The 56,976-nt window shown below is 68.9% G+C and carries 48 protein-coding genes and 3 tRNA genes (2 of these 51 running past the window's edge); 32 read left to right on the forward strand and 19 right to left on the reverse strand.

The window, feature by feature from the left end:
- Positions 1-62: the end of a hypothetical protein gene (locus tag FBZ83_RS02865; protein WP_145680985.1), read on the forward strand. It extends 121 nt beyond the left edge of the window; 62 of the gene's 183 nt are visible here — the last part of the coding sequence; its start codon lies off the left edge, out of view; its stop codon occupies positions 60-62.
- Between the two features lie 451 nt (positions 63-513).
- Here FBZ83_RS02865 and FBZ83_RS02870 read toward each other — a convergent pair whose 3' ends face one another.
- The gene (locus FBZ83_RS02870) at positions 514-717 is read right to left on the reverse strand and encodes a hypothetical protein (RefSeq protein ID WP_247882965.1); all 204 of its coding nucleotides are present in this window, start codon (positions 715-717) and stop codon (positions 514-516) included.
- Between the two features lie 213 nt (positions 718-930).
- On the opposite strand from FBZ83_RS02870, the gene FBZ83_RS02875 reads away from it, so the two are divergent.
- From FBZ83_RS02875 to FBZ83_RS02890, 3 genes are all read left to right on the forward strand, one after another.
- Positions 931-1,137: a hypothetical protein gene (locus FBZ83_RS02875; RefSeq protein WP_247888107.1), complete on the forward strand. Its 207-nt coding sequence runs from the start codon at positions 931-933 to the stop codon at positions 1,135-1,137.
- Positions 1,134-1,445, forward strand: coding sequence for a hypothetical protein (locus FBZ83_RS02880; protein ID WP_145680987.1), 312 nt, complete (start codon positions 1,134-1,136; stop codon positions 1,443-1,445). Before FBZ83_RS02875 ends, FBZ83_RS02880 begins: the two co-directional genes overlap by 4 nt.
- Before the next feature lie 315 nt (positions 1,446-1,760).
- The gene (locus tag FBZ83_RS02890; protein ID WP_247888108.1) at positions 1,761-3,734 is read left to right on the forward strand and encodes a hypothetical protein; all 1,974 of its coding nucleotides are present in this window, start codon (positions 1,761-1,763) and stop codon (positions 3,732-3,734) included.
- 103 nt (positions 3,735-3,837) lie between these two features.
- Here FBZ83_RS02890 and FBZ83_RS02895 read toward each other — a convergent pair.
- Positions 3,838-3,924 (reverse strand) — tRNA-Leu (locus tag FBZ83_RS02895).
- Positions 3,925-4,345: 421 nt separating this feature from the next.
- Between FBZ83_RS02895 and FBZ83_RS02900 the strand changes: the two genes are divergently transcribed.
- The 7 genes from FBZ83_RS02900 (at position 4,346) to FBZ83_RS02930 (ending at position 12,226) form a co-directional block, all read left to right on the forward strand.
- Positions 4,346-5,095 (forward strand): FadR/GntR family transcriptional regulator, encoded by a 750-nt coding sequence (locus FBZ83_RS02900; RefSeq protein ID WP_247888109.1) that lies wholly within the window; start codon positions 4,346-4,348, stop codon positions 5,093-5,095.
- Between the two features lie 32 nt (positions 5,096-5,127).
- Positions 5,128-6,144: a zinc-binding alcohol dehydrogenase family protein gene (locus tag FBZ83_RS02905; RefSeq protein WP_247888110.1), complete on the forward strand. Its 1,017-nt coding sequence runs from the start codon at positions 5,128-5,130 to the stop codon at positions 6,142-6,144.
- Between the two features lie 154 nt (positions 6,145-6,298).
- Positions 6,299-7,273 carry a C4-dicarboxylate TRAP transporter substrate-binding protein gene (locus tag FBZ83_RS02910; RefSeq protein ID WP_145680988.1) on the forward strand — a complete coding sequence of 325 codons (975 nt, stop codon included), beginning with the start codon at positions 6,299-6,301 and terminating at the stop codon, positions 7,271-7,273.
- Between the two features lie 58 nt (positions 7,274-7,331).
- The gene (locus FBZ83_RS02915) at positions 7,332-7,802 is read left to right on the forward strand and encodes a TRAP transporter small permease (protein WP_145680989.1); all 471 of its coding nucleotides are present in this window, start codon (positions 7,332-7,334) and stop codon (positions 7,800-7,802) included.
- A gap of 23 nt (positions 7,803-7,825) precedes the next feature.
- Entirely contained in the window at positions 7,826-9,073 is a 1,248-nt protein-coding gene (locus FBZ83_RS02920; RefSeq protein WP_282186884.1) for a TRAP transporter large permease, read from the forward strand.
- Positions 9,074-9,236: 163 nt separating this feature from the next.
- Entirely contained in the window at positions 9,237-10,724 is a 1,488-nt protein-coding gene (locus FBZ83_RS02925) for a UxaA family hydrolase (protein ID WP_145680991.1), read from the forward strand.
- 32 nt (positions 10,725-10,756) lie between these two features.
- A complete protein-coding gene (locus FBZ83_RS02930; protein ID WP_145680992.1) occupies positions 10,757-12,226 on the forward strand; it encodes a tagaturonate reductase in 1,470 nt (489 codons plus the stop codon).
- 75 nt (positions 12,227-12,301) lie between these two features.
- Here FBZ83_RS02930 and FBZ83_RS02935 read toward each other — a convergent pair whose 3' ends face one another.
- The 6 genes from FBZ83_RS02935 to FBZ83_RS02965 form a co-directional block, all read right to left on the reverse strand.
- Positions 12,302-12,727 (reverse strand): NUDIX hydrolase, encoded by a 426-nt coding sequence (locus tag FBZ83_RS02935; RefSeq protein WP_145680993.1) that lies wholly within the window; start codon positions 12,725-12,727, stop codon positions 12,302-12,304.
- A 129-nt stretch (positions 12,728-12,856) separates the two neighbouring features.
- Positions 12,857-13,870, reverse strand: a complete 1,014-nt coding sequence (dgcN, locus tag FBZ83_RS02940; protein WP_145680994.1) for an N-acetyltransferase DgcN — start codon at positions 13,868-13,870, stop codon at positions 12,857-12,859.
- Between the two features lie 50 nt (positions 13,871-13,920).
- Entirely contained in the window at positions 13,921-15,996 is a 2,076-nt protein-coding gene (locus FBZ83_RS02945; protein ID WP_145680995.1) for a TRAP transporter permease, read from the reverse strand.
- Between the two features lie 236 nt (positions 15,997-16,232).
- Complete coding sequence (locus FBZ83_RS02955; protein ID WP_247888128.1) at positions 16,233-17,210, reverse strand: TAXI family TRAP transporter solute-binding subunit; 978 nt, start codon at positions 17,208-17,210, stop codon at positions 16,233-16,235.
- Between the two features lie 134 nt (positions 17,211-17,344).
- Positions 17,345-18,208: an S-formylglutathione hydrolase gene (gene fghA, locus FBZ83_RS02960; protein WP_145680997.1), complete on the reverse strand. Its 864-nt coding sequence runs from the start codon at positions 18,206-18,208 to the stop codon at positions 17,345-17,347.
- 7 nt (positions 18,209-18,215) lie between these two features.
- Entirely contained in the window at positions 18,216-19,331 is a 1,116-nt protein-coding gene (locus FBZ83_RS02965) for an S-(hydroxymethyl)glutathione dehydrogenase/class III alcohol dehydrogenase (RefSeq protein ID WP_173400351.1), read from the reverse strand.
- 134 nt (positions 19,332-19,465) lie between these two features.
- Here FBZ83_RS02965 and FBZ83_RS02970 point away from each other — a divergent pair, with 134 nt between their 5' ends.
- Together FBZ83_RS02970 and FBZ83_RS02975 are read left to right on the forward strand one after the other, a co-directional pair.
- Entirely contained in the window at positions 19,466-20,383 is a 918-nt protein-coding gene (locus FBZ83_RS02970; RefSeq protein ID WP_145680998.1) for a LysR substrate-binding domain-containing protein, read from the forward strand.
- 187 nt (positions 20,384-20,570) lie between these two features.
- Complete coding sequence (locus tag FBZ83_RS02975; protein ID WP_211101613.1) at positions 20,571-21,923, forward strand: calcium-binding protein; 1,353 nt, start codon at positions 20,571-20,573, stop codon at positions 21,921-21,923.
- An 81-nt stretch (positions 21,924-22,004) separates the two neighbouring features.
- On the opposite strand, the gene FBZ83_RS02980 is transcribed toward FBZ83_RS02975, so the two are convergent.
- The 3 genes from FBZ83_RS02980 to FBZ83_RS02990 all read right to left on the reverse strand — a co-directional run bounded on the left by FBZ83_RS02980 (position 22,005) and on the right by FBZ83_RS02990 (position 25,775).
- Positions 22,005-23,240: a YeeE/YedE family protein gene (locus tag FBZ83_RS02980; protein ID WP_145681000.1), complete on the reverse strand. Its 1,236-nt coding sequence runs from the start codon at positions 23,238-23,240 to the stop codon at positions 22,005-22,007.
- Between the two features lie 129 nt (positions 23,241-23,369).
- On the reverse strand, positions 23,370-24,617 hold the full coding sequence (locus FBZ83_RS02985) for a cation:proton antiporter (RefSeq protein WP_145681001.1): 1,248 nt from the start codon (positions 24,615-24,617) through the stop codon (positions 23,370-23,372).
- Between the two features lie 63 nt (positions 24,618-24,680).
- Positions 24,681-25,775 carry an MBL fold metallo-hydrolase gene (locus FBZ83_RS02990; protein WP_247888112.1) on the reverse strand — a complete coding sequence of 365 codons (1,095 nt, stop codon included), beginning with the start codon at positions 25,773-25,775 and terminating at the stop codon, positions 24,681-24,683.
- Between the two features lie 83 nt (positions 25,776-25,858).
- On the opposite strand from FBZ83_RS02990, the gene FBZ83_RS02995 reads away from it, so the two are divergent.
- The gene (locus FBZ83_RS02995) at positions 25,859-26,941 is read left to right on the forward strand and encodes an ABC transporter ATP-binding protein (RefSeq protein ID WP_145681003.1); all 1,083 of its coding nucleotides are present in this window, start codon (positions 25,859-25,861) and stop codon (positions 26,939-26,941) included.
- A 28-nt stretch (positions 26,942-26,969) separates the two neighbouring features.
- On the opposite strand, the gene FBZ83_RS03000 is transcribed toward FBZ83_RS02995, so the two are convergent.
- From FBZ83_RS03000 to FBZ83_RS03010, 3 genes are all read right to left on the reverse strand, one after another.
- Positions 26,970-28,697, reverse strand: a complete 1,728-nt coding sequence (locus FBZ83_RS03000; protein WP_145681004.1) for an ABC transporter permease — start codon at positions 28,695-28,697, stop codon at positions 26,970-26,972.
- Positions 28,698-28,699: 2 nt separating this feature from the next.
- Positions 28,700-29,740: an ABC transporter substrate-binding protein gene (locus tag FBZ83_RS03005; protein ID WP_145681005.1), complete on the reverse strand. Its 1,041-nt coding sequence runs from the start codon at positions 29,738-29,740 to the stop codon at positions 28,700-28,702.
- Positions 29,741-29,878: 138 nt separating this feature from the next.
- Positions 29,879-30,325, reverse strand: a complete 447-nt coding sequence (locus FBZ83_RS03010; RefSeq protein WP_145681006.1) for a hypothetical protein — start codon at positions 30,323-30,325, stop codon at positions 29,879-29,881.
- A 187-nt stretch (positions 30,326-30,512) separates the two neighbouring features.
- Here FBZ83_RS03010 and FBZ83_RS03015 point away from each other — a divergent pair, with 187 nt between their 5' ends.
- Complete coding sequence (locus FBZ83_RS03015; RefSeq protein ID WP_145672669.1) at positions 30,513-30,821, forward strand: SelT/SelW/SelH family protein; 309 nt, start codon at positions 30,513-30,515, stop codon at positions 30,819-30,821.
- 10 nt (positions 30,822-30,831) lie between these two features.
- Here FBZ83_RS03015 and FBZ83_RS03020 read toward each other — a convergent pair whose 3' ends face one another.
- Positions 30,832-31,965 (reverse strand): D-alanyl-D-alanine carboxypeptidase family protein, encoded by a 1,134-nt coding sequence (locus tag FBZ83_RS03020; RefSeq protein WP_145681007.1) that lies wholly within the window; start codon positions 31,963-31,965, stop codon positions 30,832-30,834.
- Between the two features lie 365 nt (positions 31,966-32,330).
- Between FBZ83_RS03020 and FBZ83_RS03025 the strand changes: the two genes are divergently transcribed.
- The gene (locus FBZ83_RS03025) at positions 32,331-33,941 is read left to right on the forward strand and encodes a L,D-transpeptidase family protein (protein WP_145681008.1); all 1,611 of its coding nucleotides are present in this window, start codon (positions 32,331-32,333) and stop codon (positions 33,939-33,941) included.
- 121 nt (positions 33,942-34,062) lie between these two features.
- On the forward strand, positions 34,063-34,443 hold the full coding sequence (locus FBZ83_RS03030) for a hypothetical protein (RefSeq protein ID WP_145681009.1): 381 nt from the start codon (positions 34,063-34,065) through the stop codon (positions 34,441-34,443).
- Positions 34,444-34,772: 329 nt separating this feature from the next.
- Here FBZ83_RS03030 and FBZ83_RS03035 read toward each other — a convergent pair whose 3' ends face one another.
- Positions 34,773-35,255: a MarR family winged helix-turn-helix transcriptional regulator gene (locus FBZ83_RS03035; protein ID WP_145681010.1), complete on the reverse strand. Its 483-nt coding sequence runs from the start codon at positions 35,253-35,255 to the stop codon at positions 34,773-34,775.
- Between the two features lie 748 nt (positions 35,256-36,003).
- Here FBZ83_RS03035 and FBZ83_RS03045 point away from each other — a divergent pair.
- From FBZ83_RS03045 to FBZ83_RS03055, 3 genes are all read left to right on the forward strand, one after another.
- The gene (locus FBZ83_RS03045; protein WP_247888113.1) at positions 36,004-38,952 is read left to right on the forward strand and encodes a hybrid sensor histidine kinase/response regulator; all 2,949 of its coding nucleotides are present in this window, start codon (positions 36,004-36,006) and stop codon (positions 38,950-38,952) included.
- A 309-nt stretch (positions 38,953-39,261) separates the two neighbouring features.
- A tRNA-Leu gene (locus FBZ83_RS03050) sits at positions 39,262-39,348 on the forward strand.
- Between the two features lie 29 nt (positions 39,349-39,377).
- Positions 39,378-39,453: transfer RNA gene (locus FBZ83_RS03055), tRNA-Ala, on the forward strand.
- Positions 39,454-39,713: 260 nt separating this feature from the next.
- Here FBZ83_RS03055 and FBZ83_RS03060 read toward each other — a convergent pair.
- Positions 39,714-40,238: a helix-turn-helix domain-containing protein gene (locus tag FBZ83_RS03060; protein WP_186465953.1), complete on the reverse strand. Its 525-nt coding sequence runs from the start codon at positions 40,236-40,238 to the stop codon at positions 39,714-39,716.
- A gap of 539 nt (positions 40,239-40,777) precedes the next feature.
- Between FBZ83_RS03060 and fliF the strand changes: the two genes are divergently transcribed.
- The 11 genes from fliF (at position 40,778) to FBZ83_RS03115 (ending at position 54,318) form a co-directional block, all read left to right on the forward strand.
- Entirely contained in the window at positions 40,778-42,442 is a 1,665-nt protein-coding gene (gene fliF / locus FBZ83_RS03065) for a flagellar basal-body MS-ring/collar protein FliF (RefSeq protein WP_014198332.1), read from the forward strand.
- Positions 42,443-42,446: 4 nt separating this feature from the next.
- Positions 42,447-43,217 carry a FliH/SctL family protein gene (locus FBZ83_RS03070; protein ID WP_145681012.1) on the forward strand — a complete coding sequence of 257 codons (771 nt, stop codon included), beginning with the start codon at positions 42,447-42,449 and terminating at the stop codon, positions 43,215-43,217.
- A gap of 63 nt (positions 43,218-43,280) precedes the next feature.
- Positions 43,281-43,610 carry a flagellar motor switch protein FliN gene (fliN, locus tag FBZ83_RS03075; protein ID WP_014198330.1) on the forward strand — a complete coding sequence of 110 codons (330 nt, stop codon included), beginning with the start codon at positions 43,281-43,283 and terminating at the stop codon, positions 43,608-43,610.
- Positions 43,607-44,473 (forward strand): motility protein A, encoded by an 867-nt coding sequence (locus FBZ83_RS03080; RefSeq protein WP_145681013.1) that lies wholly within the window; start codon positions 43,607-43,609, stop codon positions 44,471-44,473. Before fliN ends, FBZ83_RS03080 begins: the two co-directional genes overlap by 4 nt.
- Position 44,474: 1 nt before the next feature.
- Positions 44,475-46,013 carry a sigma-54-dependent transcriptional regulator gene (locus tag FBZ83_RS03085; RefSeq protein ID WP_145681014.1) on the forward strand — a complete coding sequence of 513 codons (1,539 nt, stop codon included), beginning with the start codon at positions 44,475-44,477 and terminating at the stop codon, positions 46,011-46,013.
- A gap of 35 nt (positions 46,014-46,048) precedes the next feature.
- A complete protein-coding gene (flhA, locus tag FBZ83_RS03090; RefSeq protein ID WP_145681015.1) occupies positions 46,049-48,211 on the forward strand; it encodes a flagellar biosynthesis protein FlhA in 2,163 nt (720 codons plus the stop codon).
- A gap of 43 nt (positions 48,212-48,254) precedes the next feature.
- Positions 48,255-49,316, forward strand: coding sequence for a GTPase (locus FBZ83_RS03095; protein WP_014198326.1), 1,062 nt, complete (start codon positions 48,255-48,257; stop codon positions 49,314-49,316).
- On the forward strand, positions 49,313-50,107 hold the full coding sequence (locus tag FBZ83_RS03100; RefSeq protein WP_014198325.1) for a MinD/ParA family protein: 795 nt from the start codon (positions 49,313-49,315) through the stop codon (positions 50,105-50,107). Before FBZ83_RS03095 ends, FBZ83_RS03100 begins: the two co-directional genes overlap by 4 nt.
- A gap of 7 nt (positions 50,108-50,114) precedes the next feature.
- A complete protein-coding gene (locus FBZ83_RS03105) occupies positions 50,115-52,190 on the forward strand; it encodes a hypothetical protein (protein WP_247888114.1) in 2,076 nt (691 codons plus the stop codon).
- Positions 52,191-52,204: 14 nt separating this feature from the next.
- Positions 52,205-52,567 (forward strand): hypothetical protein, encoded by a 363-nt coding sequence (locus FBZ83_RS03110; RefSeq protein ID WP_145681016.1) that lies wholly within the window; start codon positions 52,205-52,207, stop codon positions 52,565-52,567.
- Positions 52,568-52,794: 227 nt separating this feature from the next.
- Entirely contained in the window at positions 52,795-54,318 is a 1,524-nt protein-coding gene (locus FBZ83_RS03115) for a sensor domain-containing diguanylate cyclase (RefSeq protein WP_211101614.1), read from the forward strand.
- Between the two features lie 27 nt (positions 54,319-54,345).
- Here the strand turns inward: FBZ83_RS03115 and FBZ83_RS03120 are convergent, their stop codons facing one another.
- Both FBZ83_RS03120 and fliI read right to left on the reverse strand, forming a co-directional pair.
- The gene (locus FBZ83_RS03120; RefSeq protein WP_137141835.1) at positions 54,346-54,783 is read right to left on the reverse strand and encodes a flagellar FliJ family protein; all 438 of its coding nucleotides are present in this window, start codon (positions 54,781-54,783) and stop codon (positions 54,346-54,348) included.
- A complete protein-coding gene (gene fliI / locus FBZ83_RS03125; RefSeq protein ID WP_145681018.1) occupies positions 54,780-56,126 on the reverse strand; it encodes a flagellar protein export ATPase FliI in 1,347 nt (448 codons plus the stop codon). Before fliI ends, FBZ83_RS03120 begins: the two co-directional genes overlap by 4 nt.
- A 277-nt stretch (positions 56,127-56,403) precedes the next feature.
- Between fliI and ctrA the strand changes: the two genes are divergently transcribed.
- A protein-coding gene (ctrA, locus tag FBZ83_RS03130) for a response regulator transcription factor CtrA (protein ID WP_109070287.1) crosses the window boundary here: on the forward strand, positions 56,404-56,976 show its 5' portion. Its footprint extends 159 nt past the window's final position; only the first 573 of its 732 coding nucleotides appear in the window; the start codon lies at positions 56,404-56,406; the stop codon falls past the right edge of the window.

The raw sequence follows: 56,976 nt of genomic DNA on the forward strand, positions 1-56,976 counted from the left end.
TGGCGCTCCTGGAGGGCGCGCAGGCCGGAGCGCGGGCTGAGGTCACGCAGGAATCCAACTGAACCCGCCTGCAACCAAAGCTTGGTCGGCGGCGGCCGGGCATCCAGGCCCGACGTCACATACTATTGTATGCCAACCAGCCGGTAACCGACTGATGGGTCCATTGAACGACACGTTGTGACATCGTATTCGACTCGCGACCGACGCTCGACGGCTTCTGTCAAAAGGAGTAATACTTTGGGACCCACTCCTTCAGGCGGACAATCGTTTTGTGCCAGTTTGCCACGCCGGAATGCGGTCACGCCTGTCGCGCGATCAGGCTCGTCCGCGAACACAGCCGCGGCCCCGTGGGGTTGGACGCGCGCGCCTACCTGATCCGGGTCGAGCGCCGGCTCATGCAGTTCCATTGCGGCGCTCCGCTGGGCATCCCGGCGGAGGCGCAGCCGCCCCGCGAAGCCGCCGAGTAACCGCAAGAGCGGAGCCGGGCCCTTCCCCCGGCGCTCGGCCCGGCGGTCAGTCGCGGCCGCTGGGGGTGTCCGACCGGCCGCGGTCCGGCTCGCCGCCGCGATCCCCGTCCCGGCCACGCTCCCGGCCATCACCCCCGTCCGATGCCTCGTCGCGTTCGCGCTGGCGCTGCCATTGATCGAACTTCTCGGGATCGGTCACCAGATCGATGACGGACGGCTTCCGGTTGCCGTTGTCCTGCTGTGCGGGCATGAACACCTCCATCGTTGCACCACACCTGTCCTTTTGCATCATCAACAGCGCAAAGGGCCCGGAGCACCAAGCCCCGCAAGGGGAGAACCCCGCAAGCACAGCCCTGCTCCTTTGGCGTCCGGTTTTTGACACAGCACACCCCCGGCCGAATCCTTAGCCTGCGACGACGATCAAGACACAGTCGGGGGCGGGATGCTGCGGTTGGGAACACGGGTGAGGTTTGCGGGCCAGGAGGCCCTCGTCGTCGCACGAACCCTTGCCGGTGAGCCGACCTACGACATCCGTCTGGCCGACGGCCGTCTCATCAAATACGCCGCCGAGAGCGACCTGGAACCGATCGAGGGGGAGGGGTCCGACTCCCCGCCCGCCGCGACGCGGCCATCGGGCTCTGGCGGCTCCACCACGGGGGGCATGCAGTGACCCGCGACGACTTCCCCTATTCGCTCCAGCCCTACGCCATGCCTGACGACGGCGGCGACGGGACGCAGGACAGCGACGGCTGGACGCTGGTGCTGTTCCGCGCCGCCGACGAGGCGGAGCGGCTGTGGTTCCGCGATCACGGATTCGCCATGGAGGGCCGCCGCTGGGTCCGCCACGCGCCGGCTCCGGACGACGCCGCGGACACGCCGGCCCCCGCGGACGCCTCCGACGATCCCGACATCGGAGACCGTGAATCCGACGACCGGGCGCCGACCGGTGGCGGGCCCGCGCCGGACGTCGCCGCCTGATTTTCTGCTCCGGCGTCCGCGGCCTGATCCAGTGCCGGCGCCCCTGTTCGCGGACACGCACGCCCCATGCCCGACAGCCTCGACTTCGACCGGAACGAGCTTGCCCCCCTCCGACTGGGCTCCAGTGATTTGCCGCAAGGCGATCGGGCTCAGGGCGATCGGACCCAAGGCGATCGGACCCAGGGCGATTCGCCCGCCGGCGACCCGCCTCCGGGCGATCGTCACCGGCCCGCCCCCGCCGCGACGGTTCCGCAGACCGCTTTGATCCGGCGGTTGCGCCGTGCGGCCTCGGGCAACGTCCCGGCGCCGGAAGGCGTGACGCTTCGCCAGGCACAGCAGCGCGAGGTGATGGTCGGCGCCCATCTGACCCTGAGCATCGACTGGGCGACGGAGGTGGAGGTCCGGCTGGGCGCGGAGATGGTGCGATTCGCCATCTATTGCCGCAACGCCGCCGAGTTGAACGCGACGCTGGCCCGCGATCTCGACGCCGAGGCCGCCTCGCTGGAGACCGCCCACCGCTTCGCCACGCTGCTCGGCCCACTGGACGAGCGGGTCGAGGCGATGGCCGCGGCTGAGGAGCCGCTGCCGCCCCTGCCCTCGCTGCGTGGCCCCTACTACCTGCACGAGGTCTGCACCGGCTGCAACGGCGGCGGGGTGCGCGCCTGCGGCGGCGACGGCTGCCGCGGCGGCAAGATCCGCTGCACCCACAGCGCGACGGCCGAAGCGCCGGACTGCCCGGAGTGCGGCGGACGCGGCCAGCACCGCTGCCCGGTCTGCGCGGGAGACGGCGTGGTCGCCTGCGAGTCCTGCGGCGGGGTCGGGCAGTTCACCCACATCCACCACCCTCGCCTGACCGCCCACCCCTCCTACAGCCTGACCGCCCCGCCGGACGCCCCGGCGGCTGTGCGGATGGCGCTGGAGGAGGCCGGCTTCGCCGGTTTCGCGGCGCTCGCCAACCCCGCCCCCGCCACGGTGCGCCATTCCGGCACGCAGCTCCTCTACCAGCGCAGCGGCACGCTGACGGTGGTGGCGCTGTCCTGGGAGTGCGACGGCGTGCCGTTCGAGGTGGAAACCGTCGGGCCGGACGGCGACTCCGCTCCCCTCCCCCCCTTCCTGGACACCGTTCTGGCCCCGGTTCTGGAGCGCATCGCGGCGCTGCCGCCCGCCGACGCCTTCGCCCTGGCCGGCGCCTACCGGCTGACCCGCTCGGTCGCCGAGGCGGTGCTCGACGGCCGGGAGCCGGACGCCGCGGCGATCGTCGCCGACCATGAGGGCTGCGTCAGCCCCGCCTTCGTGATGGAGTGCGCCGCCGTCCTGGCGGAGCGCTTCGCCGAGACCAGCCGCACCGCCGTGGCGCGGAGCTGGATCGCCGCGGCGGGGCTGCTCGCCCTGGTCCTGCTGCTGGTGGCGGGGGTGGACGGGCCGGCCCTGCTGACCGGCGCGACGCCCGAGCAGCCCGCCCCGGCGGCGCTGCGGCTCGGCTGGGACATCGGGCTTCCCATCATTGCCGGGCTGGGCCTGTGGATGCTGGTGCGCGGGGTGGTGCGCGGCGCGCTGGGCGCGGTCTTCGGCGGGCCGGTCCGCGCGCCGGACCAGGGCTCCTGGCCGCTCGTCCTGCTGTCCGCCGCGGCGGTGCTGCATCTCGGCCTGCTGACCTGGTGGAACGGCGGGCCGGGCTTCAGCCGCCTCAACCACCGGCTGGACGTGGAGGCGATCACCGAGGGCCGCGCGCCGATGCCCGCCCCACGCGTCCTGACGCCGGAGGAGCGAATCATGGCGGCGCAGCGGGCGCTGGCCCGGCTGGGGCGCTACGACGGGGCCATCGATGGCAAGATGGGCGAAGGCACGCGGACCGGGCTGGCCAGCCTGACCGGGCTGATCGACACGCCGCCCGGCGTGGCGCCCGAGGACCCGCTGGATCTGGCGGTGGCCATCGCCGCCGACCGGGTGGCCATCAATGTCCGGACGCCGGAGCTGCTGGTCGGGCCGGGCTGGAGCAACGCCACCCGCCTGCGGATGAGCCAGGATGACCAGGCGCAGGTCGCCGGGGCCTTTCTCGGCGCGCTCGCCGCGTCGGGCACGGAGCGGGCGTCCATGGGCCAGGAGTGGATGTCGGGCGACCGCTTGCGCTCCGGCGTGGTCACCGTGACGGGCCGCATCGCCGACCCGAAGGACCGCGGGCGCCTGTGCTTCGGACTGACCCACGTCGTGACCACCCCCGCCGGCCGGGACCCCGGGGCGCCGCTGCGCACCTGCCGGACCGCCGGAAACTGGACCCTGGAGGAATGACGGGGGATGAGGGGGAACGAGGCCCGCGTCTTGCGGGCATGAAAAAGGGGCCTGAGAAGGCCCCGATTTTCATTGTCGTCCGGCGATGCGCCGACGATAGGGATGGTGCGGTCGAGAAGACTCGAACTTCCACAGCATTTCTGCCACAGCGACCTCAACGCTGCGCGTCTACCAATTCCGCCACGACCGCAACTTCATCGTTTCAACGGAGCGGGCACAAACACCCAACCCATTGAATTAGCTTGCTTTCCTAAGCGGGACGTTACGCGGCGCCGCGTCGGATTGCAACAACTTTCTCAGGGTGCGGCCAAGCCGCCGACCAGCCGTTTCCGGCCCGCCCGCGCACCCATCGTGCGCGCCGCGCCCTGTTATCGCATTCCCGGGGGATAAGCAAGCGGGATGCACCAGCCGGACACACTCGCCGGTCGAGCGAGCGCGTCGCCACACCCTTTAGTTTTGCCACAGCAACAAGATGCCGACATTCGGGGGAAAACCCGAAAGTGAGGCCCCGCACCACACGATGATGCGGCGCAAAAATTTGGCTTCATGCGTTAACAGCGCTGTTTTCGACATTTTGTGACTCCTTTTGGCGTTTTCCGCCCGAAGCCGCGGTGCTATCGTTCGCCATCAGTTGTCCAATTGTTGGACCAAACTTCGGCGGCGCGATCATGAACGGCGTCTCAACCGTCAAGGCCATCTTCGAAGAGCTTCGCAAGGAGATCCCCGAGCGCTACCAGCCCGGCGATCTGCTTCCGAACGAACGCCTGCTGGCCGAGCGGTTCGGCGTCAGCCGCAACACGATCCGCGAAGTCATCATTTTCCTCGAAGCCTATGGCTTGGTGGAGAAGACGCAGCGCGGCCCGCGCGCCAGCAAGCCGGACATCGAAGCGATGTTCCGCATTCTCGATCAATGCTTCGACCGCAGCGTCAAGACCTGTCGGGAAGTCTTGCAGTTCCGCCGGATCATCGAGATCGGCGTGCTGCCCGAAGTGGTCCGGCACATCACCGATGCGGAGATCGACGGGCTCAACCGTCTGGCGGAAGACATGGAGCACCAGTTGACGGTGCGCGAGGCGGCGGAGGTGGACTTCCGCTTCCACGCCGCCATCGTCGCCGCATCGCGCAACTCCATGTTGCAGAAGATGTATCAGGCGATGTCTCAGCCGATGATCTATTACATGGAGATCGGCAAGAGCAACGCGGTGATCGGGCCGACCACGGTCGATTATCATCGCCAGATCATCGCAGCGCTGCGTGAGCGCTCCGTCGAGAAGGCCGTCGAGGCCAGCAACGCCCATTTCCATTTCAGCGAGAGCGTGTTCAACCAGGAAGCGCAGCCGAAGGCCGCGCCCACGCCCTGAACACGTCCGCTTCCTAAAAAAGGACATCACCTGTGAAAGCACTGATGATCGAAGGCGTGGACGTCTGCGCGATCCACGAGGTGGCCGAGCCGACCCCCGGCCCCGGCGAGGTGCTGCTGGCCATCCGCCACGTCGCCCTGTGCGGCAGCGACCTCAGCACCTTCAAGGGGCTGAACCCGCTGGTTTCCCTGCCGCGCATTCCCGGCCACGAGATCGGCGGCGAGATCGCCGCGGTCGGCGAGGGCGTTCCGGCCGAGTACACCGTGGGCCGGCGCGCCATCGTCATTCCCTACACCGCCTGCGGCACCTGCCCGTCCTGCCGCAAGGGCCGGGTCAACGCCTGCCGCAGCAACCGCACGCTCGGCGTGCAGCAGAACGGCGGTCTGGCCGAGCGCATCGTCCTGCCCTATGGCAAGCTGATCCTGAACGACACGCTGGCGCCGCGCCATCTGGCGCTGGTCGAGCCGCTGTCGGTCGGCTTCCACGCCGCGGCGCGCGGCCGCGTCGAGGCGGCCGACACCGTGCTGGTGCTGGGCTGCGGGATGATCGGCATGGGCGCCATCGCCGGCTCCGTCCATCGCGGCGCCACGGTGATCGCCGTGGACATCGGCGAGGCGAAGACCGGTCTGGCCCGCCGCTACGGCGCCGCCCACACCATCGACGCCGCCAAGGAGGACGTGTCCGCCCGCGTCCTGGAACTGACCAACGGCGACGGCGCCGACGTGGTGATCGAGGCGGTCGGCCTGCCTGCCACCTTCACCCAGGCCATCGACCTCGTGTCCTTCGCCGGCCGCGTCGTCTACATCGGCTACGCCAAGGAGCCGGTGTCCTACAAGACGCAGTTCTTCAACCTGAAGGAGCTGGACATCATGGGGTCGCGCAACGCGACCTCCGAGGATTTCCAGGCCGTCATCCGCTACCTCGAAACGCTCGACCACGCCCCCGACGACCTGATCTCCAAGGTCTTCCCCTTCGAGGAGGCCGACAAGGCCCTGCCCTACTGGGCCAAGGAGCGTGACACCACCGTCAAGGTGATGATCGAGCGCTGACCCTTCCGGCGGCGCCCGCAAGGCGCCGCCGTCATCTGAACTGCCGCGGCGGGGCGTGCCGGTCCCGCCGCCGGGTCCCGCCTTGTCGGCGGGCCTCGTCCCTGGGCCACGTCCGCAGACGGGCTCTCCGGCATCCACTATGGAGGAAATAACAATGAAGCGCTTTTTGGCGTCTGCCCTTGCCGCGTGCGTGCTGTCGATCGGTGCCGCGCCCGGCGCCATGGCCAAGACCGAGATCATGGTCGCCTACGAGAACAACCCAGGCGAGCCGCTTGACCGGGTGATGCATCACTGGGCCGACCTTCTGAAGGAGAAGAGCAAGGGCGAAGTCACCCTGAAGCTGTTCCCGAGTTCCCAGCTGGGCGCCAAGAAGGACGTGATGGAGCAGGCGATGATGGGCATGAACGTCATCACCCTGTCCGACGTCGGCTTCCTGCAGGATTACGACCCGGACCTCGGCGTTCTGTTCGGCCCGTACCTGACCGACGACCCCCAGAAGCTCTTCAAGATCTACGAGAGCGACTGGTTCAAGAAGAAGGACGAGGCGCTGCGCAAGAAGGGCGTGCACATCGTCATGTCCAACTACCTGTACGGCGTCCGCCACATCCTCGCCAAGAAGCCGATCAACACGCCCGAGGACCTCAAGGGCATGAAGATCCGCGTCCCGAACAACGTGATGCAGATCAAGACGATCGAGGCGATGGGCGCCACCGCGACGCCGATGCCGCTGGGCGAGGTCTATCCGGCCCTGACCACCGGCCTGATCGACGGCGTGGAGAACCCGATCTCCGTGCTGTACGGCGCCAAGCTGCATGAGCAGGCCAAGTATCTCAGCCTCGTCGGCTATCTGACCAACACCTCGGTGTGGGTCGGCGGCGAAGCCTTCTTCAGCAAGCTGCCGGCGGATGTCGTGAAGATGGTCCACGAGACCGGCTACGAGGCCGGCCTCTACAGCCAGAAGCTGGCCGCCGAGCAGGACGCCGAGTTCATCGAGAAGATGAAGGCGACCGGCGTCACAGTGATCCAGCCGGACCCGGCGCCGTTCCGCGAGGCCACCAAGGTCGTCTACACCCAGTTCCCCAAGTGGTCGGCCGGCCTGTACGAACAGATCCAGAAGGACCTCAAGTAAAAATAAGCAAACCCGGGCGGGGCTGCCGTCCCGCCCGGATCGTTTGGAGGATTGTGCCATGGAGTTGATCCGGCGTTTGCCATCGGTCATCGCGGGAACCGCGCTGGCCGGTCTGGTGGTGATGACCATCGTGGCGGTGTTCGCGCGCTATCTCTTCGACGCTCCGCTGCATTGGGGCGAGGAGATGTCCGGGCTTCTGATGATCTGGATCATCATGATCGGCGCCATCGTCGCCGAGCGTGACGGCCAGCATCTCGAAATCCCGCTGTTCGTGGACCTGCTGCCCACCCGCATCCGGGCGGCCGTCGATCTGGCCATTTCGGCCCTGTCGATCCTGGTTCTCGGCTATGCCGGCTGGCTCGGTTACCTGCTGGCCCAGAGCGCCCAATACAAGCTGACGGAAATTCTTCAGATCTCCTGGTTCTGGATCGACATTGCCGTTCCGGTCGGTGCGATTGGCCTCGTCGCCTATCTTCTGCATCGCTGCTTTATTGACATCATGGTGATCGTGAAGGGGGAAGCGCCATGAGCTGGCCCGTCATCATTCTTATTATGCTTTGTCTTTTCGCTTTGAATATGCGAATTTACATTGCAATTTTCTCATCGGTTCTTGTCTATTTCGTGTTCTTCAGCCCGGTTCCGGACCAGATCGCGGTGCAGCGGCTGATCGGCGCCTCGCAGAACCTGTCTCTCCTGGCGATCCCCTTCTTCATCCTGCTCGGCACGCTGATGGACCACACCGGCGTGGCGAAGCGCCTGCTGCGCGTGGCCGACCTGATGGTGGGCAAGCTCACCGGCGGCATGGCGCTGACCAACATCATGCTCAGCACGCTGCTGGGCGGCGTCAGCGCCTCCAACCTCGCCGACAGCGCCATGCTCACCCGCATGCTGGTGCCGGAAATGGAGCGCAAGGGCTACAACCGCGCCTTTGCCGCCGCCGTCACGGCGTCGGGCGCGCTGGTGACGCCGATCATCCCGCCGGGCATCGCGCTGATCATCTACGGCCTCGTCGCCGACGTCTCCATCGGCGCCATGTTCATGGCCGGCATCCTGCCCGGCATCGTCATGGCCATCATGCTGATGGGCGCCGCCTACATCGTGTCCAAGCGCAACGGCTATCCGCCGTCCCGCGACAGCTGGCCCACCGCCTCGGAGACCACCAGCGCGCTGGTCGGCGCCTGGCCGGTGCTGGTCCTGCTGGTCGCCATCATCGGCGGCATCCGCGCCAACATCTTCACCCCGACCGAAGCCGGCGCGGTGGCGGTGCTGATCGTCCTGGTGATCGGTTTCGTGATCTACCGCGAGATGCGCGTCGCCCATGTGCTGGACGCCCTGGTCGGTACCTTCAAGGCGACCTCCTCGGTCATGCTGGTCATCATGGCCTGCTCGGCCCTGGCCTGGGTGCTGTCGCTGGAGCAGGCGGCGCAGCAGCTGGCCACCTTCATCACGGCCCTGACCGACAACAAGTACGTCTTCCTGATCATCCTCAATCTGCTGCTGCTGTTCCTGGGCATGCTGATCGAGGGCAACGCGATCCTCATCGTCATGGTCCCGCTGCTGATGCCGACGGTGCACCAGCTCGGCATCGACCCGATCCATTTCGGCATCGTGGTGATCGTGAACCTCGCGGTCGGCTGTCTGACGCCGCCGGTGGGCACGGTGATGCTTCTGGTCTGCAACCTCGCCAAGGTGAAGATCTCGGACTTCATGAAGCAGTCCACCCTGCTCTTCGTGGCGCTGTTCATCTCGCTCATGCTCGTCACCTTCGTGCCGGAGCTTTCGCTGCTCCTGGCCCGCTAAAGCGAACTTTCGTTCGCTTTAGACTCATATCGCCTCATTCGCCGGCGGGCTCCGGTCGCATGTGCGACCGAGACCGCCGTCGCGGTCCAAAGCGGATCGCAATCCGCTCTAACCCCTCCTGCCGCCCTCCCGCTTCCCTCGCTTCTCCCCCAAGGGGCCTGACATGCCGAAGTACCTGAAGATCCATTCCAGCGACACCGTCGCCGTCGCCCTGGAGCCGCTGGCCCAGGGAACCGCGATCGACGGTCTGGGCGTCGTCCTGCTCGACGAGGTGCCGCAGGGCCACAAGTTCGCCGTGACCCCGCACCAGCCGGGCGACCGGGTCATCAAGTACGGCAGCGTGATCGGCCTCGCCAAGGAGGCGATCCCGGTGGGGCGGCACATCCACACCCACAACATCGGGACGGCGCTGGGCGGCCTGCAGGACTACGCCTACGCCGGACCGGCGAACGATGCGGCGCCGGCCAGGCGGGAGGCGCCGACCATCCAGGCCTTCGTCCGCGCCAACGGCGAGATCGGCGTGCGCAACGACCTGTGGATCATCCCGCTGGTCGGCTGCGTCAACGGCCTCGCCAAGAACGCGGCCAAGCGCTTTGAGAAGATGGGCCTGCTGCCCGAGGGCTCCCGCGTCATGGTGCTGGAGCATCCCTACGGCTGTTCGCAGCTCGGCGGCGACCTGGACAACACCCGCAACATCCTGCGCGACTTTGCCATCCACCCCAACGCCGGCGGCGTGCTGGTCATGGGGCTGGGCTGCGAGAACAACACCCGCGCCCTGTTCACCCAGGGCTTCGAGCATCCCGACCCGCGCCGCCTGCGCTATCTGACCACCCAGGAGGTGTCGGACGAGCTCGAGGCGTCGCTGGAAGCGATGACCGAGCTGGCCGCGGTGATGCGCGAGGACAAGCGCGAGCAGGTCGGCGCCGACCGCCTGCGCATCGGGCTGAAGTGCGGCGGCTCGGACGGCTTCTCCGGCATCACGGCGAACCCGCTGCTGGGCGCCCTGTCCGACTGGCTGTGCGGGATCGGCGGCGCCACGGTGCTGACCGAGGTGCCGGAGATGTTCGGCGCCGAACATCTGCTGATGGAGCGCGCCGAGAGCCGCGAGGTGTTCGAGGGCGTCGTCACCCTGATCAACGACTTCAAGCAGTATTTCCTCGACCACAACCAGCCGATCTACGAGAACCCGTCGCCCGGCAACAAGGCGGGCGGCATCAGCACGCTGGAGGAGAAGTCGCTGGGCTGCACCCAGAAGGCCGGCCTCTCCCCGGTGCGCGACGTCATCCGCTACGCCGAGCGCATCCGCAAGCCGGGCCTGACCCTGCTGGAGGCGCCGGGCAACGACGGCGTGGCGGTCACCGCCCTGGCCGCCGCCGGCTGCCACATCGTGCTGTTCACCACCGGCCGCGGCACGCCGCTGGGCGGCGTGGTGCCGACCATGAAGATCGCCACCAACACCGCCATGGCCGAGAAGAAGCGGCACTGGATCGACTTCAACGCCGGCCCCATCGCCGAGGCCACCGCCACGGTGGACAGCCTGCTGCCATCCTTCATCGACAGCATCCTCGCCGTCGCCAACGGCAAAGAGGCGCGCAACGAGGAGAACGACGTCCATGACCTCGTGATCTTCAAGTCCGGCGTCACGCTCTGAACCCCGCCACCTCTCAGACAAGGACGCCGACCATGGAGCGCCTGAACGCATCCTTTCTCAACGGCCGGCCGCGCCCGACGACGACGCGGATCGTGCAATTCGGCGAAGGCAATTTCCTGCGCGCCTTCTTCGACTGGAAGGTCGACCGCCTGAACGAGGCCACCGGTGGCGACTGGGGCGTGACCGTCGTCCGCCCCATCCCCGGCGGCTTCCCGCAGACGCTGAACGAGCAGGAGGGCGTCTACACCGTCCTGTCGCGCGGCGTCGACGAGGCCGGCCAGAAGGTTTCGCAGGCCCGGCTGATCGGCTGCGTGCGCAACGAGATCGCGGCGCACGGCGACTGGGCGTCGGTGCTGGAGCTGGCGCGCGACCCGAACGTCACGGTCGTCGTGTCCAACACCACCGACGCCGGCATCGCCTATGTCCCGTCGGTGGCCTACGCCGACGAGCCGCCGGTCTCCTTCCCCAGCAAGATGACCCGCTTCCTGCACGAGCGCTGGAAGGCCTTCGACGGCGCGCCCGAGGCCGGCCTGCAGATGCTCGCCTGCGAGCTGATCGACCACAACGGCGAGGAGCTGAAGCGCATCGTCCTGCTGCACGCCCGCGACTGGGCGCTGGAGCCGGCCTTCATCAAGTGGATCGAGACGGCGAACGCCTTCTACAACACGCTGGTCGACCGCATCGTCCCCGGCTTCCCGCGCGCCGAGGCCGACGAGCTGCGCCACGAGCTGGGCTACGACGACAGCTTCATGGCGGCGGCGGAGCTGTTCCACCTCTTCGTGATCGAGCGCAAGGAGGGGATGCCGGCGCTGCGCCTGCCGCTGGGCGAGCATGACGAGGGCACCGTCGTCACCGCCGACGTCACCCCCTACAAGGCGCGCAAGGTCGCCATCCTCAACGGCGCCCACACCGGGCTGTGCGCCCTGGCCCTGCTGGCGGGCGTCGAGACGGTGGGCGAGGCGGTGAGCGATCCCGCCGGGGCGCGCTTCCTCGACCGGCTGCTCAACGAGGAGGTCATCCCCTTCCTCACCCTGCCGAAGCCGGAGCTGGAGGACTTCGCGGCGGCCGTGCTGCGCCGCTTCCGCAATCCCTACATCCGGCACCTGTGGCATGACATCAGCCTGAACGGCCTCGTCAAGTACCAGACCCGCAACCTGGACCGGCTGCTCGCCTACCGGGAGCGGTTCGGCCGGCCGGCGCCGCTGATGAGCCTGTCGCTGGCCGCCTGGCTGGCCTTCTACCTCGGCCGCTTCCCCGGCGCCGCCACGCTGCCGCCGCGCGACTCCGCCGAAATCGTCGAGCGCGTCCGCGCCATCGGCGCCCTGGACGACGGCACCCCGGCGGGGCTGGAGGCAATGGTCGCCGCCTATCTGGGCGAGACCGCCTTCTGGGGCCGCAGCATCGACGACCGCTCGCTGCGCGCCCAGGTGATCGAGGACATCCGCTTCCTGACGGACGGGCCCTTCACCTTCGCCCGCCTCGCCGCAAGGCTGGAGGGCTGACGACAAAAGGCCCCTTCCGCCGGCGCGGAAGGGGCCTTTTTCTTTGAGAGCCGCGTTGTTCTGCGCCGGTCCGGCTCAGTCCGGCGGGATGCCCAGCCGCAGCAGCATCTCCACGAGGCCGCTTTCCCCGACGGCCAGGGCAGCCTGCGACGGGGTCAGCCAGCGGCGCTCGCGCTGGCCCTTCTCGGGCCATTCGTCCAGAACCTCGTCGACTTCCAGCAGGAAGACGGTCACCGCGCACAGGACCGACTTGTTGACGCTCAGCCGCTTCATGTAGCGGAAATTGCCGAAGGGCCGGTGATCGACGGTGCCCCGCACGCCGGCTTCCTCGTAGGCTTCGCGCGCCGCCATGTCGCAGGGCTTCACGCCCTCCTCCGCCCACCCCTTGGGAATGATCCACCGCTTGGTTTCCCGCGACGTGACCAGCAGGATTTCCGGCCGGCCGTTGCGAAGGCGGAAAGGAAGGGCGGCGTATTGGGTGGCGGGAGTGCGGTTGCTCATCATGTCCAAGTGGTGAGGCCGGACCCGCGATCCAATTCGGCTGAACGGGATGGCGGGCGATCATTCTTATGACGATGGGCGGCTGTGCTTCGTGCCGCCCATCGGCACCATGATCATCCCCTATTAACGTTACTCAGTGGCAAATTCTTCCGTCAGACGGTCAATAATTTCGCCTACGCCAAACCGGATAGGGTCACTGGCCGGAAGGTCATGGGCCTTGGCCGCCGCCTCCAGGCAGGCGCGCGCCTCGTCCTCGCCATAGGCCTTGGTGTTGATGGCGATTCCAACCGGGCGGATGGCCGGGTTGGTCAGCCGTCCGCAGCGGATCGTCAGGTCGATGACTTCCTGGATCGACGGCAGCGGGTGCTGCACGCCGCGCATGGTGCTGCGGGTCGGCTCGTGGCAGACGACGAAGGCGTCGGGCTGGGCGCCGTGCAGCAGCCCCAGCGACACGCCCGCGAAGGACGGGTGGTAGAGCGAGCCCTGCCCCTCGATCAGGTCCCAATGGGTCGGGTCGGCCGCCGGGGCGATCCACTCCACCGCACCGGAGATGAAGTCGGCCACCACCGCGTCGATGGCGACCCCGCGCCCGGAGATGAACACGCCGGTCTGGCCGGTGGCGCGGAAATCCGCGTCCATGCCGCGGGCGCGCATTTCCTTTTCCAGGGCCAGCGCCGTGTACTTCTTGCCCACGGAGCAGTCGGTGCCCACCGTCAGCAGCCGCCGGCCCGGACGCTTGGTCCCTTTGCCGGTGGCGAAGCGCTGGTCGGAATGGCGCACGTTGAAAAGCTGGCGGCCATGGCGCGCCGCCGCCTCGGCAATCGCCGGGATGCTTTCCAGCCGGGTGTGCAGGCCGCTCGCCACGTCCATGCCGGACTCGATGGCCTGGACGATGACGCTCGTCCAATGCTCCGGCAGGACACCGCCGGCGTTCACCACGCCGACCACCAGCGTGCGGGCGCCCTGCCCCGCCGCCTCGGCGATGGTCATGTCGGGGATGCCGAGGTCGGCCTTGCAGCCCTCCAGCCGGATCTGGCCGAGGCACCAGTCGGGCCGCCAGTCCACGATGCCCTGCGCGGTCTTGGCGCCGAGCTGGTCCTGAACGTCGCCGAGGAACATCAGGTAGGGATGGGGAATGTTCATTTGTCGGGTCCTCTCGAAGAGACCGGTTGTTCTTCAGGCGGGCTCGGGCGTCAGGCCGGCTCGGGCGTCAATCGGCGGGCGGACATCTGGCGGAGCAGGACGGGCACGATCAGCGCCAGCCCCAGCAGCGACGAATACAGTTCCGGCGTCACCAGCAGGATGGCGGCGATACCGAGCATCACCCGCTCCCAGGTCCGCATGTTGGTCAGCAGCCAGCCGGTCAGGGTGGCGCCCAGGCAGACGATGCCGACGATGCAGCCGAGGAAGGCGATGAAGAAGTCCGGCCAGGTGAAGCCCGGCGCCACCAGCAGCAGCGACGGCGAGAAGACGAAGACGAAGGGCACCAGCGCCTTCGCCAGACCCAGCCGGAAGGCGGTGTTGCCGGTCTTGAAGGGGTCGGCCCCCGCCATGCCCGCCGCGGCGTAGGCGGCCAGCGCCACCGGCGGCGTGATGTCGGCCAGCACGCCGTAATAGAAGACGAAGAAATGCGCCACGATCGGCGCCACGCCCAGCAGGCCGAGCGCCGGAGCGGCGATGGTCGCCATGATGATGTAGTTGGCCGTCGTCGGGATGCCGCAGCCCATCAGGATGCAGACCACGCCGGTCATGATCAGGGTGAACAGCAGCGTCAGAGCCTTGGCGTCGGCCAGCCAGCCCGGCAGGAAGGCCCCCGCCCACACCGCCATCTCGCCCGCGGTGGAGGTGACGATGTAGGAGATCTTGAAGCCGACGCCGGTCAACGTGACCACGCCGACGATGATGCCCACCGTGGCGGCGGCGGCGCCGACCGCCAGCGCGTATTTGGCGCCGTCGCGCAGGCCGTCCAGAACCTCCCGGATGGTCATGCGTTTGCGCGGGTTCAGCAGGCCGACCGCGATGCACAGGGTGATGCCCCAGAAGGCCGCCATGTAGGGCGTGTAGCCGGCGATCAGGATGCCGATCAGCACGACCAGCGGAATGACCGTCGGCCAGTCGCGGCGGAAGGCCTCCTTCAGGTCCGGCATCTCGTCGGGGCGCAGGCCGCGCAGGCCGTTGCGCTTGGCCTCGAAATGCACCTGCACCAGCACGCCGAAGAAATGCATGAAGGCCGGGACGATGGCCGCCATGATGATGGTCGTGTAGGGCAGCCCCAGGAACTCGATCATCAGGAAGGCAGCGGCGCCCATGATCGGCGGGGTGATCTGCCCACCGGTGGAGGCCGTCGATTCCACGGCGGCGGCGAAATGCGGCTTGTAGCCCATCCGCTTCATCGCCGGGATGGTCAGCGAGCCGACCGTCACCGTGTTGGCGACCGAGGAGCCGGAGATCATGCCGAACAGCGCCGACCCGAAGATGGCGACCTTGGCGGGACCGCCGGCGTAACGCCCGGCCACCCAGGCCGCGCAGTCGAGGAAGAGCTGACCCAGCCCGATGCGCGTGGCGAAGACGCCGAACAGCACGAAGTGGAAGACGTAGGTCGCCACCACGCCGAGCGCGATGCCGTAAACGCCCTGCGTCGTCAAGTAGAGATGGTCGACGAGCTGCGAGACCGTGGCGCCGGGATGCTTCAGCAGCCCGGGCATCTGCGGCCCCCAGATCGCGTAGCTCATGAAGATCAGCGAAATGATCGGCAGCGGCCAGCCGACCGAGCGGCGGGTCGCCTCCAGCAATACGACGATCAGGATGGAGCCGAGGATGACGTCGGTGGTGGTCGGGTTGCCGACGCGGAAGGCCAGATCGTCGAGCGGGATCAGCGGGACATGCATCACCGCGACGACCGCGCCGATGGCCAGCGCCCAGTCCTGAAGGCCGATGCCGAGCGGGCGCAGCAGCGTGCCCATCACCGGCTCGCCGTAGCCGCGCTTGGTGAAAGGGAAGACCAGGAAGACGAGGCCGAGCACGAAGGAGAGATGGATGCCGCGATGCTCCATCTCCGGAAGGAGGCCGAAGCCGGCGGTGTAGTAATGGAACAGCGACAGAATGATCAGCAGGCCGCCGACCAGATGCCCGGCCAGCGGCGACAGCGGCCGGAAGCGGATCTCGGAGTCGAACTTCTCCTCCAGCTCCCGCGCCTTGGCCTCGTCGAGTTCCATGGACGCGGAATCCAGCCGGATGTCGGGCGGCGGATCGCGATGGGTATCGGTCATGGATGCTCCATTCCCCTCTCCCCTCTGGGGAGAGGGGCAGGGTGAGGGGGTTGCGCGTGTGGGAAAGTTCGGCAAAAGCGCATCCCCCTCACCGGCCCTTCGGGCCACCCTCTCCCCGCTTTCGGCGGACCGAAGGTCCGCCTGTCGCGTCAGCGCAAACTACGTTTGCGCGTGAGCGGAGGGGAGAGGGTTTTACTGGTCGGATGCGGCATGAGAAAAAGCAAGGAAGGTGCGCCTTACTTCAGGACGCCCTGTTCCTTGTAGAACTTCTCCGCGCCCGGATGCAGCGGGATGCCGAGGCCCGAGGTGGCGTTCTTCAACGTGACGAGCTTGCCCTTGGCGTGGCCGGCGTCGAGCGCGGCGCGGCTCTTCTCGTTGTAGAGCGTCTTGACGATGTTGTAGACGAGATCGTCCGGCTGCTTGGCGCTGGTCAGCCACTGGGCGTTGACCGAGATGGTCGCCGTCTCCGGAACGTCCTTGTAGGTGCTGGCCGGAACGGTGTCCTTGGCGAAGAACTGGTACTGGCCCAGCATCTTGTCGACTTCCGGACCGGTGATCGGCACCAGCGAGATGCCCGACGAGGTCGCCAGTTCGGAGATGGCGCCGGTCGGGTAGCCGCCGACGAAGAAATACGCGTCCAGCGCGCCGTCGCGCAGGCGGTCACCCGCCGGACCCGGCTTCAGATACTCCGCCTTCACGTCCTTCTCGGTCAGGCCGAAGGCGCCGAGCACGATGCGCGCGTCGACCAGCGTGCCCGAGCCCGGCTCGTCCAGCGACACCCGCTTGCCCTTCAGGTCGGCGACCGACTTGATGTTGGCGTCCTTGCGGGCGACCAGATGGATGGTTTCCGGGTAGAGCGTGGCGATGACGCGCAGGTCCTCCACCTTGCCCTTGCCCTCAAACAGGCCGGTGCCGGTGTGGGCCCAATAGGCGACGTCCGACTGCGAGAAGCCCGACTCGGACGAGCCGCCGTTGATCGCGTTGATGTTGGCGACGGAGCCGTTGGAGGCCACGGCGGTGGCCACCAGACCGGGCACGCCGCCGTTGGTGCCGGAGATGACGTTGGCGATCAGACCGCCCACCGGATAGTAGGTGCCGGCGGTGCCGCCCGTGCCGATGCGGAAGAAAGCCGGGGTCTGCGCCACGGCGACGGTGGCGCCGATGGCGACCGCGCCCGCCATGGCGGCGAACGCCAGACGGCGGGTCTTGGACATGAACTTCACGACAACCTCCCAATTATTTCGCGTCGTAACGAAATCATGCCTTTGGGTAGGAGGCTTGTCGACACGAATGGGTGTCCCGTCCGCACATACGGCCCATTCCGGACCGCATGTGCGGACGAAACGCGTCAGTCCGCCAGCAGCGCCGCCGCGTGGTGGCGCAGGTGGTCGTCGATGAAGCTGGCGATGAAGAAGTAGCTGTGGTCGTAGCCCGGCTGCATCCGCAGGGTGAGCGGGTGGCCCGCCGCCTCCGCCGCCCGCTGCAGGTTTTCCGGCTTCAGCTGCTTCTCCAGGAAGCTGTCGGCGTCGCCCTGGTCCACCAGGATCGGCAGCCTCTCGGTGGCGCGGCCCAGCAGGGCGCAGCTGTCCCACTCCAGCCACGCGGCGTAGTCGGTGCCGAAGAAGCGCTCGAACGCCTTCTCGCCCCAGGGCACGCTGGCCGGGTTGCCGATCGGCGCGAAGGCCGACACGGCGCGGTAGCGGCCGGGGTTGCGCAGCGCACAGACCAGCGCGCCGTGCCCGCCCATGGAATGGCCGGAGATGGAGCGCCGGTCGGTCACCGGCAGTTCCGCCTCGACCAGCGCCGGCAGTTCCCGCACCACATAGTCGTGCATGCGGTAATGCTTCGCCCACGGCTCCCGCGTCGCGTTGACGTAGAAGCCGGCGCCCAGCCCGAAGTCCCAGGCGCCGTCCGGGTCGCCGGGCACGTCGGGGCCGCGCGGGCTGGTGTCCGGCGCGACGATGGCGATGCCGAGTTCCGCCGCCATCCGCATGGCGCCGGCCTTCTGCATGAAGTTCTCATCGGTGCAGGTCAGGCCGGACAGCCAGTAGAACACCGGCACCTTGCCCGATTTGGCGCCCGATTCGGCCTGCGGCGGCAGATAGACGGCGAACACCATGTCGCAGTCCAACACCGCGGAGCGGTGCCGGAAGCGCTTGTGCCAGCCGCCGAAGCAGCGGTTCGCCGCGATCTGGGTCAGTTGCGACTCCATCCGGTCCTCACGGGTTGTAGAGGATGACGGAACGGATGCTCTTGCCCTCATGCATCAGGTCGAAGGCCTTGTTGATGTCCTCCAGCCCCATGGTGTGGGTGATGAAGGTGTCCAGCTCGAACTCGCCCTTCAGGTAGCGCTCCACGTAATCCGGCAGCTCCGAGCGGCCGCGCACGCCGCCGAAGGCGGAGCCGCGCCAGACGCGCCCGGTGACCAGCTGGAACGGGCGGGTGCTGATTTCCTCCCCGGCCCCGGCGACGCCGATGATCACCGACTCGCCCCAGCCCTTGTGGCAGCATTCCAGCGCCGCGCGCATCACCTTGACGTTGCCGATGCACTCGAAGCTGTAATCAACGCCGCCGTCGGTCATCTCGACCAGAACCTCCTGGATCGGGCGGTCGTAGTCCTTCGGGTTCACCACGTCGGTGGCGCCGAGCTGCTTGGCGATCTCGAACTTGTCGGGGTTGATGTCGATGCCGATGATGCGCGACGCCTTCGCCATGACGGCGCCGATGATCGCCGACAAGCCGATGCCGCCCAGGCCGAAAATGGCGACCGTCGAGCCCGGCTCGACCTTCGCCGTGTTGCGCACGGCACCCATGCCGGTGGTCACGCCGCAGCCGAGCAGGCAGACCTTCTCCAGCGGGGCCGCCTTGTTGATCTTGGCGACCGCGATCTCCGGCAGCACCGTGTATTCGGAGAAGGTGGAGGTGCCCATGTAGTGGAACACCGGCTGGCCCTTCGCCGTGAAGCGGCTGGTGCCGTCCGGCATCAGACCCTTGCCCTGGGTGGCGCGGATCGCCTGGCAGAGGTTGGTCTTGCCCGACAGGCAGAATTTGCACTTGCCGCATTCCGGCGTGTAGAGCGGGATCACATGGTCGCCGACCTGGACGGAGGTGACGCCCGGCCCGACCTCCTCGACGATGCCGGCGCCCTCATGGCCCAGGATCGCCGGGAACACGCCTTCCGAATCCATGCCGGACAGGGTGTAGGCGTCGGTGTGGCAGACGCCGGTGGCGACGATGCGCACCAGAACCTCGCCCTGCCTGGGCGCCGCGACCTCGACCTCTTCGATCTCCAGGGGGCGCTTCGCCTCCCAGGCCACCGCCGCGCGTGACTTCACCATCCCACCGTCTCCATGCGTTCGCGTTTCTTTGATGATCGACGTTAGCATTCCGCGCGCGTTGACAACGCTGCAATGTTGGAGAGGATTGTTGCCGTATGGGGATAATCGGCGCGGAATTGGGGGTTTGACGGGTGAGCCGCTGGGATGGCATCGACGAGTTCGTGGCGGTCGCCGAGTGCGGCGGCTTCTCCCGCGCGGCGGAACGGCTGCGCATCTCCTCCTCGCAGGTCAGCCGGCAGGTGGCGCGGCTGGAGGACCGGCTGCAGGCCCGCCTGTTCTACCGCACCACCCGCAGCGTGACTCTGACCGAGGCCGGCCGCTCCCTGCTCGCTCACTGCCGCCGCCTGATCGAGGAGCGGGACGAGGCGCTGCTCGCCGTCAGCGACCTTCAGGCGGAGCCCAAGGGCCTGCTGCGGCTGACCTGCGCGGTGGCCTACGGCGAGCGGTTCGTCGTCCCGCTGGTCAACGATTTCCTGGAGCTCCACCCCCAGCTCCGCGTCGAGATCGAGCTGACCAACCGCCGGCTGGATCTGGTGCATGAGGGGGTGGATTTGGCGGTGCGGCTGGGCCGGCTGATGGATTCCAGCCTCGTCGCCACGCGGATCGCGCCGCGGGTCATGCATCTGTGCGCCGCCCCCTCCTATCTGGAGCGGCGCGGGACGCCGCGCCGGCTGGCCGACCTCGCCGAGCACGACTGCCTGACCGGCACCGCGGATGGCTGGACCTTCGACGCGGGATCGCTGGAGGATGGCGGCCTGGAAGGAAACGGCCCGGAATGGCTGTTCCGACCGCAGGGGCGCTGGCGCTGCAACAGCGGCACGGCGGTGCTGGACGCGGCGCTGCGCGGCTTCGGGCTGTGCCAGTTGCCCGATTACTATGTGGTCGAGCATCTGACGGCGGGCCGGCTGGTCGCCCTTCTGGAGGCCCATCGCCCGCCCAACACCGCCGTCTGGGCGGTCTACCCGCCGCAGCGCCACCTGTCGCCCAAGGTGCGGCTTCTGATTCAGCATTTGAAGGAAGGGCTGGCCCGGCGGCCGGAGTACCGTTGATCACCGAGGAGCTCGGTCGTCGATCTCTTTGGAAAGTCATTTCCAAAAAAACACTTTATGCGACAAAATATCCCACAAGAAACCCTCAATAGGAGTGACGACCGTCACATCAGTCACCCCTGTCCGATCTCTATTTTCAAGTTGCCTTACGGCTGGTTGCAAAAACAAGATCGATCAGGAGATGACGATGCCGGTAATTGTCGGGACCCCGGATGCGGATGAATTGCGGGGCACACGGAACGACGACGACCTTTCTGGCTTGGAAGGGAACGACACGCTGATCGGTGGGAAAGGGGCGGACACCCTGCGTGGTGGCGATGGAGACGACCGCCTGTACATCGATGCGGATGATCTGCTCATCAGTGGGGGGGCCGGCATCGACACCGTCGTTGTGCAAGGAGCGGTCGGCATCACACTGGATCTCGCCGCCACGGAAATCGAGCGCGCCTACGGCAGCGCGGGCGACGATGTGCTGACCGCCATCGGCGCGACCGAAGGCGTCCTTATTGATGGGCGCGGCGGGAACGACACCATCACCGGCGGTGATTTCAATGACACGTTGCGTGGAGGAGACGGCGACGATCTGCTTCAGGGGGGCGCCGGTGACGACACGCTCGTCGGAGGCCCGGGCTTCGACACACTGTTGGGAGGCGATGGGAACGACCGCCTGTACATCGACGGTTACAGTGATTGGGGCGATGGTGGCGATGGATACGACACCCTTGTCGTGCAAGGAAGCAATCCCGTCTACATCGACCTGGATGTTTGGAACGTCGAACGGGTCTACGGTGGTGACGGAGACGATTATTTCTACGGTGATTACCGTACGGTCTCCGTCGAGATCAATGCAGGGGCCGGAAACGATTGGCTGGTCGGAGGCAGCGCCAATGATACTCTGCGCGGCGGAGCAGGAAATGATTCCTTCGAAGGAGGCGTCGGGGCCGATCTGATCGTCGGCGGAGACGGGATCGATATGGCCTATTTCAGCCGCTCCGGAGCGGCCGTCACCGTGAATCTGACCACCGGGATCGGAAGCGGAGGCGCTGCCGAAGGCGACCGATTCAGCGGCATCGAGAATGTTCAGGGTTCCTACAGCGGCGACACCCTGATCGGCAACACGGCGGCCAACCGGCTGGACGGATGGGAAGGCAACGACACGCTTTCCGGGGGGAAGGGCGACGATACCCTCATTGGAGGGAACGGCAACGACCTTTTGATCGGTGGCGCCGGCGCGGATGCCTTCCGATTCCTTCGGTATGACAAGGGGAGTGACACCATCCAGGATTTCGAGAGCGGAGTGGATCGCATCGAAATCTACGGCTGGTCGTACGGCAATCTTCCTGATGGGACGCTGAATGCCGATCTGTTTGCGCTGGATGCCCCGGTCGACGCCAACGACCGATTCATCTTCAACACCACGACCGGCGTTCTGTCCTTTGACGCCGATGGTACCGGTTCCGGTGCGGCAATCGCGATCGCGACGCTGAACGTCAGGACGCTGTCGGCGTCGGACATCGTGTCGATTCCGTACGGCTCATAACGTCGTCCCGATCGGCATGCGGCGAACCGGAGTGCCCACCGGTTCGCCGCCTTGACACGTCACGGGCGCCCTTGATGTCGTTCAGCAGGCGGTCGGACGCGGCGTGCGCTCGACCTCCAGGCCGAAGAACGGGCGCAGGGCGGTGCCCAGATAATTCCCGGCCAGCGCCGCCACGATCCACACCCAGCCGTGCAGGCTGCCCGACGCGATCCCGCTGAAATAGGCGCCGATGTTGCAGCCATAGGCGAGGCGCGAGCCGTAGCCGAGCAGCAGCCCGCCGACCACCGCCGCCACCAGCGACCGCAGCGGCAGCTTCCACACCGGGGCGAACTTGCCGGCCAGACCGGCGGCGAGCAGCGCGCCCAGGATGATGCCGAAATCCATCACCGAGGTGACGTCGGCCAGCACGCTGTCCTGCAACGCCCTGGCTTGGGCCGGCGCCTGCCAGAAGGGCCAGGAAGCGACGTCCACGCCCAGCGCGGCCAGCCCCTTGCTGCCCCACAGGGCGAAGGCCGAGGTGATGCCCCACGGGCGCCCAGCCAGCGCCAGCGTCGCGAAGTTCAGCACGGCCAGGGCGACCGCGCCCCAGACCAGCGGCCAGGGGCCGCGCAGAAAGCGCCGCAGCCCTTCGGTCCTGGCCGGAGCGCCCTCGATCAGGCGGCCGTGGCGCCGCTTCTCCAGCGCGAGGGTGCCGGCATAGACCGCGGCAAAAATGGCCAGGTTGACCGCCAGCGCCACCGGCCAGCCCCAGGCCGCGACCACCGACACCGGGGCGGCGGTCCATTGCGCCTGCCACCAGGGCAGGTGATAGGCGCCCAGCACCGAGCCGACGATGAAGAAGGCCAGCGTCACGACCATGCGCGTACTGCCGCCGCCCACCGTGAACAGCGTGCCCGAGGCGCAGCCGCCGCCGAGCTGCATGCCGATGCCGAACAGGAAGGCCCCGGCCACCACCGACAGGCCGACCGGCGACACCAGCCCCTTCACCGGCGTGCCGAACAGCGTCCCCGCCGCCAGCACCGGGAAGAACAGCGCGCAGGCCACGGCCAGCATGACCATCTGCGCCCGCAGCCCCGCCCCGCGCCGGTCGGCGATAAAGACGCGGAAGGCGGAGGTGAAGCCGAACAGCGCGTGGTAGAGCACGAGGCCCATGGCGCCGCCCACCAGATAGAGCGCCGCCTGCCGCCCCGACACGGCGTCGCCGATCCACAGGCCGCCGCCCACCAGGGCGAGCAGCGCCACGGCGACCACCCGCCAGTCGATGCCCGGCAGAAGCGTGGCCGAACCCGCCGCCCGGCCCAGAGTCGTGTCCGTCATCCCGACACTCCAAAACAACAAAAATGATGCGTTGATAAAGGCGATTGCCTGATTGATTTCAGTAGATAATAGGATGCTTTCCACAGGAAAGGCCGTTCTGCGCATCCCTGTCCTGCGCGGGATGGCCCGTCAGCCCTCGGGGAACAGGCGACGGGCCAGCCGGCCGAGCGTCAGGCTCTGCACGATGATGGTGAAGGCGACGACGGCGTAGCAGGCGACCAGCAGCAGGTCGCGGTGCGGGTTGTCGGGCAGCGACAGCACCAGCGCCACGGCGATGCCGCCGCGCACCCCGCCCCAGGTCAGGACCGCGGTGACCGCCGCCTTGCGCTCACTGCGCAGATGGACGGCGACCACGGGCAGAACGCTCGCCAGCCGGGCCACCAGCGCCAGCAGCGGCGCCACGAACGCCGCGGCCATCACCGGCGCCTGCCAGGACAGCACCACGGCAGCCTCCAACCCGACCAGCATGAACAGGATGGCGTTCAGGATGGCGTCCACCATCGACCAGAAGGCCTTCATGATGAAGCCGGTCCGCTCCGACGAGACGTGGTGCTTGGCGGTGTTGCCGATCAGCAGCCCCGCCACCACGACCGCGATCGGGCCGGACAGGCCGAGCCGCTGGGCGAGGCTGTAGGTCGCCGCCGCCAGGGCGAGCGAGATCGACAGTTCCACCGCCGGATCATCCGCCCGGCTCTTCGCCCAGAAGGCGATCGAGCCGGTCGCCAGCCCGAGCAGGACGCCGCCGCCTGCCTCCTTCACGATGTCCCAGGCGACACCCAGCACCGTCACATCGGTGTCGGTCCCGGTGGCCAGCCCGAGCAGCAGGGCGAACAGCACCACCCCCATGCCGTCGTTGAACAGGCTCTCCCCCGCGATGGCGGTGCGCAGCCCTTCCGGCAGCGGCGCCTTGCGCAGCACCGCCAGCACCGCCACCGGGTCGGTCGGCGCCAGCGCCGCCCCCAGCACCAGACACCAGATCAGCGGCACCGGCTGGTCCATGGCGTCGAAGACCAGCCACATCCCGGTGCCCATGACGGCGGTCGAGATCACGACACCCAGCGTCGCCAGCAGCGCCACCGCCCAGCGCCGCCGCCACAGCGTGCCGCTGTCCTGTTCCACCGCCCCGGCGAACAGCAGGAAGGCCAGCACCCCTTCCAGCAGCGCTTCGGGCAGGTGGGCGCTGGTCACCAGACGCTCCTCCCAGACGCGGATGTCGATGGCCGGCACCAGCGTCCCGACCACCGCCGTCGCGAAGGCAAAGCCGAAGGCCAGCAGGAACACCCCCGCCGTCGCCGGCAGGCCGAGCAAGCCGCGGCTGGCGAAGCTGAACAGCGCCGCCAGGGTCAGGAGGATGGACAGCAACTCGAACGTGCCCATGGACATCCGTCGGCAAAGGGACAAGCCATGCCAACAGGATGTCCGCGGCGATCCTCTCGCGCGTCAGACCTCCGGGTCGTCCAGCCCCTCCAGGGTGGCCGGGGCGAAGGCGGCCCGCCAGCCCTCCCGGTGCCGGATGTCGCCGAAGGCGGGCAGCACCCGCTCCGCCCCCGTGGCGGCCACAAGCGCCGTCAGCTGGCGCAGCGTCGGGTGGACGTTCCAGCGCCGGTAGCGGGCACGGCCCGCGTCGACCAGGGTCCGCGACGGGGTGCCCTCGGCAAGGTAGCCGGTGAAGACGATGTCCGGTGCTTCCAACCCGGCCCAGCGCTCCACCAACTCGGCGGCGGTGCCGCTGGTGGCGTTGGGGCCGGCGGCGAAGGTCACGTCGCGCGGATCGCCCGGTTCCTTGGCGCGGTCGAGCAGCCGGCGCAGACGTTCCTCCGCGCCGGGCCGCAGGGCGGTGTCGGCCTCCGCCAGAAGATGGGCGATGGCGGCACGGTGGGCGTCGTCGATGGCCGGGACGACGCCATGCTCCAGCGCCCACAGGGCCATCTCCGGCCCGCGCCCGTCCGCCGCCACCGGGAACAGCGCGCCGCCCGCGTGAAGGAAGGGCTCCAGCGCGGCCAGCCGCTCCGCCTGCGGGGTGTCGTCCAGCCCGTAGGAGGCGTCGAGGATCACCCGTCGCGCCGGCGGCGGCGGGTCGAAGGGGAACAAGGCCGACTCGTCGGAATGGTCGCCCATGTAGAGAATCCCGCCGTCCTCCGTGCCCAGGTGAATCCACACCCCGCCCGGCGCGTGGCCGGACCGCCCGGTGGTCACCGGCACGCCCTGAATCTCCACCGTTCCGCGCACCGGCAGCGGCAGGGCCGCGACGGTCGGCGGCAGGAGGCGGGCGGCCAGCGGTGTGGCGTAGACCGGCGGGCTGCCGACCCGGTGGCGCAGGCCCAGCGCACCGGCGTGGTCGCCGTGGGTGTGGGTGACCAGGATGGCGTCCACCCGCCCCGCCCCGCTCAGCGGCGGCAAGCGCCCGGCGTCCGGCCCCTCGCCGAGGTCGAGCAGCAACCGCGCCCCGCCGATCATCGCCAGGAAGCAGGCCGGCCCCTTGTTCCCCAGGCCCGACAAGGCGCGCAGCCGGACCTTCTGTCCACGCCCCGTCATAGCAGCGTCACTTGACATCACGCCCCCGTTCCGCACTGTGCCTATCCCTCGCCGCCTTCCTGAATAGCGCGACTTCCGGTGCCATGACCACTCAGACTCCCGCCCTGCTGATCGACGACGCTTCCCGCCACTATGCCGGGACACCCGCTCCCGCGGTGGACGGCGTGACCATCGACGTGGCGGCGGGGGAGTTCCTCGCCCTGCTCGGCCCGTCGGGCTGCGGGAAAAGCACGCTGCTGCGCATGGTCGCCGGGTTCGAGCGGCTGGACGGCGGGCGCATCACGGTCGGTGGCCGAACCCTGTCCGGCCCCGGCACCCACGTCCCGCCGGAGGAGCGGCGGATCGGCCTCGTCTTCCAGTCCTACGCGCTGTGGCCGCACATGACGGTGGCCGGCAACGTCGCCTACCCGCTGGAGACCGCCCGCGTTCCCCGCGCGGAGCGCGAGACGCGGGTGCGCGCCGCGCTCGACACGGTGGGGCTGTCGGGCTTCGACGCCCGCCACCCCGCCGAGCTGTCGGGCGGCCAGCGGCAGCGCGTGGCGCTGGCCCGCTGCCTCGTGATGAGCCCGGAGCTGGTGCTGCTGGACGAACCGCTCGCCAACCTCGACGTGCATCTGCGCGCGGCGATGGAGGAGGAGTTCGCCGACTTCCACGCCAAGACCGGCGCCACCATGGTCTACGTCACCCACGATCAGGCGGAGGCGATGGCGCTGGCGACGCGCATCGCTGTGCTCGACCGCGGGCGGCTGGCCCAGGTGGCGGCGCCCCGCACGCTCTACCGCGAACCGGCGACACGCATGGTCGCCGGCTTCGTCGGCCAGGGCGCGGTGGTGGACGGCGTGGTGACGGGTCCGGTCGCCGACGGCCGCGCGCGGGTGCGCCTGTTCGGGGCGGACGCGCTGGTCCGCTGCCGTGCCGGCCAACCGGAGGGGCCGGCGCTGGTCTGCCTGCGGCCCGAGGATCTGGAGCCGGCGGCGGACGGTCCCATCGCCGCGACCGTGGTGCGCGCCGCCTACAAGGGCGGCTTCGTGCTGGTGGAGGCCGAACCGCAGGCAGCACCGGGCGTGCGCCTGCTGCTGCGGGTGTCCGGCGACGCGCAGGTCGCGCCGGGCGAGGCGCTGCGCCTCGCGGTGCGCGACGGCTGGGTGGTGCCGGAGGGGCTGTGAGGTGAGGGTGGGGGCCCCGTTCAGCCCCTCATCCCCGCCAGGGAATGATCCCCGCCGGCAACCTCCGCCCCAGCCAGCCGACCGCCAGCAGCACCGCCACGACCACCGCGATGGTCACCACGCTGAGCGCGGCGGCGAGCGTCGGGCTGCCGCCCTCCTCCAGCGCGTAGACGACGACGCCCAGCGTCTCCCGCCCCTGCGACCACAGCAGGATCGACACGGTCAGCTCGTTGAAGGCGGTCAGGAACACCAGCACCCCGCCCGCCGCCGCCGCCGGCGCCACCAGCGGCGCCACGATGGTGCGCAGGCGGCGCAGCGGCCCGGCGCCGCAGGCGCGCGCCGCCTCCTCCATCGCCGGGTCCAGCGCGGCGCAGGCGGCCTGGGCCGGGCGCAGGGCCAGCGACAGGAATCGCGCCAGATAGGCCGCCAGGATGATCCCCAGCGTGCCGTAGAGGCCGACGCCCAGCAGCGGCAACGGCTTCAGGAAGACCAGGATGCAGCCGATCGCCAGCACAACGCCGGGCACCGCGTGCGGCAGCTCGATCAGCACGCCGACGGCGCGGACCAGCCGCCCGCCTTTTCCCGGCCCGGCCATCGCGTGGGCCAGCGGGATCGCCAGCAGGACCAGCAGCAGCGCCGCCGCCCCCGACAGCACGAAGGAATTGGTGAAGGCCCGTCCCACCTGATCGAGCCCCAGAACCGTCGCGTAATGCGCCAGCGTCGCCGTCTCCGGTCCCAGCGGCAGGCCATAGACGCGGATCAGGCTGGTCGAGGCCAGCGCCGCCAGCGGTGCTGCCAGGATCAACGCGACCACGGTCCAGCAGAGGATCTCCAAGGGGCGCCGCGCCCGGCCCAGCCGCAGCACCGCCGCGGGCGCCGAGCCGCCGATCACCCGCGCGTCCACCCGCGCCTGGAGCGCCATCTGCGCGGCGATGCCGACGCAGGCGATGGCGCCGATCAGCACGGCCAGAACCGCAACCTCCGGCAGGACGGACGGGCCGAACCCGGCCAGCCGCCGGTAGATCAGCGTCGGCAGCACCGGAATCCCCGCCGGGATGCCGAGCAGCGCCGGAACCCCGAAATTGCCCAGCGCCGCGACGAAGGACAAGGCCAGCCCGGCGGCCAGCCCCGGCAGGCTGAGCGGCAGGACGATGGTGCGCAGCACCCGCCCGCGCCGGGCGCCCGCCGCCTGCGCCGCCTCCACCAGATCGCGCGGCACGGCGCGCAGGGCGGCGCGCAGCGCCAGGAAGACCAGCGGCGCGTGCTCGATCCCCATCACCAGGATCATCCCGGCGGAGGAATAGACCGGGTTCGGCGTGCCCGGCGCCGGGGCGAGGCCCAGCGGCTTCAGCAGCGGGCTGCCCGAACCGGCAAGGTGAATCCACGACAGGGCGACGATCTGCGCCGGAATCATCAGCGGCAGGATCAAGCAGAAGGCCAGCGCCGTCTTGCCGCGCAGGTCGGTCAACCCGCAGAGCAGCGCGAAGGGCACGCCGAGCGCCGCCGCCACGACCGTCGCCCCCGCCGCGATGGCGACGCTGTTCCCGGTGGCGCGCCACGTCATCTTGGAGGTCAGCACGCGGGTCAGCGCCGTCAGGTCGCCCCCGGCCATCGGCCCGGCGACCTCCCACACCAGCCGCAGGATCGGCAGCAGGACGATCAGCCCGGCCAGCGCGAACAGCAGCGGCGCCCCGGAAACGGAAAAACGACCGGCGGCGTGGAAAGGCCGCCGGTCGTTGAGTGTTGCCAAACTCATCCTTAGCCGCCGAACAGGTCGGCGAAGTCCTTCTTGTTGGCCTCGTCGTCCTTCAGGGCCTTGGCCGGGTCATAGGGCATCAGCGAGATGAAGGAGGTGTCCGGGAAGCCGGCCGGCGGCGCCACCCCCGGCAGCGCCGGCAGGAAGCCCTGACGGGAGGCCAGCTCCTGGCCCTCCTTGCTCAGCAGGAAGGCGATGAAGGCCTTGGCGGCGTCGGGATTCTTGCTGGTGTTCAGGATGGCCACCGGCTCGGTCACCGCGCTGACGCCCTCCTTGGGGAAGACGAAGGCGACCGGGGCGCCCTTGGCCTGCTCGCGGATCGGCAGGTAATCGACGATGACGCCGTACAGCTTCTCGCCGCTGGCCACCGACTTCAGGATGCCGCCGTTGCCCTTGGCCGCGGTGGTGCCGTTGGCCTGGAGCTTCTCGTAGAAGGCCATGCCGAGATCCGGCTGCTCCTTCACGGCGGCCATGTGGATGGCCGCGGCGCCGGAATAGAGGGGGCTGGGCATCACGGTGGTGCCCTTGGCTTCCGGCTTCAGCAGGTCAAGCCAGGAGGAGGGCTTCATCGGCGCCGCCGTGTTGTAGGCGATGCCGGTGGTGATCAGCTTGGTGGCGAACCAGGTGCCGTCCGGATCGTGGGTGCCGGGGCGGTAGCCCTGGACCGGCGCGTCCGTGTAGGCCAGCAGGCGCTTCTCCGCCTTCAGCGACTCCATGGTCACCGCGTCGGCGATCAGCAGCAGGTCGGCCTGCGGGCTGCCGGCGGCGATCTCGGCGCGGAGCTTGTTCATCAGCTCCGTCGTGCCGCTGCGGACCCACTCGACCTCGACGCCGGGGTTCTTGGCCTTGAAGGCGTCCACCGTCTGCTTCGCGTCGGCTTCGAGCTGCGAGGTGTAGAGGACCAGCTTGCCGGCCAGCTTGTCGGCGGTGGTCTGGGCGGCAGCCTGGGCGGGCAAGGCCAGCAGAAACGCGCCGGCGGCGGCGGCGATGGTCGTCCCGATGGCCGCGAACGCCGCGGCAAGGTGTGTGCGCTTGGCCTTCATGTCTCCCGTTTCCCTCTCTGGTCGTCTCCGCCGGTCCGGAGCCTCACTGGAGTGCCCCGGTATGCGAACGAAGGCCCTTGTTTACGCCAGAACCATGACAGCCGCGTGACGGCGGCCGTTCCGGACGGTCTTGCAGCGTCATACCCGATTGGGACGGCACAGGGAAAGGGGACGGCCCGCGGAAGGGGGGGCGGCGGACGCGGTTTCGTCCTTGCCGAGGCCCAGCGCGTTGCGGGTGGCCTCCAGCCGGTCGGCGGAGCGCGCCACCGCGGTGGCGCTCTTGCGCAGGCGGTACAGGCTGCGGACCATGCTGTCCACCGCCGCACCGCGGAGCTGGGCGGCGCGGGCGGCGGGGGCGTTCTTGTCGTCGGGCACGGCGTGCAGGGGCGCCGGCCGCGTCACCAGCAGGGTGGAGACCTCCAGCCGCATGGCGTTGTCGCGGACCGCGTGAACGCGGTGGACAAGTTCGGCCAGGGAGATGTCACGGCACAGGCCCCGGCACCACAGGGAACCGGTTTCCGACCGCATGCAGAATCCGCAGCCCGCTTCCTCGCTCCACAGACGCTTGGCTGTGTGTACCGGCATGCTCCACCCCGTTGCTCCAGCTTCAGGAAAGCGCCGGAAGGGGGCATGAAGCAAAGCGTCTTTGGCGATACCGCTCTGTGGGGAGGCCGCTACGCCCCTTTTCCAACAGAATCGCGCGAAGGGCTTGGTAGACAAGCCGTTCGGCAGCACCCTCAGAACAACCGCCATAGCGAAAGGAGCGCGGACCGTGACCAGCGAAGCCCCCGACCGGCCCATCCTTCAAATCGAATATTGCCGCCAGTGCCGCTGGATGCTGCGCGCCGCCTGGATGGCGCAGGAGCTTCTGACCACCTTCGAGGACGAGTTGGGCGGCGTCACCCTGATGCCCGGCACCGGGGGCATCTTCGAGGTGCGGCACGGCGAGGCTGTGGTCTGGTCGCGCAAGGCGGAGGGCCGCTTCCCCGACATCACCGAACTGAAGCAGCGGGTGCGCGATCACATCGCCCCCGACAAGCCCCTGGGCCACGCCGACCGCAAGCGGCCGGCGGAGCCGTAAGGGGGATCGCTTAGCGGACGGCCTTCACGTCGGTGACGGCCACCGTCTGCTTGGGCGGCGCGGCGCCGAAGCCCTGCTCCAGCAATTCGGCGACCTCGCGGTCGCGGGAGGCGGCGGTCGTGCCGCCCAGCACGACGGCGACCAGACGCTGGCCGTTGCGGCTGGCGCTGCCGGCGAGGTTGAAGCCGCTGAGGTTGATGAAGCCCGTCTTGATGCCGTCGTAGCCTTCGACGCGGCCGAGCAGCCGGTTGTGGCCGGGCACCACCGTGCCGTTCCAGTCGAAGCGCGTGCGCGAGAAGTAGGCGTATTCCCGCGCCGGGCGGGACACGATGGCGCGCGACAGGCGGGCCATGTCGCGGGCTGTGGTGCGCTGCTCCTTGTGCGGCAGGCCGGAGGCGTTGCGGAAGGTGGTGCTGGCCATGCCCAGCGCCTGCGCCTTCGCCGTCATCATCTCGGCGAACTGCTCCTCGCTGCCGCCCATCGCTTCGGCGAGCACGACGGCGACGTCGTTGGCCGACTTCACGGTCAGGGCGAGGATCGCGTCCTCCACCCGGATGGTCGAACCGACGGCGAGGTTCAGGCGCGACGGCTTCTGGTTGGTGGCGTGGCGCGACACCGGCAGTTCCTGGTCCAGCCGCAGCGTGCCCCGCTCCAGCGCCTCGAAGGTCAGGAGCAGGGTCATCATCTTGGTCAGCGACGCCGGATAGGTCAGCGTATCGGCGTTCTCCGAATCGAGGACCCGGCCCGACTGCGCGTCCATCAGCACATAGGCGTGGACTGGACGGAAGACGGCGGCCCCCGCCACGGTGCCGGCGGCGGCTCCGGCGGCGACCCGGCCCGCGCGGCGCGCCTTGCCGGTGCGGTGGACGGCGGCCTTGCGCAAAGAGGCCTTGTGAGTGGCCGCCTTATGAGTGGCGACCTTGTGCGCGGTCCGGACGGCGGCGGGTTTCGCCGCGGTCTTGGAGGCCGCAGCCTTCTGGGGCGCAGCCTTGGCGGCCGTCTTGGCGGTGGGCTTGGGCGCCTGCTTGTGCACCGTCTCCTGGGCCGCCTTGGCGAGGGCGTCCACGGGATTGACGGCGACGGGCGTGGCGACGGCCAGGGACAGAAGCAGCGGCAGAACGAAACCGTACGGCGAACGCGGCATGATGGCGACCGGATGGAGAGATGGTCGCCTCCTGTACCCTGAAAGCGGTTAACAAAAAATGTGTCGAATCTCTGGCGCCTTGTGTGATTTTGCGGTTCCGGCGTGAGCGGTGCCGTTTACCAATCAGCTGGTACCCATCGATCGCCCACGGCTCCGCGGTTGCCTGTGTCGCAGCGGCAACTCTGCTGTGCACATTGTGGCACAGAAGCATCATCCGACGCGATGTCACTTGTGCCGCGCCGCCGCGGACGTCAGATGTCTTATGCCGAAAGGGCGCTGGTTCCCGCGTGTCGTCCATGCGACCTCACGTCCGGACAGAGCCTTTTGTTAGCCGTCTGTTCATCGCCGCGTGGGATGCTTCGATTATGCTGACGACCATTCGCACCTGCGCCCGGCCCGCCCTCGGAGCGAGGATCGCCGTGGGCCTCCTCGCCGGGCTGCTCGCCCTGCCCGCTCAGGCCGCGCCGTCCACCGCTTCGGGCACCTCCACGGGCCGGGATGTCGTGGGAACCTGGATCGCGCGGATCGACCAGCGCGCCGCCGAGCTGGAGGGCATGCCGCGCGTGCAGCAGACGCGCGTCGGTTACGGCTCCGTCCTGAAGAAGGGCGACGGCGGCATGGTCGACGTGGTGGCTCCCGGCCCGGTGCGCCCGTCCGACGTGCCGGAGGGCACCGCCCCCGCCGCCGGGACCGCACCGACGGTCGTCGTGACCCCGCCCGCCGAGCCGATCCCGCAGGCCGATCCGTCGGCGACGCCCGGCAACGCGCTGAGCGGAACGGCGACGCCCGGCACGGTGGTGGAGGTGCTGCCGCCGCCCCCGGCCCTGACCATCCAGGTGCGGGCGCGCGCCGCCGACCGCGTCGGCCGCCTGTCCACCCGGCTGATCGAGCTGGGCTTCCTGAACCAGGAGCAGTGGACGGAGACCTTCGACGACAACCTCGAAACCGCCGTCCGCGCCTTCCAGCTCTCCGAAGGGCTGATGCAGGACGGCAAGGTCGGCGAGGTCACGCGCCAGGCGCTCGACCGCACGCCCAAGGAGGCCGCCAAGCTGATGCGCGGCGCCACCGCGTCGATGCGCGCCTTCCAGGCGTCGGTTCCGGACACGGTGATCCTGGTCAACCTGCCCAGCCAGACCGTGTCCTTCATCGAGCGCGGCAAGCTGAACTTCACCATGCGCGCCGTGGTCGGCCGGCCGTCGCGCCAGACCCCGCTGCTCCAGGACCGCGTCACCAGCGTGACGATCAACCCGACCTGGACCGTGCCGCCGACCGTTCTGGTCGAGGACAAGCTGCCGGTGCTGCGCAAGAAGGGCAACACCGGCATCAAGGACGCCGTCGTCTATCTGGACGGGGTCGAGGTGGTGCCGGAGAGCATCAACTGGTGGCAGGTGACGCCGGAGCGCATCCGCATCGTCCAGAAGCCCGGCGACGACAACGCGCTCGGCCGCTTCCGCTTCAACCTGACCAACGGCGACGGCATCTTCCTGCACGGCACCAACGACCCGCGGCTGTTCGAGCGCGACCTGCGCGCCGCCAGCTCCGGCTGCGTGCGGCTGGCCGACGCGCGGATGGTCGCGGAGACGCTGCTGCGCCCCGCCAAGCTCGACTCGGCGGCGATCGAGCGGCAGCTCGACAGCGGCAAGACCAAGACGGTCTCCCTGCCCAACGCCGTGCCGGTCCGCTTCGTCTACTGGACCTCCACGGTCGAGAGCGACGGCACCGTGCGGGTGCATCCGGGCATCTACGACGACGTGCCCTCCAGCCCGTCCGCTCCAACCTCGGCCACCCAGGCCCCGGCCGCCGCGGGCACCGTCTCGGCCCCGCGCCGGGTGGAGCCCAAGCCCGTCCGCCCGACCCCGGCCGCCGCCCCGCAGGCGACTCCGGCCCCGGCGCCCGCCCAGTCCTCCTCCACGGCCACCCCGGCCCGCGCCGCCGACACGCGCAACGGGGCCGAGGCCGTCCGCACGGCGATGTGACGCCCCCGCACAGGAGCACGCTTTGCCGAACGTAGAAAAGGCGCCGTCTCGACGGCGCCTTTTTCATTTCCCATCTATGCTTATGGCGGCGTCCCGTCCCGCGCCGCGGTGGAGGTGCGCGATGATCCCCTTCCCGACTCCGGCGCGGCTGTGCGCCCTGCTCCTGCCCGCCCTTCTGATGATGCCGGCGCCGGCGCTGGCCGGCGGCTGGCATGGGGGGAACTTCTTCGGCTTCAGCGTCTCGCTGCCGCTGGCCTTTGGCTTTCCGCCGCCCCTCTATGTCCCGCCCCCCCTCTACGTGCCGCCGCCCGTGGTCTATGGGCCGGTCCCCCAGCCGGTTCCGGCGGCGCCTTTGGCCACCCGGACCTCCCCCACCTATCTCGGCCCCGGCGGGCGCCCTTGCCGCGATTTCCAGATGCCCGGCGTCGTCGGCGGACGCCCCGCGACGCTGGTCGGAACCGCCTGCCTCGATCCGGACGGCCAGTGGCGGGTGACCGGTTGAGGTGGGGGCCGTCGGCGGGCAACTCTATCCGCAATATCGGGATATCCCCAGAAGCTGTGGGTAACTCTGTGAGCGAATCCGGGAGCAACCTGTGAGCATGGCCGGGAATCCGCGACCTTGACCAAGTTGCCCAAATTTCAGGCACTGCTGAAAAGGCGGAATTGCCCGACTTTTGCGGGTTTCAACGGTTTCGAACCGGTCCGGAAAAACAAAAAAGCAACATTCGCAGAGTCAAGGACGCCGTTCAGGCGAATGTGCATAACTCGGGCTAACCCGGACCATTGGCCCCACAGACCGTTGCGACATAACCTCCGGGAAACGGCCGGAGCTCACGCGCACAGGCGGGCCAGCAGTTCGGCCAGCCGGGTCCGGTCGTCCGCGGACAGGCGCCGGGTCAGTTCGGCTTCCGCCTGGGCGATGGCCGGCCCGGCCGCCTCCACCACCCGGCGTCCGCTGTCGGCCAGCCGGACGAGGTTGCGGCGGCGGTCCAGGCTGTCGGGGCTGCGCAGGAGGTAGCCGCGGTCGATCAGCCGCACCACGACCCCCTGCATGGTGGCGGGGTCCATCGCGATGCTGCGGCCAAGGTCGATCTGCGACATCGGCCCATGCTGGTGCAGCGCCGCCAGCGCCGCCCATTGCGGTGCCGTCAGGTTGAAGGCGGTCAGAGCTTCGCTCAGCATGGCGGTGGCCCGCTGATGAACGCGGCGGATGCGGCTGTGGATGGACTCTGCGGGCACGGTGCAAAGGGCGACGTCGCAACCCTCCCTGCCGTCGGCAGAATCGGTGCCGGCCATTTCGGTCGGGAGAGCCATGAACGCGGTGGCCTCGTGTCAATGAACGACACGTTGGCCTTTAACACCGATCTGTGTCGGTTGTGTTTCAGGAGCGCCTTACGACATTACCGTTCTGAAATATGACGAAAGGCGAGGTCACTCCGCCGCCTGACAGATCGGCGCTGCCGCGCCGTCGCGCGTCTCGCGCCGCTCCAAATCAAGGAGTTGAACCATCCGGCGCTCCACCGCGACCAGATACTCGCGCGTTTCCAACCCGCGGCACTCCCGGCTGTGCCGGCGCAGCAAAAGGATGGCTTGGTAAGAGGGATTGCGGCTCCATGGCATGGTCGGCTCGCGTGGAAAGACGGTGGTAGGGGCTCCAATTACAATTGAGAAATATTACGGGAATGCGAGCGGCGCCATGAAAATGATTCGTTGCGAACGGGACCCTGGTTTGCTCGGGAGGGTTACGTCCGCGGCGACCGCCACGCATGACGCGCATGTCCGGGGCCGAGAGTCGGTTGCTTTGGGAGAAGCGGCAAGCGCAGTCACGACCACTGCGTCGACGGTTGTGGCGGCCCTCGTCCATCGGGTGGTGAGGCCGCGTGATCCGATGGCCGCCGGGCGGTGGGCCGAGGCGGAATCAAAATGGAGTTATCCGGCCCGTTAATCGTTGCATCTGTGCCCCCGTGTGGCATGAACGCGCTGTGGAGTTTGGAGAACATCCACCACCGACGATCCTGTTCCGGTTGCCACTTGCGGCGGTTCGCCCCGTTCGGGCGCAAGGATGGCCGACCTCCTTCATCAGATTCCCTTGGCGATGCCCCATTATCTGCGTCTGTTTCTCTTGATCGTGGCCGCCGTGGTGCCGCTTGCGGCGCTCCAGTTCATGACGCAGCACAGCCTGCGGCAGGATCGGGAGAACGAGGTGCGCAACGACACCCTGCGCCTCCTCGATCTGCTGGACGCCGAGCAGCAGCGCATCGCCGCGGAGGCGCGGCAGGTGCTCGCCACGATCGTCGAATCGGGCGTGCCGCAGGCGGGGCCGCCGTCCTGCCAGCAGGCCATGGACCGGCTGCGCGCCCGCTACCCCGCCTATCTGTCGGTGGAGGTGGCCGACCGGACGGGCCGCGTGTGGTGCGCGACCGATCCGGTCTCGCTGGGCGTCGATCTCGGCGGCATCCGCACCTTCCAGAACGCGCTGGCCAGCGGCGCCCTGACGATGGGCGAGTATGGGCTGCGCTATCCCAACCAGCGCCCCATCCTGCCCTTCCGGCTGGCCTACCCGTCGCCGGACGGCACGCCGGACGGCGTGGTGACGGTGCTTCTCGACGCCCGCTGGCTGGAGGAGAATCTGGGCCGCCGCCCCCTGCCGCCGGGCATGGAGATGGTGATCGCCGACCGCCAGGGCCATGCGGTGGCGCGCCTGCCGGAGGCGCCCGAGGCCATCGGGCAACCCCTGCCCACCGCCATGCTCCAGGCCATGCGCGCGGCGCGCGGGACCCGGTCGGTCGCCGTCTTCGAGACCGGCGGGGTGGAGCGGATGGTGGTGTCCGCCCCCCTGGAGACCGGCAGCGGCGAATCGATGATCGCCATCGGGATCGACCGCGATGCGGCGTTGCGCCCGGTCCGCGACGCCATGGCCTTGTCGCTGGCGCTGTTCGGCGGGGCGCTCCTGCTCACCTGCCTGGGGGCGGCCTGGGGCATGCGGCAGTTCCTGCGCGTGCGCGAGCGGATGCTGGAGACGGTGGTCGAGAAAGCCTCGGTTCTGGAGAGCACGACGGACGCCGTGGCCGAACTCGACCGGTCCTGGCGGGTGGTCTTCGTCAACGAACGGGCGCGCGCCCTGCTGTCCGAGTCCGGGAAGGCCGTGGGCCGGAACGGACGGCAGGCCTTCGCGGAACTGATGGGCGGGGAGTCCGGACGGACCCTGCAGGAGGCCATGGAGCGGCGGGAAGCCGTGGAGTTCGAGACGCAGGGGCCGCGCAGCGGCGTCTGGTTCGCCGTGCGCGCCTTTCCCTCGCGCAAGGGGCTGGCCCTCTATTTCCGGGACGCCACGGAGCGCCGGCGCCTGGAGGACGAGCGCACGCTCCTGACCCGGCAGCTGGAGGCCGAGCGCAGCCTGCTGACGGCCATTCTGGACCATCTGCCCTCGGGGCTGCTGGTGGCGGAGGCGCCGAGCGGGCGGATCGTCAAGGTCAACGACACGGCGCTCAGCCTGCTCGGCGGCCCGCCGCCTCCCGCCGCCGGCTGCGGCTGCGACGGCACGCGGGCCTGCAACGGCGGCGCCTGCTTCGGCGAGGGGCGCTGCCCGCTGTCCCGTGCCTTGCGGATGGGCGAGACGGTGGAGCAGGAGGACATGCCTTACACCCGGCCCGACGGCACCGCCATGACCCTGTCGGTCAGCGCCACGCCGGTCCGCGGTGCCGACGGTCGAACGACCCTGGCGATCTGCACCTTGCGCGACGTCGGGGAGCGCAAGGCGATGGAGTTGGCGCTCCAGCGCGCCAAGGAGGAGGCCGACGAGGCCAACCGCGCCAAGTCGAAGTTCCTCGCCGCGGCCAGCCACGACCTGCGCCAGCCGATGCAGTCCATGTTCCTGTTCACCGGCGTCCTGCACCGCTTCGTCGGCGACGAACAGGGGCAGCGCAGCCTGGACATGCTGGAGCGCGGCCTGGACACGCTGAAGGGGCTGCTGGACAGCCTGCTGGACGTGTCGCGGCTGGACGCCGGGGCGGTCGATCCGCGCGTGGAGCCCTTCCCCCTGAACAATCTGCTGGACGAGATCGCCGCCTCCTACGCGCCGATCCTGGAGAGCAAGAGGCTGGCCTTCCGCATCGTGCAGGACCAGGCGGCGACGGTGCTCAGCGACCGCGTCCTGCTTGGCCGGATGGTGCGCAACCTGCTGGAGAACGCCGTCAAGTACACCGAGCGCGGGGCCGTGCAGATCGCCGTCCAGATGCAGGGCGATGGCGCACCGGGCAACGGGGCATCGGGCAATAGGACGCAAGGCGGCCGGGTGCGGATCGAGGTCAGCGACACCGGAATCGGCATCCCGCCCGATCAGTTGACCCGGATCTTCGCGGAGTTCCACCAGCTCAACAACCCGGAACGCGACCGGGCGCGCGGCCTCGGCCTCGGCCTCGCCATCGTCCAGCGGCTGTCGGCGATCCTCGATCATCCCGTGGAGGTGAAATCCCAGCCGGAGCGCGGGTCCGTCTTCGCCGTCACCGTGCCGGTCGCCCCCGTGGAGACGGCGGCGGAGACGGCCCCGCCGTCCGTGATCGCTTCCGCCTTCACCGGCGGCGGCGAGGCTCCGCGCGCCCTGCTGGTGGACGACGACGCCATTGTCCTGCTGGGGCTGCGCGACATGTTCCGGGAATGGGGCTACGAGGTGCGGATCGCCGGTTCCACCGACGAGGCGGTGGCGAAGATCGAGGCGGACGGGCGCATGCCCGACGTGATGCTGGTCGATTACCGCCTGCGCGAGGGGCGGGTCGGGACGGAGGCGGTGGTGCGGGTCCGCGCCATGGCCGGACGGGACGTGCCCGCGGTGATCCTGACCGGAGAAGCCGGTCCGGAATGCGAGACGGACGCCGCCGCGCATGGGCTGGAGGTGATCCGCAAGCCGGTGACCCCGCGCCAGCTCCGGCGCGCGTTGGACCGCGCCTTGGCGAAGCGGGCGAGGACGGCGGAGGCCATGACCGGGGCGGAGGGTGAGCGTCTTCCGCTGTGAGGAGCCCCGCGGCGGGTTGAGCCCGCTGGACAAAGAAAGTGGCCCGCCGTCCGGTCGGACGGCGGGCTCTTGAGGTGCAAAACAGGGAGGCACACGCCCTTGGGGCAGACTGAAGATAGCGACGGGCCCCTCCCCGCGCGAAAGGGTGAAAGTCGTAGCGTCCGGCGTGTCCGGGGTGCGCCGAAGGGAGCGGACGTCCTCCCCGAAAAAATGACCGCCCCGAACGATTTCGCTTGAGCACCGCCGTCGGCACGGCTATATCAGCGCTCCCGCGTCGCCCCAAGGGATGCGGGACAAAGAGCAGACGATGCGCTTGTGGCGGAATTGGTAGACGCGCTAGGTTCAGGTCCTAGTGGCTGAAAGGCCGTGGGGGTTCGAGTCCCTCCAAGCGCACCAACACTTCTTGTGTTGGTCTGATCATAAGTGGGGCCATAGCTCAGCTGGGAGAGCGCTACAATGGCATTGTAGAGGTCAGGAGTTCGATCCTCCTTGGCTCCACCATCATGAAGCCAGCAACCCCGACGGGTTGCTGGCTTTTTCCTTTTGGTGCCGGCGCCGCGGCTGATCCGATGCCGCGGCGCGGACCCGGTGCGCCGGCCCGCGCGCCCGGACGCCTCTCTGGGGGCTTGAGGCGACAAGGCGAAGCGGTCCGCCACGCCCCGCCGCGGATGGCGGGGCCGGTCAAGACCTTGAACCGGCTACCCTTCGAACCGGGCGGGCAAGCCGCGTGGAACCAAGTCCGCGGCCACCCCGCCCGTGCCTCACGCCTGCCCGACGCTGTGCCCGGCACCACGCCCGCGGCGACCCCGCGCGGCGGGCGGATCGACAACCCCGACCTCCGCGCCAAGAGCCGGGTCGCCGGCACCGTCGGCCTGGTCGGCGCAGCGCTCGGCCAGTTCGCGGATCGCCCCGCGGATCTCCGGATCGCGGATGTTCTGGAAATAGCGGGCGAGCATCAACGCCTCGCGGGAGCGCAGCGTGCCTTCGGTCTCTTCCGCCTGCGGGCTGACGGTTCCCGCCTCCTGGGCGGCGTGGCGTTCCTCCAGCCCCTCGAAGAAGACGGAGACCGGGACCCGGAAGAACTGCGCCAGCTTGAACAGCCGGCTGGCCGAAACCCGGTTGAAACCACGTTCGTACTTCTGAAGCTGCTGGAAGGTCAGACCCAGAGCGGACGCGACATCGCTCTGACTCAAACCGGCGAGCATGCGCAACTCGCGCAGGCGCTGCCCAACAAACACATCGACCTCGTTGAGGCCTTCCTTCTTCTCACGTCCACGTCTTTTCACGGCATTCCCCCATCGGCAACGGTGGCAAAGCCCCATGTCGCGCGAAGCAACATTCGGTTTTGCGTTGGAAAGATTCCGACGTGCTTGTGCCACGATCTTTTTGGTATCGGACAAGCGACCATTGCAACTCAGCTATGACGTCGAGGTCGCAAAGTCAACCACCGCTGCGATATTTACTACCTACGTCCAAACAAACCCTAGAAAGAGAATGGGTATATGCAAGCAGATCATTCTTTCTTTCGAGGTAATTTTTAATTGCTTGCCTCGGAAACAATCGCAACGCCGCGCCTTTACGGAGAGAGGCCGCTCCGCTTCTCGCCCGCCGGTCGGCAAAGGAGCGTTGCCGGCGCGCATCGGTAGGCACATTTTGCCGGGCACTGGGCAATTTCTGCCCATGAATTAACGCTCTCTTCATCAAGACAGGCCAGCATGCGCGCTTAAGGCAAGGACCGGCGCGGTTTTTGCAAATTCCCTATTCTGCGTCTGCGAAATCAAGAACTTCCCGGAGATCACCGGGGCATCCGATCGGGGACTAGCGCGTGAACAACCTTCTGCAGACATTGCGCAACCTGGGTCCCGCGCGCCTGGCCGCCATCGGCGGCGTCGGCCTGCTCCTGATCGGATTCTTCGTTTACCTGATGACGCGCCTCTCCACCCCGGAGATGGAGCTTCTCTACGCCGAACTCCAGCCCACCGAGGCCGCGGCCATCGCCAAGAAGCTGGAGGAGGCGAAAGTCCCCTTCACGGTGGACAAGACCGGCACGAAGATCATGGTCGCCGCCGAGCAGGTGGGACCGACCCGCATGCGGATGGCCGCGGCCGGCCTGCCGTCGGGCGGCTCCATCGGCTACGAGCTGTTCGACAAGGGCGAAGGCTTCGGCGCCACCAGCTTCATGCAGAACATCAACCACCTGCGCGCCCTGGAAGGCGAGATGGCGCGCACGGTGCAGACGCTGAACGGCGTGCAGAGCGCCCGCGTCCATCTGGTGCTGCCCAAGCGCGAGCTGTTCGCGCGCCAGCAGAATCCGGCGACGGCCAGCATCTTCATAAAGCTGCGCCCCGGCGCCCAACTGTCGCGCGAGAACATCCAGGCGATCCAGCACCTGATCGCCGCCTCCGTGCCGAACCTCGACCCCAGCCGCATCTCCATCGTCGACGACAAGGGCACCCTGCTCGCCCGCGGCACCGGCAACGACAGCGCGGACGCCATGCTGGCCTCGGCGGAGGAGAAGAAGGTCGCCTACGAGAGCCGCGTCGCCCGCATCATCGAGGATCTGCTGGGCCGCACCGTCGGCTACGGCAAGGTGCGGGCGGAGGTGTCGGCGGACCTCGACTTCGACCGCATCACCACGCAATCCGAAATCTTCGATCCGGAAAGCCAGGTCGTCCGCTCCACCCAGACGGTGACGGAGGCGAACGAGAGCCACGACCGCGACCCGCTGTCGCCGGTCACCGTGGACCAGAACCTGCCGACCGCGCAGTCGGGCAACAACGCCGGGCCGATCTCGCAGAACAAGCAGAACCGCAGCGAAGAGACGATCAACTACGAGATCAGCCGGACCACCAAGAACCACGTCCGCGAATCCGGACAGGTCCGCCGCCTGTCGGTCGCGGTTCTGGTCGACGGCACCTACAGCCTGCCCAGGGACGGCAACCCGGCGGCCTACCAGCCGCGGCCGGAGCAGGAGCTGGAGAGCATCAAGGCGCTCGTCCGCTCCGCCGTCGGCCTCGACGCCGTGCGCGGCGACACGCTGGAAGTCATCAACATGCGCTTCTGGTCGCCGGAAGACGACGTCCAGAAGCCGGAGGAGCTGTTCCTCGGCATGACCAAGGACGACCTGTTCCGCATCGCCGAGATGGTCGTGCTGGGCATCGTCGCCGTCCTCATCATCCTGCTGGTCATCCGCCCGCTGATCACCCGCGCCTTCGAGAAGGCCGACCAGCAGGAGGAGGACGACATGGACCGCCTGCTGGCCGACCAGAGCGGCATGCCCGCCGCCCTGGCCGCGCCGACCGGCGCCCTGGCCCAGGACCTCGCCCTGGAGGCCGCCCAGGCCGACGAGGAGCTGGAGCAGATGATCGACATCAACCGCGTCGAAGGCCGCGTCCGCGCCTCCTCGCTGCGCAAGGTGGGCGAGATCGTGGAGAAGCACCCGGAGGAAGCGGTGTCGATCCTGCGCAACTGGTTGTATCAGGAGAGCTGACGCGATGAGTTCGGTCCGCAAATTCCTGTTCGACGAGTCCTTCGACGTGGACGCGCCGCCGCGCCGCCAGCATCAGGCCGACGACGACTATTTCGACAACATCCCCCTGCCGGAACCGGAGCCCGAACCGGAACCGGAGCTGCCGCCCGAGCCGCCGCCGCCGGTGTTTGGCGAGGCCGATCTGGCCGCCGCCCGCGCCGCCGGCTTCACGGAGGGCGAGACCGCCGGCAAGTCGACCGGCTACGGCAAGGGCTTCGTGGACGGCAACAACGCCGGCCGCAAGGATGGCTACGAGCAGGCCCGCGTCGAGATCGAGGCGACGGTGCAGGCGCGGATCGCCAACGCGCTGGAAACCGTCGGCAACGGCGTGCAGCATCTGCTGAACGAGCATTACGCCACCAGCGCCCAGCGGGCCGACCAGCCCGTGCACATCGCGCTGGCCATCGTGCGCAAGCTGATGCCGGAACTGGCGCGGCGCGGCGGGCTGCTGGAGGTGGAAGGGCTGGTGCGCGCCTGCCTGACCGACCTGATCGACGAGCCGCGCCTGGTGGTGCGCGTCGCCGACGACATGGTGGACGCGGTGCGCGAGCATCTGGACCAGGTGATCGCCGCCCGCGGCTTCGGCGCCAAGCTGATGGTGGTGGGCGATTCCGGCCTCGCGCCGGGAAGCTGCCGGATCGAATGGGCCGAAGGCGGGGTGGAGCGCGACACCGCCGGCCTGCTCGCCCAGATCGAACGGCGGATGGCCGGCCTGCTGGAGGCCCCGCCGGGGTGACATCCCCGCGGGTTGGATGGCGCACAGGATTTTTTAAGGTTCTAAGGGCTTCTGGAGACTTCGATGGCCAAGGACAGCTTCTCCCTCGACGAGTTGGACGGCGGCGGCCGCAGCGACATTGCGGAGTATGAGACCGGCCTGGGTCCAGCCAAGGATCTGGAAGCGGTCTACGACATCCCCGTCCAGATCTCCGCCGTGCTCGGCAAATCGACCATGCAGGTCAGCCAGCTGCTCAAGCTCGGGCGCGGCGCGGTGGTGGAGCTGGACCGCAAGGTCGGCGAAGCCATCGACATCTATGTGAACAACCGTCTGGTCGCCCGCGGCGAGGTCGTCGTGGTGGAGGACCGGCTGGGCATCACCATGACCGAAATCATCAAGTCGGACCGCGGATGAGCCTCACACGAGACAGCGCCGAATCGTCCCGCCGGGGCGGGCGTTCGGCCCGGCCGCGCGGCGGGGTGGACATGGCGACGCTGGTCGGTCTGGCCGCCGCCGCCGTGGTCATCTTCGTCGCCATGGCGGCGGGCGGCAGTCTGCGCGCCTTCGTCGACCCGCCGTCGCTCATCATCGTGCTGGGCGGCACGCTGGCGGTCACCACCGCCTCCTTCTCGCTGTCCGACGTGGCCATCGCGTGGCGCGACGCCGGGGCGGTGCTGATCCACCGGACCAGCGACCCGCGCGGCGTGGCCCGGCAGGTGCTGCTGCTCGCCGAGGCGGCGCGGCGGGCGCCGGAGACGCTGCGCAACGTCCTGCCGGAGCTGAAGCACGAGTCCTTCCTGCACCGCTCGGTCACGCTGGTGGCCGAAGGGCTGCCGCCCGACGACATCGAGCGGATGCTGATCGGCGAAGTCGAGGCGTCGGGCGCCGGCAAGGTCAAGAGTGCCGGCGTGCTGCGCCGGGCGTCGGAGGTGGCGCCGGCCATGGGGCTGATCGGCACGCTGGTCGGCCTCGTCCAGATGCTGGGCAGCCTCAACGACCCGTCAAGCATCGGCCCGGCCATGGCGCTGGCCCTGCTGACCACCTTCTACGGGGCGGTGCTGGGCAACGTCGCGCTGGCCCCGCTGGCCGCCAAGGTGGAGCGGACGGCGGAAGAGGACGCGCTCGTCAAGACTCTCTACACCATCGGCGCGGTATCCATCGCGCGTCAGGAAAATCCGCGGCGTCTGGAGATGCTCCTGAACGCCGTTCTTCCGCCTGGAAAGCGGATTCAGTACTTCGACCGGGACTCCGACCGGGGTTCTCCGAGGGGAGCGTAAGATGCGTCTGCTGATCGTTGGAACGTTGGAAGGGTACATCACCGCCGCTGGCAAGATCGCCATGCAGCGCGGGGCGAAGGTGTCCCACACCGACAGCATCGAGGGCGCCCTGAACGCCCTGCGCGCGGCGGCGGGGGCGGACCTCGTGATGATCGACGTCAAACTCGACATCGCGACCTTCATCGAAAGCCTGAAGGCGGAACGGATCACCATTCCCGTGGTGGCCTGCGGCATCGGCACCGACGCGGCGGCGGCGGTGAAGGCGATCCGCGCCGGCGCCAAGGAATACATCCCCCTGCCCCCCGACGCGGAGCTGATCGCCGCCGTCCTGGAAGCGGTGGCGGAGGAAAGCCACGCCATCGTCTGCCAGGACCCGGCCATGCTGGCGACCCTGCGGCTGGCGGACCAGGTGGCGCCCAGCGACGCCTCCGTCCTCATCACCGGCGAGAGCGGCACCGGCAAGGAGCTGATGGCCCGCTACATCCACCGCAAGAGCCGGCGCTCCGACGCGCCCTTCGTCGCGGTGAACTGCGCGGCCATCCCGGAGAACCTTCTGGAATCGGAGCTGTTCGGCCATGAGAAGGGCGCCTTCACCGGCGCCGTCGCCCGCCGGCTGGGCCGCTTCGAGGAGGCCAACGGCGGCACCCTGCTGCTCGACGAGCTGTCGGAGATGCACCCGCGGCTCCAGGCCAAGCTGCTGCGCGCCATCCAGGAGAAGGAGATCGACCGCATCGGCTCGTCCCAGCCGGTGAAGGTCAACGTCCGTCTGGTCGCCACCTCCAACCGCAACCTGGAGAACGAGGTCCGCGCCGGCAACTTCCGCGAGGATCTCTATTTCCGGCTGAACGTGTTCAGCGTCGCCATCCCGTCCCTGCGCGAACGGCCGGCCGACATCCCGCTGATCGCCGACCATTTCCTGAAGAAATACGCGCAGGCCAACGGGCTGGGCGAGAAGCGGCTGTCGGACGACGCGCTGCTGATGCTGCGCGCCCACCACTGGCGCGGCAACGTGCGCGAGCTGGAAAACACCATGCACCGCGCCGTCCTGCTCTCCAAGTCGGAGACGGTCGGACCGGACGCGATCATGCTGACCAGCCAGCTGCTCGCCCCGGAAGGGTCGGCGCAGGCGTCGATCCCGACCAACTCGCCGGTCGCCAACCCCTTCGCCGGGCCGGGCGGCACGGTGCCCCAGGCGCCGCGCGGCTATGGGCAGCCGGCCCCCGGCTACCCGACCTCCTACGCGCCGCCGCAGGGCCACGCCGCGGGAGCGGCGGCCTACGGCAACGCCGGGGCGTCGTCCTATGGCAACGCCGGAGCGGCGTCCGGCGCCCCGGCCGTCCAGGGCCTCGTCGGGCGCACCGTGGCGGAGGTCGAGCGCGACCTGATCATCGGCACGCTGTCGCACTGCCTGGGCAACCGCACCCACGCGGCGAACATCCTGGGCATCTCGATCCGCACGCTGCGCAACAAGCTGAAGCAGTACAGCGAGGAGGGCGTGCCGGTGCCGCCGCCGGGGACCGAGGAACGGGCGGCCTACTGATCCGCTGATCGGGGGAAAGGCGGAGGAGCGGCGGCATGGCATTGACCGAACACAATCCGGGGGCACGCGCGGGCGGCGGCAACATGTCCGCGCTGACCGACATGGCGGCCGTCGCGAAGAGCGCGCTGAAGCGCGGCGACATCGTGATGGCGGCCGGCATCATGCTGATCGTCGTCGGGCTGATCCTGCCTCTGCCCCCGATGCTGCTCGACGTGATGCTCGGGCTCAACGTCACCATCTCGGTCCTGATCCTGATGGTGGTGCTGTTCATCGAAAAGCCGCTGGAGCTGTCGGCCTATCCGACGATCCTGCTCATCACCACGCTTTTGCGCCTGTCTCTGAACATGGCCTCCACCCGCCTGATCCTGACGCAGGGCCACGAGGGAACCTCCGCGGCGGGCCATGTGATCGAGGCCTTCGCCGGCTTCGTCATGGGCGGCGACTTCATCATCGGCGTGATCGTCTACGCGATTTTGACGATCGTGAACTTCAAGGTCATCACCGCCGGTTCGGGCCGCATCGCCGAAGTGGCGGCGCGCTTCACCCTGGACGCCATGCCCGGCAAGCAGATGGCCATCGACGCCGACCTGTCCGCCGGCATGATCGACGAGACCACCGCCCGCGCCAAGCGCAAGGAGCTGGAGGACGAAAGCGCCTTCTTCGGCTCCATGGACGGTGCGTCGAAGTTCGTGAAGGGCGACGCCGTCGCCGGCCTGATGATCATGTTCATCAACATCATCGGCGGCGTGTCGCTGGCGGTCCTGCGCTACGACATGCCGATCCTGCAGGCGCTGGACACCTTCACCAAGCTGACCATCGGCGACGGCCTCGTCTCGCAGATCCCGGCGCTGGTCATCTCCATCTCCGCCGGCTTCCTGGTGTCGAAGGCCGGCACCGGCGGCTCCACCGACAAGGCGGTGGTCGGCCAGCTCACCAACCATGTCAGCGCGCTCGGCCTGTCGGCGGGCGCGATGACGCTGCTGGCCCTGATGCCGGGCATGCCGGTGCTGCCCTTCCTGCCGGTGATCGCCGTCGTCGGGGCCGCCGCGTGGTATCTGCCGAAGATGCGCGCCAAGAAGGAGGCGGAGGAGGCCGCCGCCGCTGCCGCCGAGGCCGCGGGCATGGGCGGGCCGGGCGGCGGGGCCGCCCCGGTGGCCGACGAGCCGATCGCCACGGCGCTGGCCATCGACCTGATCCGGCTGGAGCTGGGCTACGGCCTGCTGTCGCTGATCAACCAGCCGCAGGCGGGCAGCCACCGGCTGACCGACCAGATCAAGGGGCTGCGCCGCCAGATCGCCGGCGAGGTCGGGTTCGTCATGCCCGCCGTGCGCATCCAGGACAACCTCCAGCTTCCGCCCAACGCCTACATCATCCGCGTCAAGGAGATCGAGGCGGGGCGCGGCGACATCCGCCCGAACATGCTGCTGGTCATGGACCCGCGCGGCGAGGCGATGAGCCTGCCCGGCGAGCAGACGGTGGAGCCGACCTTCGGCCTGCCGGCCATCTGGATCGAGCCGGGCTACCGCGAGGAGGCGCTGTTCAAGGGCTACACGGTGGTCGATCCGTCCACGGTCATCACCACGCATCTGACGGAACTCATCAAGGACAACATGCCGGAGCTGCTGTCCTTCACCGAGACGCAGAAGCTGCTGGACGAGCTGGACAAGGAGCACCAGAAGCTGATCGCCGACGTGGTGCCGGCGCAGATCACTGTGGGCGGATTGCAACGGGTGTTGCAGAACCTGCTTGCAGAACGGGTGTCGGTACGCGATCTTGCGACCATTCTGGAGGGCGTGTCCGAAGCGGCAAGCCAAACCCGCAGCATCACGCAGATCACCGAGCATGTGCGCACGCGCCTGGCGCGGCAGATCTGCGACGCGAACATCAACGAGATGGGAGTGATCCCGCTCGTCACCCTGTCCCCCGAGTGGGAACAGGGGTTCGCGGAATCGCTGGTGGGCGATGGCGACGACCGGCAACTGACGATGGCGCCGAGCCGGCTTCAGCAATTCATCACTTCGGTCCGCCAAACCTTCGAGCGACACGCCATGATGGGCGAGACCCCCGTCCTGTTGACCAGCCCCCTGATCCGTCCCTTCGTCCGCTCGATCGTCGAGCGGTTCCGGCCGGCCACCGTGGTGATGTCGCAGAACGAGATTCACCCCAAGGCGCGGATCAAGACCCTGGGGCAGATCTGATGCAGGCCATGACGAACCAGTGTGACAGGCGGGGAGCGGGCCGATGCGGCTGAAGTCGTTCCACGCCAAGTCCATGTCCGAAGCCATGCGCATGGTCCGCCAGACGCTGGGCGACGATGCCATCATCGTCGCCACGCGCGAGGAGGACGGCGGCGGCGTTCGCGTGACCGCGGCGGTGGAGGACGACGATCTGCTGATGGCGCAGGCGCGCACGGCCCAGCCGACCCGGACCGCCCGCCCCGTGGTGGTGGTCGAGGAGGAGCCGGAGATCGACGTGGGCGAGGTGGTGGCCGACGTGCTGCACCGCCACGGCGTTCCCGCCGCGCTGGCCGAGCAGTTGATCGACGCCGCCGCCGGTCTGGACACCGACGACCCCGCGCTGGCGCTGGGCGCCGCCCTCGACTCCATGTTCACCTTCAGCCCGCTGCAGGACCGGCGCGGCGGCAACAAGCCGCTGATCCTGGTCGGACCGCCGGGCAGCGGCAAGACGCTGATCGTCGCCAAGCTGGCCGCCCAAGCGGTGTTCCGCAAACGCTCGGTCGGCGTGATCACCACCGACACGGTTCGCGCCGGCGGCATGGAACAGTTGGCCGCCTTCACGCGTCTGATGAAAATCAAACTGGCGACGGTGGAGGACCCCGACGCGCTCGCGGGCGCGTTCGAGGTCAGCCGCGGCGCCGATGTCGTCCTGGTGGATACCGCCGGGCGCAACCCCTACAACCGGGAAGACATGGCCGACCTCAAGGCCCTGCTGTCCGCCGGGGTGGCCGAGCCGATCCTCGTGCTCCCCGCCGGGCTGGACGCCATGGAAGCCGCCGACATCGCCCAGTCCTTCAAGGCGCTGGGCGTGCGGCGGATGCTGATCACCCGGCTCGACATGGCGCGGCGGCTGGGCAGCCTGCTCGGCACCGCGCACCGTTCGCGCATGGCCTTCTGCAACGCCAGCGTTTCCTCCAAAGTGGCCGAAGGACTGACACCGCTGAACCCGGTGGCCTTCGCCCGCCTGATGATGCCCGCCGAGGACAAGGCGGCGCGCAACCGGCCCAAGCCGGCGGCCCCTGCCAAGACCAAAGCCGTTCGTTCTTCGTCGAGGACCATCCCATGACCGATCCGGTGTTTCCGGCCGCCCTCAAGAACGTTCACCCGCTGCGCGGTGCCAACGTCATCGCCGTGGCCAGTGGAAAGGGCGGCGTCGGCAAGACGTGGTTCTCGATCACGCTCGCCCACGCGCTGACCAAGATGGGCAAGAACTCGCTGCTGTTCGACGGCGACCTCGGCCTCGCCAACGTCGACATCCAGCTCGGCTTCCAGCCGAAGAACGATCTCGGCGCGGTCATCAACGGCGACGTGACGCTGGGCCGCGCGGCCCAGCGCTACACCGAGGGCGGCTTCGACATCATCGCCGGCCGCTCCGGCTCCGGCACGCTCGCCCAGCTGCCGAGCCAGCGCCTGTCCGGCCTGCGCAACGACCTGATGGAGCTGGCCCGGCGCTACGACTGCGTCATCATGGACATGGGCGCCGGCGTCGACCGCACGGTGCGCACCCTGTCCGGCCCGGCCGGGACGACGCTGGTGGTGACGACGGACGAGCCGACCTCGCTGACCGATGCCTACGCCTTCATCAAGCTGACCCACGCCACCAACCCCACCGCCGACCTGCGCGTCGTGGTCAACATGGCGCAGAGCGTGAAGGACGGCGAGCGCACCTACGGCACCATCCTGAAGGCCTGCCAGAACTTCCTGAAATACAAGCCCGCCCTGGCCGGCATCATCCGCCGCGACCTGAAGGTGCGCGACGCCATCCGCAACCAGTCGCCGCTGCTGACCCGCTCCCCCAGCTCCGACGCGGCGCGGGACGTGCTGGCCATCGCCCAGCGGCTTCTGAACGGCCAGTAAGTCCGGGATGGGGGGCGCCCTTCCACCCCCGGTCGTCGGAACGCCCGCCACCCCCGCGGCGGCGGCCACCCCCGCGCCCGCCCCGGTGGCGGTCGCCGAGGGCACGGTCAAGGCCCTGCCCGAGCGCCTGCAGGACATCGCCCGCCCGGTGGTGCTGACCGGCACCGTCGTCGGGACCACGCCGGAGGGCTTGGCCCGCGTGCGCACCCAGGCCGGCGAGCTGCTCGTGCAGACCCCGACGCCGCTGCCCGCCGACAGGCCGGTGACGCTCCAGATCACCCCGGCGCAGGTGCTGCTGGAGCAGGCCGCATCGGCCGATCCCGCCGCGGCGTCCCCCACCCAGAGCCTCGCGGCGAAGGTGCTGGTGCTGACCCAGGGCACCCCGGCCACGGCACCAACCACATTGCCGAACGTCCCGACCACGCCGACAACGAGCGGACCGGCGCCGATCATCCCCGGCCAGACCGGCGCGGCACGGCCTCAGGGCTCGGCGACTCCGTTGGTGATCCTGCCCAACCCGGCGTCCACCACAGCGACAACAGGACCGGCCGGCCAGCCGCTTCCCCTGCTGCTGCCGGGCACCATCGTGCCGGCGCTGGTCATCGCCGCGGCGCCCAAGCCTCCGGCTCCCCCCGGCATGGCCCCGGCCCTTCCCGGCCAGCCGGCCGCCACACCGGCCACACCGGCCCCGCCCCCCGTCACGGACGGCGCCTCCGGCGCGCCCCCGGCGCCGGCCAGCCAGCCCATCGCCACTTCCGCTCCTCCGCAGGCGCCGCCTTCACCCGCTCCGGCGGGAGCGACGGCGCCGCCTCCCGGCAAGCCGATGCTCGACGCCACGGTGGAACTCGGCGGTGACGCGGCGCATCCCGGCGGCGACCTCGGAGAGCCGGCGTCTTCCGCGAAGCCGGCCCTCGTGAAACCCGCCACGGACCCCATGCTGACCCAGGGCGGCACCGTCGCTCTGAAGATCCTGACCGTCACCCCGCCACCGGACCAGCCGCCGGCCGCTCCGCCCGACGACGCTTCCCTCCCGCCGGATGATCAGAATCCCGGCGCCCCGCCGCGCAAGGACGGCGCACCGCCTCACCCGGCGTCCCCGCCGCTGGCAGCGCCGCAGCCGCTCCCCGCCCCGCCACGCACCGCGGCGGCGGCAGCGGCCGCGACGCCGACCATGCCCGGCGCGCACCCCGGGTCCGCCCCGGCGTCTCCGGAGTCCCCCGACGGGCCGGTGCTGAAGGGCACGGTGGCCGGCAGCACGCCGCAGGGCCAGCCGATCCTCGCCACACCCCAGGGCATGCTGGCGCTGAACGTCCAGGCGAGCCTGCCGCAGGGCAGCGCCGTCACCGCCATGCTGACCGATCCGGCCAAGGCGCTCCAGACCGCACCGTCCCCGCTCGCCGCGGAGCCGGGCCCGTTGAGCGAACGGGACTGGCCGGCCATGCGCCAACTTCTGACCGCCCTGGCCGGGGTGGACCGCTCCGCCGCGCAGGCGCTGATCGGCACGGTGATGCCGCAGCCAAACCGCAAGCTGGGCGCGGCGATCAGCTTCTTCCTGTCGGCGATCCGCGGCGGCGACGCCCGCGGCTGGCTGGGCGAGGACGCCGCCTCCGCCCTGGAGAAATCCGGCCAGGGAAGCCTGCTGTCCCAGCTGGAGCGCGAGTTCCGCAGCCTCCAGCAGCAGGCGGGCGATCCCCTGCCCGGCGACTGGCGCCCCTACACCCTGCCGATGATGGACGCCAATGGGCTGCTGCCCATGAAGCTGCACATCCACCCCATCCAGCCCGACGAGGATGGGAAAACGGGCCGCAAGGCCGGCGACAAGGGCAGCCGCTTCCTGCTCGACCTCGATCTCAGCCGTCTCGGCCCGATGCAGCTCGACGGGCTGGTGCAGCCCAACCGGTTCGACCTGATCCTGCGCAGCCACACCCCGCTGGCGCCGGAGATCCGCTTGGACCTGATCCAGATTTTCGCGGACAGCATCCGTGCCGTCGGCTACATCGGCGGCCTGTCCTTCCAGTCCGGCGCCAAATGCTGGGTCAAGCTGACCCGCGTCGGGGCCGGCGGCAGCAGCTACACCGCCTGACGAGCCCGGACGCCATGCACCGCCGCGAATTTTTGACCACCGCCGCCAACCCGGACGCCCGCCACGACTATCTGGTGGAGTTGCACGGGGAACCGGCGCCCGGCATCCGCCTGACCCTGCGCTACGTGCCCGACCGCGCGGTGGGCACGCCGGACGGTGTCGCCGCCTATCTCGGCGCCCTGTTCGACACTGCGGCGGCGGCCGGTCCGGAGGCGCTGGCCGTCGCCGTGCTCGACGACCTCAACAACGAATTGATCCCCCGCTGGGTGGAGATCACGGTGGAGCGGAGCCTGCCCGTCCCCCACCGCGTGGTCATCGAGGACCGCCAACCCGGCTGGGACAACCCGCATCTGTTCTCCCGGATGCGGCGCGTCTGATTTCCCGTTCCCGTCGCCATCATCCGGACGGCATGGCTGCACCGCGCCGATCCACGGCGTTGATCGCTTGATTTCCTCAACCCGCATGCGAATAAAGCGGGTCGGTCGGTGCGTGGATGAGTCCGTTGAAACGTACACGAATATTGAGACGCGCCCAAACCCTCTGGGCGCGCGTTGGGCTTCGCGCACGCCTCGAAGCCTTCATTCTGCTCGCCCTTCTTCCACTGGTGGTTCTGGTTCTCGTTCTTCTTCTTCAAGAGCGCAGCCAGGACATCGAACGGGCACGCGAGGGCACCCGCCTGCTGGCCCACCGCGGGGCGCTGCAGCAGACGCAGATCGTGCAGCAGGTCCGCAGCGTCCTCCAGCTTCTCACCCTCGTTCCCGACATCCGGGAAGCGATCCCCGGACGCTGCACCACCCTGTTGAAGCAAACGACCGACCTGTATCCCTGGGCCTCCGGTTTCGGTGTGTTCGATCCCGATGGAAAGCTGCTGTGCAACAGCAGCGACAATCGGCCCGTGAACCTCGGCCAGCGCGACTACTTCAAAGAGGCGGTGGCGGCGCGCCGATTCACGGTCAGCAACTTCCTGATCGGCCAGAACAGCAAGCAGCCCCGCGTGGTCGCCGCCCTGCCGATTCTCGGCGCCGGCGGGTCGGTCAGCCGCGTGCTGGTGGCCGGTGTGGATCTGAGCTGGCTTGCCGAGCTGTCCGCCGAGATCGCCCGCGAGTCCGGCGGGACCGTGTCGCTGTTCGACTCCCAGGGGACGATCCTCGCCCGCGTGCCGGACCCGCAAGGCCTCGTCGGGCACTCCATGGGCGACCACCCGACGGTCCGCAGATTCCTTGAGGACGACGCGGGCATCATCGAGGGCGGCGGCCTGGACGGCGTGCCCCGGATCAGCGGCTTCGCGACCCTGGCGGACACCGGCGCCAAGATCGTCGTCGCCGTCGCCCGCGACGACATCCTGGCCGCGGCCGACCGGAACCTGCTGGTGGGAACCGGTGTCATGGTCGGCGTGGTGCTCCTCATCGTCGGAGGGGTCTGGGTGCTGATGGACGTGATGATCCTGCGCGGCCTGCGCGACCTCAAGGCGTCGGCGGCGTTTCTCTCGTCGGACCTCTTCGATCCTCACGCCCCCTGCACGCCCGCTCCAACTCATCCGTCCGAGTTCAGCCAGGTCGCCCAGGCGATGCGGACAATGGGACGGACGCTGACCGCCATCGCGTTCGAGGATCGCCTGACCGGGCTCGCCAACCGACGCTCCTTCGAAGCGCATGTGGAGCGCCTTCAGGAGCAGCCGGCGGAGGAGCAGACCGCGATCGCCATCCTCTACATCGACCTCGACGGGTTCAAACCGGTCAACGACCAGCACGGACACCACACCGGCGACGCCGCATTGAAGGAGATCGGTGCCCGGCTGTCGCGCTGCGTGCGCCATGGGGATTTCGCCGGCCGCCTCGGCGGCGACGAGTTCGCCGTTCTGCTGTCCCTGGCGGACGGCCAGCCGGAGCGTTACATCCGGGACGTCGCCCGACGGATCATCGACAGCGTGTCCGCCCCGATCCTGGTCGATGACCTGGACGTCCGGATCGGGTGCAGCATCGGCATCGCGCTTTGGCCATCGGACACGGAGGATCTCGTCGTGGCTCTCCAGAACGCCGATCAGGCGCTGTACGCCGCCAAACGCGCCGGCCGCGGCCGCGCGGTCACCTATTCGGAGCTTTCCGACAATAAGGCCGAGTCGATCTGAGCAGGCCTGTCGGATTGGCCCGGCGCGTCAGGACTCGACGCTGCTCTCCTCCTGCTGGCGGCGGCGGAAGCCGACCAGAGCGGTTTCATCCAGCATGTTGGCCTCCTTGCGCTTGAGCTTCTCCTTCTCGCGCTTCAGCCGCTCCTCCTCGGCCAGCTCGTAGCGCTTCAGCTCCTGGAAGGCTTCGGCCATCTCGTCGGTGGCGACGGCGATCTGGGCCTCGACCTGCCCCATGGACTGGGTCAGCCGCTTGCCGCGCTCCATCGCCGCCTGGATGTAGTTGCTGTAGGTGAAGGCGTATTCGACGTTGCCGCGGGCGGTGTCGCGCTCCGCGGCGATCTCCTCCTTCAGCCGCTCGATCTCCGCCTGGAGCCGGTCCGCGAGGTTCTGAAGTTCCGCCAGCGCCCGGCGCTTCTCGTCGAGCTTCCATTTCTGAAGGCGGATGATGGTCTTGAGACTGCTCATTCTTGCGGCGGCCACTGTTCAATGCCGAAGATGGCGGCAAGCTGGGCGTAGCTGTTGTCGAGGTCGGTCGCCTCGCGTTTGCCCTGCTTCAGGAACGCCTCCAAGGCCGGCTGGAAATGGATGGCCTCGTCAACCTGCGGGTCGGTGCCCTTGCGGTAGGCGCCGAGGCGGATCATCTCCGCCATGTTGTCGTAGGACGACATCAGCCGCCGCGCGTGGTTGACCAGCTCGTTCTCCATGGGAGAGTTGCAGCCGGGCATGGTGCGCGACACGCTGCGCAGGATGTTGATGGCCGGATAGCGCCCGCGCTCGCCGATCTGGCGCTCCAGGACGATGTGGCCGTCCAGGATGCCGCGCACGGCGTCGGCGATGGGTTCGTTGTGATCGTCGCCTTCGACCAGCACGGTGAACAGGCCGGTGATCGAGCCCGACCCGTTCAAGCCCGGCCCGGCGCGCTCCAGCAGGCGCGGCAACTCGGCGAAGACGGTCGGGGGATAGCCCTTGGTCGTCGGCGGCTCGCCGGCGGACAGGCCGATCTCGCGCTGGGCCATGGCGAAGCGGGTCACGCTGTCCATCATGCACAGCACGTTGCAGCCGGCGTCGCGGAAGGCTTCCGCCACGGCCAGAGTCATGTAGGCGGCTTGGCGGCGCATCAGCGGCGCCTCGTCGGAGGTGGCGCAGACCACGACGCTGCGCGCCAGACCCTCCTCCCCCAGATCCTCGGTGATGAATTCCTGAAGCTCGCGCCCGCGCTCGCCGATCAGCCCGATCACCGCGACCTCGGCGCCGGAGAAACGGGCGAGCATCGACATCACCGACGACTTGCCGACGCCGGAGCCGGCGAAGATGCCCATGCGCTGGCCACGGCAGCAGGTGAGGAAGGCGTTGATGGCGCGGATGCCCAGGTCCAGCTTCTCACCCACGCGGGCGCGGGAATGGGCGGGCGGCGGGTTGTTGCGGATGGGAACGCCGTGCGTCCCCTTGGGCAGCGGCCCCTTGCCGTCCACCGGCTCGCCCAGCGCGTTGATGACACGGCCGAGCCACGCCTCCGTCGGGAAGACCATGGGCTGGCTGTCCGACACCAGCGCGCGGCAGCCCAGCCCGACACCGTCGATGGAGCCGAAGGGCATCAGCAGCGCGCGGCCCTGACGGAAGCCGACCACCTCGCAGGGGACTTGCCGGCCGTCGCGGGATTCGACGATGCAGCGGCCGCCCACCGACAATTCCTTCTCGATCCCCCCGACCTCGACCAGCAGGCCGAGCACGGCGGTCACCCGCCCGAACCGGCTGCAGCCGGAGACGGACTCGATTTCCTGAAGGATGCGGGCGACGTCGGCGGGCACGGTCTTGCGGGTTCGCGAACGGGAATGGGACGGGTGAGCCGGGCGCGGGCGGCGCAAGTCGCGGTGGGCACGGAGTCCCCCGCCATGCCGCCCCCGTCATGCTCATCCAAAAACATTAACGTTAAATGAAGTGCTATGCCTCTGGCGTTAAGCTGAATCGTCTGTTAACTTGTGTAAACGGACGGGCCGATCTGTTAAGGGAATCGGTTAAGGAACTGCGGGAAAGCAACGCCGCATCGGAAGCCAGAAACGCGCCATCTAACATCGGGATATCGCCATGAGGGTTCTGCTGGTCGAAGACGATTCCTCCACGGCCAAGAGCATCGAACTGATGCTTCAGTCGGAAGGCTACATCGTCGACTCTACCGACCTCGGTGAGGATGGACTCGAAATCGGCAAGCTGTACGATTACGACATCATCATCCTCGATCTGATGCTGCCGGACATCGATGGCTACGAGGTGCTGCGCCGCCTGCGCGCCGCCCGTGTGACCACGCCGATCCTCATTCTTTCCGGCCTGTCGGAGCTGGACCACAAGATCAAGGGTCTGGGCTTCGGCGCCGACGACTATCTGACAAAGCCCTTCGACAAGCGCGAGCTGATCGCCCGCATCCAGGCCATCGTTCGCCGCTCCAAGGGCCATTCCGACAGCATCATCCGCACCGGCCGTCTGACCGTGAACCTGGACACCCGCACGGTGGAGGTGGACAACCAGCCGCTCCACCTGACCGGCAAGGAATACGGCATCCTGGAGCTGCTGTCGCTGCGCAAGGGCACGACCCTGACCAAGGAGATGTTCCTGAACCATCTCTACGGCGGCATGGACGAGCCGGAGCTGAAGATCATCGAC

Origin of the sequence: Azospirillum brasilense (assembly GCF_007827815.1) — a bacterium.
Taxonomy (GTDB): domain Bacteria; phylum Pseudomonadota; class Alphaproteobacteria; order Azospirillales; family Azospirillaceae; genus Azospirillum; species Azospirillum brasilense_C.

Bases quoted from the DNA above. Each gene is read 5' to 3' on its own strand.
- FBZ83_RS02915 (WP_145680989.1), top strand. From the start codon at position 7,332: ATGGAGTTGATCCGGCGTTTGCCATCGGTCATCGCGGGAACCGCGCTG.
- FBZ83_RS02920 (WP_282186884.1), top strand. From the start codon at position 7,826: ATGCTTTGTCTTTTCGCTTTGAATATGCGAATTTACATTGCAATTTTC.
- FBZ83_RS03000 (WP_145681004.1), bottom strand. From the start codon at position 28,697: ATGAGTTTGGCAACACTCAACGACCGGCGGCCTTTCCACGCCGCCGGT.
- fghA (WP_145680997.1), bottom strand. From the start codon at position 18,208: ATGGAGTCGCAACTGACCCAGATCGCGGCGAACCGCTGCTTCGGCGGC.
- FBZ83_RS02975 (WP_211101613.1), top strand. From the start codon at position 20,571: ATGCCGGTAATTGTCGGGACCCCGGATGCGGATGAATTGCGGGGCACA.
- FBZ83_RS02995 (WP_145681003.1), top strand. From the start codon at position 25,859: ATGACCACTCAGACTCCCGCCCTGCTGATCGACGACGCTTCCCGCCAC.
- FBZ83_RS02985 (WP_145681001.1), bottom strand. From the start codon at position 24,617: ATGGGCACGTTCGAGTTGCTGTCCATCCTCCTGACCCTGGCGGCGCTG.
- FBZ83_RS03030 (WP_145681009.1), top strand. From the start codon at position 34,063: ATGATCCCCTTCCCGACTCCGGCGCGGCTGTGCGCCCTGCTCCTGCCC.
- FBZ83_RS03010 (WP_145681006.1), bottom strand. From the start codon at position 30,325: ATGCCGGTACACACAGCCAAGCGTCTGTGGAGCGAGGAAGCGGGCTGC.
- FBZ83_RS02925 (WP_145680991.1), top strand. From the start codon at position 9,237: ATGCCGAAGTACCTGAAGATCCATTCCAGCGACACCGTCGCCGTCGCC.
- FBZ83_RS03110 (WP_145681016.1), top strand. From the start codon at position 52,205: ATGCACCGCCGCGAATTTTTGACCACCGCCGCCAACCCGGACGCCCGC.
- FBZ83_RS03020 (WP_145681007.1), bottom strand. From the start codon at position 31,965: ATGCCGCGTTCGCCGTACGGTTTCGTTCTGCCGCTGCTTCTGTCCCTG.
- FBZ83_RS02935 (WP_145680993.1), bottom strand. From the start codon at position 12,727: ATGAGCAACCGCACTCCCGCCACCCAATACGCCGCCCTTCCTTTCCGC.
- FBZ83_RS03005 (WP_145681005.1), bottom strand. From the start codon at position 29,740: ATGAAGGCCAAGCGCACACACCTTGCCGCGGCGTTCGCGGCCATCGGG.
- dgcN (WP_145680994.1), bottom strand. From the start codon at position 13,870: ATGAACATTCCCCATCCCTACCTGATGTTCCTCGGCGACGTTCAGGAC.
- fliN (WP_014198330.1), top strand. From the start codon at position 43,281: ATGGCCAAGGACAGCTTCTCCCTCGACGAGTTGGACGGCGGCGGCCGC.
- FBZ83_RS03085 (WP_145681014.1), top strand. From the start codon at position 44,475: ATGCGTCTGCTGATCGTTGGAACGTTGGAAGGGTACATCACCGCCGCT.
- FBZ83_RS03045 (WP_247888113.1), top strand. From the start codon at position 36,004: ATGGCCGACCTCCTTCATCAGATTCCCTTGGCGATGCCCCATTATCTG.
- FBZ83_RS03105 (WP_247888114.1), top strand. From the start codon at position 50,115: ATGGGGGGCGCCCTTCCACCCCCGGTCGTCGGAACGCCCGCCACCCCC.
- FBZ83_RS03035 (WP_145681010.1), bottom strand. From the start codon at position 35,255: ATGGCTCTCCCGACCGAAATGGCCGGCACCGATTCTGCCGACGGCAGG.
- FBZ83_RS02910 (WP_145680988.1), top strand. From the start codon at position 6,299: ATGAAGCGCTTTTTGGCGTCTGCCCTTGCCGCGTGCGTGCTGTCGATC.
- FBZ83_RS02930 (WP_145680992.1), top strand. From the start codon at position 10,757: ATGGAGCGCCTGAACGCATCCTTTCTCAACGGCCGGCCGCGCCCGACG.
- FBZ83_RS02870 (WP_247882965.1), bottom strand. From the start codon at position 717: ATGCCCGCACAGCAGGACAACGGCAACCGGAAGCCGTCCGTCATCGAT.
- FBZ83_RS02945 (WP_145680995.1), bottom strand. From the start codon at position 15,996: ATGACCGATACCCATCGCGATCCGCCGCCCGACATCCGGCTGGATTCC.
- FBZ83_RS02955 (WP_247888128.1), bottom strand. From the start codon at position 17,210: ATGTCCAAGACCCGCCGTCTGGCGTTCGCCGCCATGGCGGGCGCGGTC.
- FBZ83_RS03100 (WP_014198325.1), top strand. From the start codon at position 49,313: ATGACCGATCCGGTGTTTCCGGCCGCCCTCAAGAACGTTCACCCGCTG.
- FBZ83_RS03120 (WP_137141835.1), bottom strand. From the start codon at position 54,783: ATGAGCAGTCTCAAGACCATCATCCGCCTTCAGAAATGGAAGCTCGAC.
- FBZ83_RS03070 (WP_145681012.1), top strand. From the start codon at position 42,447: ATGAGTTCGGTCCGCAAATTCCTGTTCGACGAGTCCTTCGACGTGGAC.
- flhA (WP_145681015.1), top strand. From the start codon at position 46,049: ATGGCATTGACCGAACACAATCCGGGGGCACGCGCGGGCGGCGGCAAC.
- FBZ83_RS03025 (WP_145681008.1), top strand. From the start codon at position 32,331: ATGCTGACGACCATTCGCACCTGCGCCCGGCCCGCCCTCGGAGCGAGG.
- FBZ83_RS02990 (WP_247888112.1), bottom strand. From the start codon at position 25,775: ATGACGGGGCGTGGACAGAAGGTCCGGCTGCGCGCCTTGTCGGGCCTG.
- FBZ83_RS03080 (WP_145681013.1), top strand. From the start codon at position 43,607: ATGAGCCTCACACGAGACAGCGCCGAATCGTCCCGCCGGGGCGGGCGT.
- FBZ83_RS02980 (WP_145681000.1), bottom strand. From the start codon at position 23,240: ATGACGGACACGACTCTGGGCCGGGCGGCGGGTTCGGCCACGCTTCTG.
- FBZ83_RS03095 (WP_014198326.1), top strand. From the start codon at position 48,255: ATGCGGCTGAAGTCGTTCCACGCCAAGTCCATGTCCGAAGCCATGCGC.